The following is a 57,671-nucleotide window of genomic DNA, read 5'->3' on the forward strand; positions in this document are numbered from 1 at the left end:
CACGCGTTACGACAAGAACCCGGACAATTTCCTCGCTGCTGTCAAACTGATCGCTGTCCGCATCTGGTGCATCAGTTTATGAGTCTACGCCCTAGAAAACTTGCGGAGCCGTATCCTCTTGTCTATCACACGGCATCAAAGAACATGTCGTTTGGAAGCCGATGGCCACGCAGGACAAAGCAATCATCAGGACGGTTGGCGTTTCCGTCAGTTTTGACGGCGCGACGGCTCTGAATTCGGTCGATGCCTCGGTTCAGACCGGACGCATAACCGTCATTTGCGGCGCCAATGGTTCGGGCAAAAGTACGCTCTTGCGCAGCATGGCGCGCCTTCAGACGCCAACGAGCGGACAGGTTCTGTTCGACGGGGAAGACATCAACCGTCTGAAACGTATTGATCTCGCCCGCAAGATCGCCGTGCTGGGGCAAATGCCGGAAGTCCCCGCTGGCCTGACCGTAGAAGAGCTGGTCGAAAACGGGCGTCATCCGCATCGCGGCCTGTTTTCCCGTCTCGGCGAGCACGACCGCCAGGCTATAGAACGCGCCATCACGCAAACGGGCCTGCATGCCCTGCGTCATCGTCAGGTGGCTTCTCTCTCCGGCGGCGAACGCCAGCGCGCCTGGGTGGCGTTGGCTCTCGCACAGGAACCGTCAGTCCTGTTTCTCGATGAGCCTACAAATTTTCTCGACATTCGCCATCAGGCTGAACTGCTGACGCTGCTCAAGCAACTAAACCGCGACCATGGCCTGACCATTGTTGCCGTTCTGCACGATCTCAATCAGGTGCTGGAACTGGCCGATGATGTTATTCTGATGCGCAAAGGCCACTTGATGGCCTCCGGTAGTCCCGAAAGCGTTTTCACAACAGAGCGTCTTAGGGAAGCCTTCGACTTCGACATCGAGGTGACAGTGCATCCGGTTTTGCCGATCCCGTTCTGCATGCCCCGCTGGGTCAATGATCCAACGGTTCAGCCATCCGCCGAACATGCGCGGAACGCGGAATGACTGCGCAGCCTCTGGCATCGAACCAGACAAAAACGGCGACCTTCACTGTAGGCATTGTTGTTCTGGCAATCCTGCTGTTGATCGCGCTGACAGCGTTCGAGCTTGTCATCAGTAGTGGCAATGTCACTTTACAGGATGTCTTGCAGTCACCATCGCGCCCGCAATCCCTGGCGCAGATCATCATCGAGACCATTCGCCTGCCCCGCGCAGTTGCAGCCATATTGGTCGGCGCAGCCCTTGCCGCCGCAGGCACGGTAATGCAAACCATTTTGCGCAATCCACTTGCCGCACCGGACATTCTGGCGGTCACCAGCGGCGCGCAATTGGCATTGGTTATTTCCAGCCTGCTGCTTCCCTTTGCCTTTCCGGGCTTTCTCGCCACCATCATCGGCGGTGCGCTTGGTGGAACATTATGCCTGCTGGTCGGCGGCGGATTACGCGCACAACCGGTTCGGCTTGCACTGGCGGGTGTAGCGGTCTCACTGTCCTTTTCCGCGCTCTCCTCCGCCATCATCCTGATTGCGGATGATCGCGCATCCGGCATCATCCTTTGGTCGTCAGGCATGTTGGAACAAACCGGCTGGAGCAAGGTTGGACCGCTCGCGCCCTTTATCGTCGCCGCAATTCTGCTGCTCGTTACCCTCGCCCGCCAGTTCGATGTTATGGCGCTCGGCAGCGATATGGCGGCAAGCCTCGGGCTGGGCAAAGCGACGGCACTGATCGGCCTTCTTGCAACAATCGTACTATCGGGTGCTGCCGTCACCATCGCCGGGCCCATCGGCTTCATTGGTCTGGCAGTGCCCAATTTGCTGCGCGCCACTGGCATGGTTCGACACAATGTGCTTTTGCCTGCCGCTTGCCTGTGGGGAGCCGTTGCGCTGCTTTCAGCCGACATTGCAGCACAATGGCTGAGCAGCGCGGGCTCAATCATCCCGACAGGTATTCTGGCTGCCTGCTTTGCAGCACCGGCGCTGATCTTCGTATTGCGCCGCATGAAGACTGAAGCAACGGCCAGCCCCGCACAGATTCTGGGTAAAACCATATTCAAGCGGCCGACCGCGCTTTATGCGAGCCTCGGCGCACTTCTTGTCGCAGCTCTTCTGGTCGGGCTTCTCTTCGGCGATGGAATTGCCGGACGCGACATCGACTGGCAGGCGGTCGACGCGCTACGCGCGCCGCGCGTGTTCGTGGCCATGGGCGCAGGCGCTTTGCTCGCAGTGGCGGGATTATTGTTGCAGGCCGTGACCCGCAATCCACTATCCGGTCCGGAGACATTGGGCCTTGCACAAGGCGCAGCGCTTGCAAGCCTCGTCGCACTGCTCGGCGGTATCATTCCCGGAAGCGCACTCTTTGCCCTTTTCTCGGCAGGCGGTGCTTGCCTTGTGGTTGTGCTGTTGAGCCTACTCGGCAAAAACCTGTCGCCCACACGCACAGCACTGACCGGACTTGCCGTCGCGGCCAGCCTTTCAGCATTGAGCACAATTGTGGTGATTGAAGCAAAGCTCCAGATTGCCGAAGCACTTGCCTGGCTCGCCGGCTCCACACATGGGCGCAACTGGCAGGATGTGACAGCACTTGCCCCCTGGCTTATGCTCATCGCCGTTTCAATGGCATTCGCCAAACGCCTCGACATTCTGACGCTCGGTCGCGATGCGGCTGAATCGCTCGGCGTCAACACTGCAATCACCCGTTTGTGGATGCTGGTGCTTGCCGCCCTTTCCGTGGCGGGGGCGGTGTCCGCTGTTGGAGCGATTGGCTTCGTGGGGTTGATTGCGCCGCATGCAGCGCGCCTTTGTTGCGGCGCGCGCTACAGGCATTTGCTGCCAGTGACGGCGCTGATCGGCGCAGTGCTAACAGTTCTGGCCGATATGCTGGGCCGGGCAATCTTCGCACCGCAGGAAATTCCGGCAGGCATCGTAACCGCGTTTATCGGTACACCGCTCTTCATCATGCTCATGCGCAAACAATCGCGCTAATTGCCAATCCGGTCATAAAAAGCGCCCGAGTTCAAAGAAGAACCCGGGCGCTGATCATTGAGTGAGGACGGCGTTCACCGTCCTAATTCTATGCTCGAATTACCGAGCAGCCATCACACCAGCGATAAGACCGGTCGCCGCAGTAATCAGAAGATACTGATTGTCGACCTTGACCCAATGCTGGCCCTTGCCCGGAGCACGAAGTCCATAGCGCTTGTAGTCGGTGACTTGGCTATGACGCGAATTGTTGAAGCGCTGCCCCTTAGACCAGCCCTTGGCGGACTGCTTCTTAGCCTGAACCTGATGAACCGCTGGCTTGCGCTGAGGCTGGTTATCACGAGCCTGCGCCAAAGGCGCACCAATGAACGACAGAGCAACGGCTGCGAGTAGGATCTTCTTGAACATGATATTCTCCTTTCGTGATGAACTCACGCTACCCAACCCGCGATGAAAAATAAATGAATGGAAACAATAATAATCATTAAATAAAATCAATGTTCTCATTCAAGAAATAATCCGAATTATAATCTTAAAATTTCAAAATCGATATATGATATTTTAGTATATAAAATATATAAATAGAAATACTTTGTATTTCTGTGCAATCAACTATCATTTTGAACTTATAATACGGGAATAAAATTCAGATCGTCATTCAGACAACTGCCATTGAAACCAAAACTGGCTTTGAGCGCGTAACAGAAACAAACAAGTGGAAACAATGGCGGAGGGGGTGGGATTCGAACCCACGGTACAGTCTCCTGCACGCCGGTTTTCAAGACCGGTGCCTTAAACCGCTCGGCCACCCCTCCAAGTGATTGTTATGATTTCTTTTCCTTGAGACGGGAAAAGCCGCAAATCAGTGATTTGCCAACCAGTCACTTAATGGCTGACTTCTTAGCAGCTTTTATCGCCGCGTCAACTTGCTCGAAGCCGTTCTGTACGATCTCTCAGGTGGATAGCGTCACGCCCAAATAACAAAAAAGGCCGGGGCGAAAACGCACCGACCTTCCTGATCCATCGCTTTCCTACCAGTGCCAGTACATCCGTGGTCAAAAGCATCAAACGATGGCGGCTATAGCGAGCAACAGACGCGTCCAGCGCTCTTAAGCTATGCCGATGACAGCGATATAGGTGGCCAATGTGTTCAAAACAAGTCCACAGCGCAAAAAATAATACCCATGACAGCGCTGATCACCATCACGGTCTTGCCCGCGCGACATAGTAACGGTGCAATCCCAGATAGGCCACGATGATAAGAGCACCAATCCCATAGGCCAGGACATCAAGCCAATCAGGTGTTGCGCCAAGAATTATTCGCAACGCGCGATTTGCAATCTGAACATCGTTGACCTTGGCCAGATATTGCCCAAACTCCACAAAAGCGCCGACGAAAAATGCGGCAGCCGCCAATATGAACCGGTTGCCGTCAATACCAGTGCGGAGAACCGCATAGACGAAAATGACAGCGACCACATCCCCGGCGAAGCTTCTTATCCAGCCTAATTCAGCGCCAAACATTGCCAGTGCCGACAAGGATACGAAAATAATAATCGCCACTATGAACGAAATAAAAGAAAACCGGAAACGCAATTCCTAATCCTATCGACCTTCTATGACGATTTCACCAAATCAAATTGATGATATTCGCTCTCATTAATTTCCATATATTTCTATAGTTCTTGCATCAATCCGAATTTCCCGATCATATTATATTCTGTTATTTCATCATCTCAGAAACATTCTGTTACAATACGGTCCAAAACTGGCCTTTCTATTGCTCTATCCAATCCTCGCTAAGACTAACGAGGATATTAGATATGAAGCAGTTCATTGCAGCAGCCATCGCCGTCTCCTTTCTTGCAACACCGGCAGCCTTTGCCGCGCAGGGCGTCCTGCCCCTGAAGCAAGAACAAAAAGGAAAGGACCAGAAGTCCGCAGCGACCAAGAAGGCCGATCCCAAGGCCCAGGACAAAGGCGCTGACAAAAAGAACGTTCCGCACAAATAATCGAGCGTACAGGGCGAGCGCAATCGGGATTCATGAGGATTGTCGCAGCCCTGCATGTTTTCCGGTCTTCACCGGAGAGCTTCGCGCCGGGTGCGTTCAATAAAACACCGGCCGGCGACAGATCGCCGGCTGACAGCAATTTCGCGCCCCTCATCGCTACGACTGATTAAGACTTCGCTCAAATCAGCGCAAAACCCTCCCCGCAGCAATCAGAAATGCGTGACATCTGCATTTTCTCTGCTTTCAGCCAATTCCATCAAAATTATAACTGTTCTAGGGTTGCCCTCATCGTTAATGAGACGTAAACTTGAGTTAAGTTGTCACCATAAAGGCAAGCCATGAGTCTGGAATCGGTAAAGGCATTTTTCGCTGACAAGGCGCCGGAAGTCGAAATCATCGAATTGCCAACCAGCACTGCCACTGTAGCTCTGGCTGCAGAAGCGCATGGTGTGGAACCGGGCCAGATCGCCAAGACGCTTTCCTTCTCGACCAAGGACCAGACCATTCTTATTGTCACACGCGGCGATGCGCGCATCGACAATCGCAAATTCAAGGATCGTTTCGGCACCAAGCCGCGTATGCTGGATGCTGAGACCGTGCTCGCCGAGACCAGCCACCCGGTGGGTGGCGTTTGCCCCTTTGGCTTGCCAAGCGCGCTTCCAGTCTATTGTGACGTCTCGCTGAAGGCTTACGAGGAAGTGGTTCCGGCGGCGGGGGCAACCAACAGCGCGGTTCGTATCGCACCAGACAGGATGGCAACATTGGTCACCGCCGAATGGATCGACGTTTGCCAGTGAAACTCAAACCGGGCACGGGAGGGCTCGCTATGCGAAAAAATTCGACTCGTTTTTTCCACTTTAAATATGGGAAAAGACTTTCTATATATTAAGAACGATTCTAAACTGGATCATCAAGGAAATCCGGCTTCCATACATATGCCATAAGCGGAGAGCGTTATCGACGCAGGTGATGTGGAACTGAAACCGGAATTTCAGTCCAGATTTTGGAACCGGAATATAAGAGCGAGGGCATTTTCCGACCTGACTTGGTCGGGTTTGAAAATGCTCTGGGACGTGCTGAAAGGAACTCTCATGCGCCTTACTCGCCAGACGAATTATGCCGTTCGGATACTCATGTATTGTGCCGCGAATGAAGGCAAGCTGAGCCGCATTCCGGAAATCGCTCGCGCTTATAGCGTTTCGGAGCTGTTTCTTTTCAAGATTCTACAGCCACTCGTGGAAAATGGGCTGGTTGAAACTGTACGTGGCCGCAATGGCGGTGTGCGTCTTGGCCGTGCAGCCAACGACATCAGCCTGTTCGATGTCGTGCGCGTCACCGAAGAAAACTTCGCCATGGCGGAATGCTTCGAGAACGATGCGACCGAGTGCCCACTGGTTGATAGCTGCGCCCTGAACTCGGCTCTGCGTGAAGCGCTGAACGCCTTCTTCGGCGTGTTGATGAAATACAGCATTTCAGACCTCGTAAAGGCCCGTCCGAATGTGCGCGCCCTGCTCGGTCTTGAAGAGATGGAAGAACAGCGTGTCGCGAGCTAAGCTCATAAGATAGCGCAAATCAAAAGGTCCGGTGAAAACCGGACCTTTTTTAATGTGCCTGCCTTTATTCGGCGGCGGCTCGATAGGCCGATTGTGGCAACACGAACGGCACGCCCCGCGCAGGCGGCACCCCTACCCGCAGCGCGCATTCATAAACACGCTCCAGCCGCTCGTCGGTCAGCGCCTCTTGCGGCGTGCCGATTGTATCAAGCTTGCCCTGACATATGACCGCGATCCGGTCGGCAAACATCGCCGTGAGATTGAGATCATGCAGAATGGCGATCACGCCGCCGCCTTCAGCGGCAAAATCCCGCGCAATTTCCATCACGACGATCTGGTGCCGGATATCGAGGCTTGAAATCGGCTCATCCAGAAAAAGATACCGTGCGGAGCCGTCAACAACCGGCATCCAGACCTGACACAACACGCGGGCAAGCTGCACCCGTTGCTGTTCGCCGCCGGAAAGCTCCTGATAGAGCCTGCCGCCAAAGCCGCCAAGATCTACCCGCTGCAAGGCGAGATCTGGCAAGCCGGTCTCAAGATCACGCGACAAGCCGCTGTAACCGCCGGTCAAACCAATGCCGACGATCTCACGCACCGTGAAAGGAAAGGACAAGGCGCTGGCCTGCGGCAGCACCGCACGGCGGGCCGCCATTTCCCACGGCTTGAAATTCGCAAAGGGCCGACCGTCCAGCAGCGCTTCACCCGTGAACGGCGCATCACCCGACAGTGCGCGCAAGAGTGTCGTCTTGCCCGATCCGTTCGGGCCGACAATTGCCGTGATTTCACCGGCGCGCGCCGTGAAATCGATATTCTCAATGATCGACTTGCCTGAAAGACGAACGCTGAGTGACTTGGTTTCAATCATGGCAACCTCACAGATCAAGAAGGCCGCGCTGACGCAGCAATATCCAGAGGAAGAACGGTGCACCGCACATGGCGGTTATGATACCGATGGGCAGTTCCGCCGGTGCAACGATGGTGCGGCTGACCGCATCGGCAAGCAGAAGCAGGATAGCGCCCAGCAGCGCCGACGCGGGCAGAAGATAGCGGTGATCCGGGCCGATGCTGAGACGCAGCATATGCGGCACCACGATTCCGATAAACCCGATGCCACCGGCTACCGCAACTGTCGCGCCGGTGGCCGCAGCAACGGTGACGATGGCGACATTCTTGATGCGCTGCACCTGAATGCCGAGATGTCCAGCAGCAGCTTCACCCAGTGCAAGCGCGTTAAGACCTCGCGCCAGCATTGGCGCAGCAATCAGCACCACGGCGATAATCGGCCCGGCAGCACCAATCTTGCTCCAGGTCGCGCCTGCAAGCGAACCAAGCCCCCAGAAAGTCAAATCCCGCAACTGGCGGTCATCAGCCATGTAGACCAGAACGCCGGTTGCAGCACCCGCCAATGCGCCAAGCGCAATGCCCGCCAAAAGCATGGTGGCAACCGATGTGCGCCCGCGCCGCGTCGCAACCCGGTATAGCAACAAGGTTGTGGCAAGCCCGCCGAAGAAGGCCGCCAATGGCAGTGCGTAGATGCCCAGAACCGCGATAACCGGCGCCAGAACGCTGCCGCCGAGCACGATCATCGATACAGCGCCGAGACTGGCGCCCGACGCTACACCCACCAGACCGGGATCAGCCAGCGGATTGCGGAACAACCCCTGCATAACGGCACCGGACACGGCAAGTCCCGCACCGATCAACATGCCGAGGATGATACGCGGCAGGCGGATTTCCATGATGATCAGATGATCACGCTGAAAGGTCTCCGCGCCCTCACCGCTCACAAATCCACGCAGCAGTGTAAGAATGGACGCATCCGAAGCACCAGCCGTAAGGCTGAACACGGCTGTAAGACACAGCGCAACGCCGAGCACGACCAGCACGATGCGCGCGCGCTGCGTGCGATCCCCGGCCTTCTCTTTTGCACCAGTGTTTTTCCGACTGTCTCCGGCTCGATGACGCATGGTGAAGGGCTCTCCGCCTGCCACACGACCTTGGCTGGTCATTTGCTTATTCCTCATGTCGGATGCCTGATCCGATTATTGTCCTGCTGGCGTGTCGTAGAGTTTCGCCGACAGTTCACGAATGGCAGCGCCGGTACGCGGGCCGAAGCCCAGCAGATAAAGCGCATCCATGGCGACGACATTTTTGGCGCGCCCGGCAGGTGTGCTGGCAATCGCTGGATTCTTCAGAAGGTCAGCCGGGCCGACACCATCGCCGCCGGTGTTCATCATCAAGATCATATCCGGTGCAGCCTTGCCGATGGCTTCGTCGGTCAGCTGCTTGTAACCCGGATATTCGGTAATGACGTTCACACCACCTGCAAGCTTGATCATGCCGTCAGCCGCCGTACCGGTTCCTGATGCCATCAGGCGTCCGCCAGCACCGTTCAAGACGAACAGCACGCGCTTGCGCTGCTCGTGAGCAGCAGCAGCTTTTTCGGCAGCCTGAAGATCACCCGCGACACTATCCGCCAACGCCTTGGCTTTGTCTTCAAGACCGAGCGCCTTGCCGACAGCTTCGATCTTCGCAATGACGCTCTCGCCGGTATAGTTTTCCGGCACGATAACCATCGGCACCGAGGCTTTCTTCAAAACCTCCAGCGTGTCCTGCGGCCCGCTGCCCTGAATGAGCAGAATGCCCGTTGGATTGACCGACAGCACCCCCTCCGGTGCAAGCTGGCGCATATAACCGACATCCGGCAGGGCTTCGGCAGCCGCCGGATAGGTGCTGGTCTGGTCGCGCGCGACAAGCATCTTTTCCGCGCCAAGCGCGTAGACGATCTCCGTCAGCGGTCCGCCGACAGAGACAATGCGTGATGTATCGGCAAACCGTTCGACGGTATCCGCACCGGCAATGCCGGTACCGATTGACCAAGCCATAGCGGCGACAGCGGCAACGCGCGTAAAACGTGCTGAAATGACAGACATGATACGCGTCCTATGCAGCGGTCGACCGGGGAAGACGCGGTAGATTTTCGGCAATCATGCGCCAGTCGGCCAGTTCCACCTCGCCTTCATGACGCTCGCCGAAGAACTGAATAATCAGTTCGCCATTGGCATCATAAGCTTCCAGCGAGGTCACGTGACCGTCCTTGGTCGGCTTACGCACGACCCACGCATCGGCGATATGATCGATACGAAGATGCATGTGGAATGTCGGATCGAGAACATTGAGCCAAGGGCCCATCATCTTGATTTCATGGATCGGCCCGGTGTGGATCTGGATGCAACCGCGATTACCGACAAAGCACATAATCGGCAACTGCTGCTGAACAGCATGATTCATCATGGCTTCCACGGATGAAAGATCAACGCGCCACGCGAAATCCTGTCCGGCAAGATGCACAGCCTGATGGCGATCCACGCCAAAATCCTTCAACAGCCCCATGAACTGGTGCACATCAGTCAAAGCGCTCCAGCGTTCGCGGAAGGCATCGGTATCGACAAGCGCAACATTGGCCTTTGCACCTTTCGGCGCAATCGCAGTCGTTTCGATAGAACCCGACTGATCATCGAGCAGAAGTTCGGTGACGAGCGCCTCATAGGCATCAACATCGGATGCCGGACGCAGATGAATCTTGTGCACCGCTTCACCGGACGCATCGAAGAACTGAAGGCTGCGACGCACTTCTTCACCGTCCTTCTTACGAACGGCAAAACCATGCACCCAATGCTTTGGGAAAATACGCAGGTCGATCTGCTTTCCAAGCACGATTGACGCATGCGGGCCCCAAACGGCTTTTTCAAATGGTCCGATCTTTTCATGCACGACGCTTTCATTGCGCGTCAGCGCCATAACTTCGCCGAGGCTCGAAGCGCGCTTGAGCAAGGTCTCGACATCTGCGCGAATGCGGCGGGCCGAGATGGCGGCGTCATCGTTGAGACCACAATGGGCAGCAACGAAATCGGCTTCAGAAATACCGAGGCTTTGTGCGAAATCGCGTTCGCGCGCCTTCGGGTTGTCCGCCCGTGCCTGGAGAATCTGCTCTGGGGAGGGCTTGGAATGTTGCGTCATGAGAGTCGTGCCTACTTGTTCAAAATGAGCTTGCCTTGGCGGGTAATCTTGAGGCGATAGAGCGATCCGCCGTGCTCTATCCCTACCTCGCGGGAGCCGTCGAAAAGTTCGCGGCTACCATAAGTCTTGATCTGCGCTTCCTTGAGGGTCGCGCGAATCGTCGGCGCGGCGCGTTCACCGGTGTTATCGATCGCCGGACCGTCGATCATGCGGTTGGCAGAACGGTCGGCGGCGTGCCCGCGGGGCAAACGCACTTGCATGTCTATATGAATACGCCTGTTCATTTTCCTGCCTGCCTTTGACTTAAAAGCTTCGCTGGGAAGCCACGTTTTTCACAAAACGATATCCGTCTGTTAGTGACGAAATTGATTTGTTGACATCGTTAGTCATGTTTACTAATCACTGCATTACTGGATTAATCGAGTCAAGTTTAAATCTCGCCCTTCCAGCGCAAGCCACGAAGAATTCGTCTTCGCCAGCCAGCAGAGCAGCCTCCATATTGGAAGCATTCTAAACAATTGAATTCTTAGGCTTTCCTGCCGATTCTCAGGTCGGCGGGAGCACACTTGCGCAGAGGAAATACAGCAATGCGGGCGACTGGTGGGGTACACAAGCGTTCATTCCTGGCGAGCAGCGGGCTCGCCGTCATTCTTGTCGCGATGGCATCGCAGTCACTCGCGCAGGAACAGAAAGCAGCCGAGAGCGAAAGCGACGTCAAGCTGAAGACGATCACCATCAAGGGCGATGGTGCAAAGGGCGATGCGACCTACAATACGCCCGCCGCAGTCAGCACCGTTTCCAGTGAAGAGCTGCGCCGTAATGGCGATGTGAAGCTGGACGATGTGCTGCGCGACAAGCCGGGCATTTTCACCCGCGTGAACGGCTCCCAGCCGGGTGTTGCCGTCAATATTCGCGGCTTTGAAGGTTCCGGACGCGTTAACATGATGGTTGACGGCGTTCGTCAGAACTTCCGCTTCACAGGCCACGAGGCACAGGGCTTCACCTATGTCGATCCTAACCTTCTCGCCGATATCGACATTTCACGCGGCGCAGTGACTGGCACCGGCGGCGGCGCACTTGCCGGCAGCGTCAATTTCCGCACGCTCGGCGTGGACGATATCGTCCGTCAGGGCCAGCAATATGGTGTCCTCGGACGCGCCTCCTGGGGCAGCAACGGCGTCGGTTTCTCTGAAATGCTGGCCGCCGGTGCGCGTGTCAATTCGATGGGCGTTGCCGCTGCCATCAGCCGCCGCGATTCCAAGAACTACAAGGATGGCGATGGCGTCGAGCAGTCGGATACCGGACAGGAACTGACTTCGGGTCTCGTCAAGACCGAATTTGGTTTCGGCGAAGATCACAAGCTGTCGCTTGGCGGCGTTTTCTACAACAACGACTTTGGCGCCAATTCCTATGACCAGAACGTCAAGAACAAGACGTTCACGGCGAATTACAGCTACAACCCGTCGGATAACGACCTGATCGACCTGCATGTCAACGCTTACTACAACCGTCTCGACATGACCTATTACAACAGCCTGTCCACGGGCCTTCCGGGCAGCGCGACAGGCCGTAGCATCACCGACAAGGGCTATGGTTTCGACATTTCGAACACATCGCGCTTCAATGTCGGCGAAGTCGGCGTCAAGTGGAACTACGGCGTCGAATATTTCCGCGACAATATTTCGGGCGACAATTCCGGCGTCAATCCAGTCGACGGGCGCAGCAGCAACGGCGCAGTCTTCTCCGAGACCACCTTCAGCTACGGCATTGTCGACCTGATCGCCGGCCTGCGCTACGACTTCTTCAAAACGTCGGGCAGCGCCGACACTGGACTGGCTGGCTTTGGCGAAAACGGCGTCTATGACGTCGATATTTCCAAGCAGCGTCTCGATCCAAAAATCACGCTGGCGATCAACGCGACCGACTGGTTGCAGCCATACGTGACCTATTCCCAGAGCATGCGTTCGCCAACGCTTCAGGAAACCATGTTGGGCGGCAACCATCCCGGTTCGACAAGCGTCAGCTTCCTGCCGAATCCGACCCTTTCGCCTGAAACCCAGAAGGGTTGGGAAATCGGCGTCAACCTCAAGAAAGACGATCTGTTTCTTGCCGGAGATTCGCTGCGCCTGAAGGCCGATTATTACGACATGGATGTCGAGGACTACATCACGTCCACGTTCAACCCGACCTATCGCAAGTACCAGTTCGTCAATATCGACGGCACTTCGCAGGTGCGCGGCTTCGAACTCGAAGCGATGTATGACGCAGGCATGGCCTTCGGCGGCATTACCTATACCCACTCGAAGTCGGATCTTCCGGCGCAGACCGCAGGTCTCGGTGCAGGTCAGTACATGCCGGATGATGTCTTCTCGGTTAGCGGTGGTGCGCGTTTCCTCGAACGCAAGCTGACGGTTGGCGGTCGCTACTCCTATGTTTCTGGCGGCGATACGGTCGATTACACCGGCGTTATCCAGTCCGACAGCTATGGCCTTGTGGATGTGTTCGCCAACTACAAGTTCACCGACAACGTGGACCTGACGCTGAAGGTCAACAACCTGTTCGACAAGAGCTACACCCCATTCCTGAGCACGTCGGGCTCCGGTCAGGGACGTACGTTCCTCGTGGCGACACAGTTCCAGTTCTGATCCGAGGCAAGTGCCCCGGACATGATCTAACCGTCGCATCTTTGAAGGCTGGCCAACCTCTGACCGCGGCTGCGGCCTTCTGATCCCGAGATGTGACGCGGCGCGTGCGGCCCTACCACCGCACGCGCCGGAAATACGAGTTCAGGTTTCTGGCCATGCCAACCAGAAAACCCGCTATAGTCGATCAAAAGCCAGTCCAAACCCAATGGAAAAGGATGAGCCATGTTCATAGCCATGAATCGCTTCAAGGTACGTATCGGCAGCGAGGCCGATTTCGAAGCTGTCTGGAAAAACCGCGATTCCACGCTTTCCGAGCTTCCGGGCTTCGAAATGTTCCACCTGCTGCGCGGCGCGACCAATGAAGAGGAAGGCTATACGCTGTATGCTTCCCATACGGTCTGGCGCAGCCGTGACGATTTCACCTTCTGGACCAAGTCCGAACAGTTCCGCGACGCGCACCGCAATGCCGGAACCAATAAGCCTCTCTATCTCGGACCGCCGCAGTTTGAAGGCTTCAGTGCCGTCGAAGGCGCATAAGTCACTGTCTCGCCCACCTTTTCCACAAGGTGCGGCGAAATGGCACAGTTTCTGTCGGTGACGCTTTCACATCGTTGCCGACGAAGCATTTAAACACCCAATTCATGTGTAAACATGGGTAGTTAACTCATATTTAGAATGATTCTAAGTAATTGTTTTTTAGAACATTTCAAAAACATAGAATTTGACAGATACCCTGCTCCCCAGCCATAACCTGACCTAGTTTGGTGAGTTTAATAGACCGCCTAAATAGACCTTTAATGTTCGGGCCTTTAACCCTTGCAATTGGAGGAACCATTGTCCGGTTCATCTTGGCCTCGCGCCACCAGTAAAATAACGCTGCGCGTTTCCAGCAGCCGTCTTGAAGTAGAAGTACCGGGCAATCAGGTAAACTTCCTCCATTTTTCGCATTCCGCGTCATTTTTTTACTGCCAGAATGGCATGGGAGCATTCGTCTCATGCTAGTTTGCAGCTGTAACGTCATTACAGATAAAGATATCGAAGCAGTTGTGATCGAACTTCTCGATCAGGACTGCTGGCAACTTATCGTTCCCGGCACCCTCTATAATGCCATGTCCAAGCGCGGCCGCTGCTGCGGCTGCTTCCCAAACGTCGTAGAAACGATCATAAGGGTGACTGAAGAGTATCATCTTCGTCACAACCAAATGGACGAAAACGTCATCCAGTTCATGGATCGTGTACGTTCTCTACGCGACAAATTCGGGAGTTCATGGAATGAAAGGCGAACCAAAGGTCATCGAGCGGCTTAACGAGGCTCTGTTTCTTGAGCTCGGTGCCGTCAACCAGTATTGGCTGCATTACCGCCTGCTGAACGACTGGGGTTTCACGCGTCTTGCCAAGAAAGAGCGTGAAGAATCCATCGAAGAGATGCATCACGCTGACAAGATCATCGACCGCATCATCTTCCTCGAAGGTCACCCAAACCTGCAGACTCTCGCACCACTGCGCATCGGCCAGAACGTCAAGGAAGTTCTGGAAGCCGATCTTGCCGGTGAATATGACGCCCGCGCTTCCTACAAGAAGTCGCGTGAAATCTGCGATCAGCTCGGCGACTACGTTTCCAAGCAGCTTTTTGACGAGCTTCTGGCAGACGAAGAAGGCCATATCGACTTCCTCGAAACCCAGCTCGACCTGCTGGCGAAAATCGGTGAAGAGCGCTACGGCCAGCTGAACGCCGCTCCTGCGGACGCAGCCGAATAAGCCTGTTTTTCCAGGTGCTCCGAAGCCGGGACCTCCAGTCCCGGCTTTTTTATTGCCGCGCTGCGGCAACCACTCATGGCATCCAAGCTTTACCTTGGCCCCTTTGTCGTGGTATTGCGCCCGCAATTTCCGAAATTTGCAAGGTTCCCCCAATGAGCGCACCGCGCGTCAGTTTCGTTTCACTTGGCTGCCCGAAGGCGCTGGTCGATTCCGAACGCATCATCACCAGCCTCCGCTCGGAAGGCTATGAAATCTCCCGCAAGCATGACGGCGCCGATCTGGTAATCGTCAATACATGCGGCTTTCTCGATTCTGCACGCGACGAGTCGCTTGACGCCATCGGCCTCGCACTCAACGAAAACGGCAAGGTGATTGTTACCGGTTGCCTCGGCGCGGAACCGGATGTCATTCGCGAACGTCACCCGAACGTGCTCGCCATCACCGGCCCGCAGGCCTATGAAAGCGTGATGAGCGCCGTGCACGAAGCCGCCCCGCCAGCACATGATCCGTTCGTTGATCTGGTGCCGCCGCAGGGTGTGAAGCTCACGCCACGCCATTACGCCTATCTCAAAATTTCCGAAGGCTGCTCCAACCGCTGCTCTTTCTGCATCATTCCGGCGCTGCGCGGCGATCTCGTCTCGCGCCCGATCGATCAGGTGCTGCGTGAGGCCGAAAAGCTGGTGACAGCCGGCGTCAAGGAAATCCTCGTCATTTCGCAGGATACGAGCGCCTACGGCCTCGACATCAAGTATCAGGAAGCCATGTGGCAGGACCGCACCGTCCGCACAAAGTTCCTCGATCTGTCGCGCGAACTGGGTGACATGGGCGTCTGGGTGCGCATGCACTATGTCTACCCCTACCCGCATGTCGATGAAGTCATTCCACTGATGGCGGAAGGCAAAATCCTGCCTTACCTCGACATTCCGTTTCAGCATGCTTCGCCTGCCGTTCTGAAAAACATGCGCCGCCCGGCGCATCAGGAAAAGACCTCGCGCCGCATTCAGGCATGGCGCGAAACCTGCCCGGATCTGGCTGTACGCTCGACTTTCATCGTCGGCTATCCCGGTGAAACGGAAGAAGATTTCCAGCTGCTGCTCGACTGGCTCGATGAAGCCAAGATTGAACGCGCCGGCTGCTTCAAATATGAGCCAGTCAAGGGCGCAAAGGCCAATGATCTCGGCCTCGAACAGGTGCCGGAAGAAATCAAGGAATCGCGCTGGCATCGTTTCATGGCCAAGCAGCAGCAGATTTCCACCAATCTTCTCAAGAAGAAGGTCGGCAAGCGCCTGCCCGTCATTATCGACGAGGCGAATGGCACAGTCGCCAAGGGTCGCACCCGCTATGACGCGCCGGAAATCGACGGCAGCGTGCATATCCAGTCGCGTCGTCCGCTGCGCGTTGGCGATATCGTTACTGTGAAGGTCGAAGCGAGCGACGCATACGATCTGCACGGCATCGCGGTCTAATGGCGGCTTCGGCAGCCATTGCCATCAGAAAAGCAACATCGGCAGATGTGGCGGCGATCGTCGCCATGCTTGCCGATGATGCGCTTGGCGCAAAGCGCGAAGACGCCAGCCTGCCATTACGCGACGAATACAGGAACGCCTTTGCAGCCATCGATGCCGACCCGAACCAGTTTCTGACGGTCGTCGAGCATGACGGGCGGATTATCGGCTGCATGCAACTGAGCTTCATTCCGGGCCTTTCTCGCATGGGTCAATGGCGCGGCCAAATTGAAAGCGTGCGTATCGCAAGCGATATTCGCGGCGGTGGTATCGGTCGTCAGATGATCGAATGGGCCATCGAAAAATGCCGCGAACGGGGCTGCGGGCTGGTGCAGCTTACGACCGATAAATCCCGTTCCGATGCGCTGCGCTTTTACCAGTCGCTCGGTTTCACCGACAGCCATGAAGGCCTTAAACTGTCGCTCTAGAGCGCGTTTCGATCTGATTGAATCAGATCGACGCTCTAATCCTTTATTTTAACGCGCATCTTGTCCGAAAACCGTTTCACACTTTTCGGGATGCGCTTTAAGAAAGCAGCACAGTCATCTTGATCCAAAAGAAAAAGGGCGCCCGACGCGCCCTTCTTTTTTAGCCTGTATAAGGGCTTACTGTGGCAGCTTGTCGTCTACGCCCGCGACGTAGAAATTCATGCCGAGCAAGGTCTTGTCGTCAGCATGTTCGCCAGCCTTGAGCCATTCCGAACCGTCCTGCTTCTTGATCGGACCGGTGAACGGCTTCAACTCGCCGGACTTGATCTTGGCCACGGTTTCCTCGGCCATTTTCTTCACGTCATCCGGCATGTTGGTGAACGGCGCCATCTTGACGAGGCCTTCATTCATGCCCCACCAGATGTCCTGGCTCTTCCAGGTGCCGTCGAGAACGGCCTTGGCGCGGTCGATGTAGTATGGACCCCATTCGTCAATGGTTGCGCTCAACTGCGTCTTCGGCGCAAACTTGATCATGTCCGAAGCCTGACCAAAGGCCTTGATACCGCGTTCGGCTGCAACCTGAATGGCGGCAGTGGAATCGGTGTGCTGTGTCAGAATATCGACGCCCTGATCAATCAGGGCCTTGGCGGCATCGGCTTCCTTACCTGGATCGAACCACGAATTGGCCCAGATGACCTTGACCTTGAAATCCGGGTTGATCGACTGCGCACCCAGCATGAAAGCGTTGATGCCCTGCACCACTTCCGGCACCGGCACGGAGGCGATATAGCCTGCTACGCCCTTGGTGGAGAGCTTTGCGGCGATCTGTCCCTGAACATACCGGCCTTCATAGAAACGCGCATTATAGACCGAGACATTGTCGGCGGTCTTATAACCGGTGGCGTGCTCGAACTTCACCTTGGGGAACTTCTTGGCGACCTTGATCGTCGGGTCCATGTAACCGAACGACGTTGTGAAGATCAGCGTGTTGCCAGCGCGTGCCAGACGTTCGATGGAGCGCTCGGCATCAGCACCTTCCGGCACGTTTTCGAGATAGGTCGTTTCAACCTTGTCGCCGAGAGCCTCGACCAGTTCTTTGCGCGCCTGATCGTGCTGATAGGTCCAGCCGAAATCGCCCGGAGGTCCGATATAGATGAAGCCGATCTTGAGTTTTTCTTCCGCATGCGCCGCGCCGCCGAGCATAAAGCTCGCAGCTGTAGCGAAGGCCATAAGCGTCTTTTTCATGTTCCCTGCACTCCTTGTTGACACCCAATATTCAAAACAAAAGCTGTTGGGAGCAGCGTTCGTTTAACCCCTACCTGTCCGGTACGAACGGCTTGCCGAGCGATGCGGGCGTATTCATCATCGTCAGGCGTTTGTTGCGCGAGATGATCACCAGCACCACGATGGTCGCGATATAAGGCAATGCCGACAACAACTGCGATGGCATGCCAAAACCAAGTGCCTGCGCGTGCAACTGCCCAATGGTGACCGCACCGAAAAGATAAGCCCCGATCAGCACCCGCCATGGCCGCCACGAGGCGAAAACGACGAGCGCGAGTGCGATCCAGCCGCGACCGGCCGTCATGTTTTCCACCCATTGCGGCACATAGACGAGAGAGAGCTGCGCGCCTGCGAGGCCAGCGCAGGCCCCGCCGAACAGCACCGCCAGATAGCGTGTGCGCACCACATGGACGCCAAGCGCATGGGCGGAGCCGTGGCTATCGCCTATAGCGCGCAAGGTGAGACCCGCGCGTGTGCGGAACAGGAACCACGTCACGCCTGCAACCAGTAGCAGCGAGAAATAGAAGATCGGATCCTGCCCGAACAGGAACCGCCCGACCAGAGGGATTTCCGTGAGATATGGAATATAGATGGCCTCGAGCCGAACGCCCGGAATGCCGACAAAGCTCTCACCCAGCATGGCCGAAGCACCGATGCCCAGAATGGTCAGCGCAAGGCCAGTCGCCACCTGATTGGTGACGAGAGTGAGCGTCAGGAAACCGAAAATGGCTGAAAACAAGGTGCCAACGGCAATGCCCGCCAAAAGGCCCAGCCAAGCCGAGCCGGTAAGCTGCGCTGCGGCAAAGCCGGAAACAGCGCCCATCAGCATCATACCTTCAACGCCGAGATTGAGCACGCCGGAACGTTCCACCACCAGTTCGCCAATGGCTGCGATCAGCAGCGGCGTTGCGGCAGTGGCAATTGTGAGGAGAATGGCCTGGGTCAGTTCCATCGGATCAGGCCTTTCCCGCTTTGCGCGCGCTGACAAAACGAATGCGGTAGAGAATGAGCGTATCACAGGCGAGCACGAAGAACAGGATCATTCCCTGGAACACGCGCGCCGATTTTTCTGAAATGCCGATGGCTACCTGCGCCGCCTCGCCGCCGAGATAGGACAGCGCCAGCACAAGCCCCGCTGCGATTGCACCCAGCGGATTGAGACGCCCCAGAAACGCGACAATGATTGCGGTGAAACCATAGCCCGGCGAGATAACCGGACGAAGCTGCCCGATAGCACCGGATGTTTCTGCAATGCCTGCAAGCCCGGCAAGCGCGCCCGAAACGGCAAAGACAAAGAAAACCAGCTTGCCCGAGCTGAAACCCGCAAAGCGCCCGGCCCGCGGGCTCTGGCCAATAACCTTGACCTCGAAGCCCTTTAGCGTGTGCTTGAGCATAAACCAGACCAGCACGGCGGCAATCAGCGCCAGAATGAAGCCCCAATGAGCGCGGCCTGATTCACTCCAGATTTCCGGCAGAATAGCGCTTTCATTAAACTGGCGCGTTTCCGGGAAGTTGTAGCCTTCCGGGTTGCGCCACGGTCCGCGCACCAGCCAGTCGAGAAAGAGCTGTGCGACATAGACCAGCATCAGGCTGGTGAGAATTTCGTTCGTGTTGAACCGCACCTTGAGGAAGGCCGGAACCGACGCATAGGCGGCGCCGCCCGCCATGCCCATCAGCATCATCAGTGGTAGAACAATCCACGACTGAAAATCGGGAAAAAGCACCGGCAAAATGGAGCCTGCGACGGCACCCATGATGAATTGCCCTTCGGCACCGATATTCCAGTTGTTCGACAGAAAGCAGACGCACAGGCCCACCGAGATCAGGATCAGCGGCGCGGCTTTGACCAGCAATTCATGCCACGACCAGATATCGAACAAAGGCTCGACGAAGAACACATACAGTGCGTTGAATGGGTCTTTGCCCATCAAGGCGAAAGCGAGCCCGCCAAAAATGAAAGTAAGCGCCAAAGCCAGCAAGGGCGACAAGGAGCTGAAAAGCTTCGACGGCTGTGGCCGTTTGACGAGTTCGATCCGCATCAGGCTGCACCCGCTTCTGCTTCACCGGAAATGCCGCCCATCAGCAGGCCTATCTTTTCAAGGGTCAGTTCAGCAACAGGCATAGGCTCGGAAAGCTGACCGTGATTCATGACAGCAATCCGGTCGCTGATTTCAAAGAGTTCATCGAGATCCTGGCTGATGACGAGAACGGCGGAACCGGAACGCGCCAGATCCACGAGGGCTTGCCGGATATGGGCTGCCGCGCCCGCATCGACACCCCATGTCGGCTGGTTGACGACCATGACCGATGGAGACCGGTCAAGTTCGCGACCGATGATGAATTTCTGCAAATTGCCGCCGGACAATGCTGATGCAGGCGGATTTTCCGCGCTTTTGCGCACATCCATGCGCTCGATGATACGCCGGTCGGCGGAATGCAGCGCGCTTTCGGCAATCAATTTCAGTGCACCGCCACGCAAGAAGGCTTTCGCGTCGGTCTTATAGCGTGACAGGAACAGATTATCGGTCAGCGGCAGCGATGGCACAGCACCATGGCCAAGCCGTTCTTCCGGCACGAAAGCAGCACCCATCATGCGTCGGTCACTGATGCCAAGCCTGCCCGCATCCTTGCCGCGAATGCGCACGGTCGAGGCCGCAGATTGCAGCACTTCACCGGAAATCGCCTCGAAGAACTCGCCCTGCCCGTTGCCTGCAACGCCTGCAATGCCGACAACTTCGCCTGCCGCCACCGAAAGCGAGATATTCTTCAGCGCCGTGGAAAACGGTCCACGTGGCGGTTGAGACAGTGACTTGATATCAAACAGCGCTTCGGTCCGTGTTGCCGGAGCATCCATCGGGCTGCGGGCCACGACTTTGATGTCGTTACCAACCATCATGCGGGCAAGCGATGCCGCCGTTTCCTTGCGCGGATCGCAATGCCCGACCACCTTGCCGTGGCGCAACACCGTCGCGCGGTCGCAAAGGCGCTTTACCTCTTCCAGACGGTGGCTGATATAGAGGATGGATTTGCCTTCAGCCTTCAGCCGCTCCAGCGTTTCAAACAGGCGATCGGCTTCCTGCGGTGTCAGAACCGAGGTCGGTTCATCCAGAATGATCAGGTCCGGTTCCTGCAACAGACAGCGTACGATTTCGATGCGCTGGCGCTCACCGACTGAAAGGTCGCCGACATGGGCCTGCGGATCAACTGGCAAGCCATAGGTCTTGCCGACTTCACCCGCTCGCTTCGCCACATCCGACAAGGACAGCGAATGATCCAGCGACAGGGCGATGTTTTCTGCGGCAGTCAGCGAGTCGAACAGCGAAAAATGCTGAAAAACCATGCCTATGCCGAGTTTTCTTGCAGCGGCAGGTTCACCAATGACGACGCTCTGGCCTTTCCAGACGATTTCGCCTTCAAGTGGCTGCAAAGCACCGAACAGCATCTTGACGAAAGTGGATTTTCCGGCGCCGTTTTCACCCAGCAGCGCGTGAATTTCACCCTTGGCAATGGTGAGATCAACCCCATCGCAAGCTCTGAGCTGCCCAAATACTTTCGTGAGCCGGCGGACATCCAGAAGAGGCCGGTCGGATAAATTGGCTGACATTATTCCCCAAATGTATTTTTGATCGACCTTATCCAGCAATTTTGCACTTGAAAAGAGCAAAAGCAGGCTCTGCCTAACATATGCACACCGGCGATAGTTAGCCGTTCAGTCCCATTGCAATAACAAGGTCAATCAGAGGTCATTACGGGAGTAAAATGCTGGTTCCTGTGGTCTTGCGCGCTTCCAGTTCCTCATGCGCCTTGCGGGCATCCTTCAGCGCATAAGTCTGGTTGATTTCGATCTTCACCGCACCGCTGCCTACAACGTCGAAAAGTTCGGCTGCGGTCCTTTCAAGATCAGGACGCTTGGCAACATAGTTGAACAGCGTCGGGCGGGTTGCAAAAAGCGAACCCTTCTGCGCCAGCAAACCGAGGTCGAAAGGCGGAATAACGCCCGACGACTGACCGAAACAGGCGAACATGCCAAGCGGCTTGAGGACATCCAGCGATCCCATATAGGTGTCGCGACCAACAGAGTCGTAGACGACATCCACGCCTTCGCCATTGGTCAGTTCACGCACCTTTTCGGCAAAATTTTCCGTGCGATAATTGATGACATGGTCATAGCCATGCTTTTTCGCGAGCGCGATTTTTTCTGGCGATCCGGCCGTGCCGATAACCGTTGCGCCAAGATGCTTGGCCCAATGCCCTGCGATCAGGCCGACACCGCCAGCCGCAGCATGGAAAAGGATCGTCTGCCCGGCTTCAACGCGAAACGTGCGGCGCAGCAAATATTGTGCGGTCATGCCCTTCAGCATCATGGAGGCGGCAGTTTTGAGATCAATGCTGTCCGGCACAATCACCAGACGGTCGGCAGGCAGAATGCGCTCGTCCGCATAGGAGCCCGGCGTTGCCACATAAGCGACGCGATCGCCGATTTTCACATTTTCAACGCCAGCGCCAATGGCAATAACCGTGCCTGCGCCTTCATTGCCGGGCGTAAACGGCATTTGTGCCGCCTTGTAGAGACCCGTGCGGAAATAAACGTCGATGAAATTAAGCCCGACAGCCTCGTGACGAACCTTCGCTTCACCCGGCCCCGGCTCTCCGATTTCAATCTGTTCATAGTTCAGAACTTCAGGCCCGCCGGTCTGATGAACACGAATGGCATTGATCATCATACGTCTCCGCTCTTTTTTGCAGCTGCAGCTTTCTCGGCCTCAATAACGGCGGCGGTGCGCCCGAGACCGGGGAAGAACTGCATGATTGCGCCTATGAAATAGATATAGAGCCCGGTGACGGAAATGCCCACGCGAACCCAAAGCGGCGCATCCAGCGTGTAGTAAAGCGCGATAGCACCGAAGGCGCACCAGAGCAGAAACACCGTGAGATTGATCGCGCGCAACCGCACAACGCGCACCGGATGCAGGAAGTTGATCGGCAGGAACGACAGGATCGCCGAAGCAACCACAGTGCCGAACGCCACCCATTCTCCCGGCCTGACGATGAACAGGGTGAAGACCACCATATTCCAGACCACCGGGAAGCCCTTGAAGAAGTTCTCCTTCGTCTTCATGCCGGTATCGGCATAGTAGATCGCGCTCGATACGACGATGATCGCACCGGATATGAAGGAGAGGTTCGTTCCCATGAATCCGCTTTGATAAAGCGCAAAGGCGGGTATCAGAACGTAGGTGACGTAATCGATGATATTGTCGAGCAGTTCACCTGACCAGTTGGGCAGAACATATTTGACTTCGAGTTTGCGCGCGATGGGACCATCGATACCATCCACAAACAGCGCGAGGCCAAGCCACCACCACATCGCGGTATATCGCCCGTCGCTTGCCGCGACGATCGACAAAAACGCCAGAAAAGACCCGGATGCCGTCAACAGATGGACCGAGAACGCCTTGGCTTGTGGCGCGGTGACTTTCTTGGCTTTAAGTTTTCCGGTCAGTTTGGTTTTCACGCTGTCCGCCATTCCGTTTTGTCGCCGCGCAATTTCCGCAGAAGATACAGCGATTTTATTTCAATCTTACTCTGGGCTCACCTTGGGCTCATCGGGGCATGTACACCAAACAAACTGACGCCCCAACCGTTCTGTTGGATCGTAAGGCGATCTATCCCAGAAAAGCCGTGTTCTTGCTGGAAGCTTTCCCCGAATAAGCTCCAAAGAGCAAGTAAGGCGTGAGGCAAATCAGCCTTAATTCCACGGAAGAATGGCCTTTGCCTGCATTTCGGTCTAAGTGCTGCTTAAGAACGGCCCGGAAGAATCATCTTCATATCTGCACTTCTGGCCGATACGTCCCGACGAAGGATGAAGCGAAATGAACGATCTGGTTGCGAACAAGCCGATGACTGACATCGTGATCAGCGGCGGCGGCCCCGCCGGCATGATGGCAGCGCTGGCGCTTGGCGCAAAAGGCTATCGCACCGTTCTTCTCGGTCCCGAAACAGATAAAGGCGACCGCCGTACCACGGCGCTGATGATGCCCGCCATCCGGTTTCTTGAACAGATCGGCGTCTGGTCGTCCATTGAGCCTGAAGCGGCACCCCTTGCCTCCATGCGCATTGTCGACGCGACCCAGCGCCTTGTCCGCAGCCCCACAGTCACATTCCGTGCCGGTGAAATCGGTGAAGATGCATTCGGCTATAATATTCCAAACGCTGTGCTGAATGCGAAACTCGCCGAAGCCGTCGCCGAAAGCGCCAATATCGAGCGCAATACGGTATCTGCTATCGAATATCGCCCCAATGGTGATCATGTAACGGTTACACTGACGGGCGGTGATACGCTCCATGCCCGGCTACTGGTCGCTGCTGATGGGCGCAATTCCGGTGCACGCGAAGCCGCAGGCATTCGCGCACGACGCTGGAACTACCCGCAGACCGCCGTTGTCTTGTCCTTTGCCCATACTATCGGCCACGAAAACATCTCTACAGAGTTTCACACCGAGCATGGCCCATTCACGCAGGTGCCTCTGAAAGGCAAGCGTTCGAGCCTTGTCTGGGTGGTGAACCCGGAACGCGCCGAAGCCCTGCTCGCGCTGGATGATCAGGCTCTTGCCGCGCAGGTCGAGGAAATGATGCAGTCGATGCTTGGACAGATCGAGATTGACGTCCGTCCGCAAGCCTGGCCGCTGTCCGGTCTGGTCCCGAGCGCATTTGCGGCGAAACGGACCATCCTGATCGGCGAAGCGGCGCATGTTTTCCCGCCCATTGGCGCGCAAGGCCTCAATCTTGGCACGCGCGATGTGGAAACACTGGTCAAAGCCATCGAGAGCGATCCTGTCGATCCGGGTTCGGACCGCGTGATCCGTGCTTATGATCGGGCGCGCCGGCCAGACATTCTTGCTCGTACCGGCTCCGTTGATGCACTCAACCGCTCGCTTCTTTCGCCCATGCTGCCTGCACAGATTGCGCGCGGTGTCGGGCTGGAAATGCTGCGTTCCTTCGCGCCATTGCGTTCATTCTTCATGCGTGAAGGCCTGCGTCCGGGCAGTGGTTTCACCCATTTTCTCCCAAAACTCCCCAAGCTGGCAGACCGTCAACGCGACACGGCCCGCAAATAACAGCTTCCTTTCAAAAACTTCATATTGCACGCCCGCTTTAATTTGGCGGGCAGTGAACTACATAACGTCTCATGGGTATGACACAGATAAAACACGCGAAGTTCCAAATCGGTCAGGTTGTAAAACACCGGCTGTTCCCGTTCAGGGGTGTTATCTTCGACGTGGATCCTGAATTTGCGAATACGGAAGAATGGTACGAGTCCATACCGGAGGACGCGCGTCCCCAGCGCGATCAGCCCTTCTATCATCTCTTCGCGGAAAATGCGGAATCCGAATATGTAGCCTATGTGTCCGAGCAGAATTTGCTGCCCGATGTCAGCGGCGAACCTCTACGTCATCCGCAGATCGATGAGATTTTCGACCGGCTCGACAATGGCACCTATCGCGTGAAATCACAGCACTCCAACTGAATTCACGTCGTTTCCTAAAGCGACAGTTCAAAGAAAAAGGGCGCTAAAAGCGCCCTTTTGTCATTATCGAGGTTCTGCCGATTAGTTGGCAGCGCCCTTGGCCTTGTCCTGCTCAGCCTTCATCTTGGCTTCGAAATCTTTTTGCTTCTTCTGGACGGCGTCCTGAAGTTCCTTCTGGCGGTCTTCCAGTTCCGACTGCTTCAGAGCGGGGCCCGTAAGAGCCTGCGAGAAGCCAGTGAGAGCGACCGGGATCGGGTTCGGCTTGTTCTGATAGTTGACAGAGGTCAGCGTCAGCTTGCTGCCCTTCTGAAGAGCCTTGATCAGATCGTCGTTCAGCGGTGCTTCAGCAATGCAGCGATCCGGGAAGCAGATGCCGTATTCAAGCTTTACCGCTTTGTTGTTGTCGATCTGCATGCCAACGCCAGCCGGAATCAGGCGGCCAATCGGCACGGTGACCTGGAAGATCTTGCGATTGATCTTGCCCTTGATCTCGATGAGGTTAACAGCCGTCAGCAACTGGCCGGAATCGGCAGTGACAATGTTCTGCGTGTTGCAGATGTCGTTGTCTTCCTGCTTCGAGCAGACCTTGAACCAACCCTGCGGCGGCTGCTGGGCCGATGCAGGCATCGTTGCGGAGGCAAGCAAGGCGAACGCGCCAGCGATGGCCGATGTGGCAGCGATTGTCTTCGTGCTGGACATGATCAACAGGTTCCTTTCAACGCTCTGATCTTTAGTTCCCGTATTCTGGCTTAGTCAGCGATAGACCGTCACTGGTTTGAAAATGCGGCAACAGCGTGACCTTAAGGACTCTCCATCCTATTCCGGGGCGGTGTTACAACGACTACGAACACGAATCCAGACCAGTTTCCATTCGGAAGGCTCCGAATCTCGCAAAATCACCATTTTCATTTGTACTGTCACGTTGGGAACACGCCCAAAATGCCCATATATTGCAGGATCATGGTAATTTCGCCCAACGAATCAATGCTATTTCGTATTTCCTTAAAAACAAGCGCATCACGCTTACTTACAATGGACGAATGAAGTTGAACGGATTGATCGCTCTTTTGCGCAGAAAATTCCTGCCGACAATTTCTCAGGGGCTCAAATTTGGGCTCCTGACTGCGGTTGCCGTCTCGATGACGGGAATCGCTGTGAGCAAGGCGCAGGCCGAAACAGCAACGACGCCCGATTATGCCCTTTCCATGCATGGGGACGTGGCGCTTCCCGCCGACTTCAAGAATTTTCCCTATACCAATCCCGATGCACCCAAGGGCGGTAAGCTCACCATGGGCGTTGTCGGCACTTTCGACAGCCTCAATCCCTTTGTGCTGAAAAGCATGCGAACGACTGCGCGTGGACTATTCACCGATGGGGACTTCGGCAATCTCGTCTTTGAGACATTGATGCAGCGTTCGCGTGACGAGCCTTTCACGCTCTACCCGCTGCTCGCCGAAAAAGTCGCTATTGATCCGGCGCGGACATGGGTGGAATTTACCCTTGATCCCAAGGCGAAATGGTCGGACGGACTGCCGGTGACGGTGGATGATATTATCTTCACCTACCAGATTCTCACCGAGAAGGGCCGTCCTCCTTTCAACAATCGGATGAGTCGAATTGATAAAATCGAGAAGACCGGCGAACGCTCGGTACGATTTAACTTCAACGATAAATCCGACCGCGAGTTTCCGATGCTGATCGCATCGCTCATGCCGGTTCTTCCGAAACACGCAATCGACCCTGCAACCTTCGGCAATTCAACGCTGAAGCCGCCAATCGGCAGCGGCCCCTATCTGGTGTCCGGCGTGCAACCCGGCCAGCGTATCATCTACAAGCGCAATCCGGACTATTGGGGCAAGGATATTCCATCCAAGCGCGGCACGGACAATTTCGACACGCTGACCATCGAATATTATCGCAACGAAACCTCCCTGTTCGAATCCTTCAAGAAGGGGTTGCTCGACGTTTTCATTGAGGGCAATCCGACGCGCTGGGAAAAATCCTATGATTTTCCGGCTGTACAGCAAGGCAAAGTCATCAAGGAAAGTTTTGAAAAGGGCACACCCGCAAACATGCTGGGTTTCGTGTTCAATACGCGTCGCCCGATCTTCGCTGACCGCCGTGTGCGTCAGGCGCTGGGATTGCTGTTCGATTTTGAATGGGCGAACCGCAATCTTTTCGCGGGCCAGTACAAGCGCACCCAGAGCTTCTGGGAAGGTTCCGACCTTTCTTCAGTCGGTAAGCCTGCCGATGCACGTGAAAAGGAACTGCTCACTCCTTATCCCAATGCGGTGCGTGAAGATGTGATGAATGGCACATGGCATCCGCCCGTTACCGATGGAACCGGCCACGACCGTGCGCCTGCCAAACAGGCTTATGATCTTCTGATGGAAGCCGGTTTTCAGTTCCACAACGGGCTGGCCGTCGATTCCACGGGAAAGCCGCTGCAATTCGAAATCATGACGCGCTCGGCGGATGAGGAGAAGATTGGGCTTGCCTATAAGCGTAATCTCGCTCGCCTCGGCATCACGGTGGAAATCCGTACAGCTGACGATGCACAATATCAGCAGCGGCTCCAGACCTTCGATTACGACATGATCCTGGGCGCTCTTTCCAGTTCGCTGTCGCCCGGCAACGAGCAGTGGATGCGCTGGGGTTCGGCCTCGCGCGATGCTCAAGGCAGCTTCAATTATCCGGGCGTTGCTGATCCCGCAGTCGATGCGATGATTGATGCGATGCTCGCTGCACGTAGCCGTGCCGATTTTGTCAGCGCCGTGCATGCACTCGACCGGATACTGCTATCGGGCGATTATTACATTCCCCTCTACCATCTGCCTTACCAGTGGGTGGCGCGGTGGGACCGGATCGGCCATCCGGAAAAAACCTCGCTTTACGGTTATCAATTGCCGACCTGGTGGCGCGCCCAGCCTTAGAGCGCAGATCTAATCGAATCAGATCTGCGCTCTAAGGTTTTGTTTTAACGCGCATCTTTTCCGAAAACCGTTTCACACTTTTCGGGATGCGCTCCAAGTTCTCTTTGATAAGACCGTAATTCGCCCTAAATCCACGTCCTATATAATGCGATATTGATGCGGGAGGCTCAGCCTCCCGTAACCACACGGAGCATCCCCATGAGCGAAAACACGAGTGAAAAGAAAATCACCATCGACGTTGTGTCCGATGTCGTCTGCCCATGGTGCTTTCTTGGGCGCAAGCGGCTTGAAAACGCTCTCGCCATGCTGCCCGAAGTAGAAGCGGAAATTCGCTGGCGTCCGTTTCAGCTCGACCCGACGCTCCCACCGCAAGGCAAGGATCGTGGTGTCTATATGCGCGAGAAATTCGGCAACGGTTCGAAGATCGATGACATTCACAAGCAGCTAACCGGATTGGGCGACGAAAACGGCATTGTCTTCGACTTCGAGGCGATCACCCGCGCACCCAACACGCTCGACGCGCACCGCGTCATCCACTGGGCTGCACAGGCCGCTCCCGATACGCAGAACAAGCTCGTCGGCACATTGTTCTCGCTCTATTTCGAGCAGGGACAGGATATTGGCGACCATGAGGTGCTGGTCGATGCTGCCGCAAGCGTTGGTATGGATGCAGCCGTTGTCGCCCGCCTTTTGGAAAGCGATGCCGACAAGGCAACAATCCGCGAGGAAATCGACACCGCCAACCGTATCGGTGTGCGCGGCGTGCCCTGCTTCATCATCGATCAGAAATATGCCGTTATGGGCGCACAAAACGCCGATGTTCTGGCCGATGCCATCCGCCAGACGGCGGAAGGCTTCGAACCGGGAATTTCTGAAGATCGCTAAAAGACGCGAAGCGGCGGGTTAACCCGCCGCGATTTTCGCCAACTGTGTCATGATGACAGCCGAGCCGTTGAGACGCTTTTCCGGCGTCGCCCAATCACGAATGAACACAATGCTCTGATCCGGCCTGATCTTGGCCATAGAACCCTGCTCGCCGATCATCTTCACCAGACCAACAGGGTTGTTGAACGTCGCGTGACGGAACTGGATGACGACGCCCTTCGGACCGGCATCCAGCTTTTCGACATTGGCGCGACGGCAGAGCGCCTTGATATAGACGATCTTAAGCAGGTGCTGCACTTCCTCCGGCATCGGGCCGAAGCGGTCGATGAGTTCTGCGCCGAATGCATCGATATCCTGCGGTTCTTCCAGATCGGCAAGGCGGCGATAAAGGCCGAGGCGCAATTGCAGGTCCGGCACATAGGCTTCGGGGATCATGACCGCCGTGCCAATAGCGATCTGCGGCGACCACTGGCTGTCTTCCACTTCGCCGGAACCCTTGAGTGTTGCAACGGCTTCTTCCAGCATCTGCTGATACAGCTCGAAACCGACTTCCTTGATATGGCCTGACTGTTCCTCGCCTAAGAGATTACCCGCGCCACGAATATCCATGTCGTGGCTGGCAAGCTGGAAGCCTGCGCCAAGCGTATCCAGCGATTGCAGCACTTTCAGGCGACGTTCCGCCATCTGTGTCAGCATCTTGCCTGCGGGAAGCGTGAAGAGTGCGAAAGCGCGCTGCTTGGAGCGCCCGACGCGACCACGCAGCTGATAGAGCTGCGCCAGTCCGAACATGTCGGCGCGATGCACGATCATGGTGTTCGCGGTCGGAATATCGAGACCGGATTCCACGATGGTCGTGGAAAGCAGCACGTCGTATTGACCGTCATAGAAGGCGTTCATGATATCGTCGAGCACGCCCGGCGCCATCTGGCCATGCGCAACGGCGACTTTCAGTTCCGGCACATGTTCCTTCAGGAATTCCTCGATGTCGCCCAAATCGGAAATACGCGGACAGACATAAAAACTCTGACCACCGCGATAGCGCTCACGCAGCAAAGTTTCACGAATGACGAGCGGATCGAACGGAGAAACGAAGGTGCGCACCGCCATGCGATCCACTGGCGGCGTGGTGATGAGCGAGAGTTCGCGCACGCCGGTCAGCGCAAGCTGCAAGGTGCGCGGGATTGGCGTTGCCGACAGGGTCAGCACATGCACATCGGATTTCAGCTCCTTGAGCCGTTCCTTGTGCTTGACGCCGAAATGCTGCTCCTCATCGATGATGAGCAGGCCGAGATTCTTGAACTTAATCGAATTGCCGAGCAGCGCATGGGTACCGACGACGATATCGACGGTGCCCTCTTCCAGACCTTTCTTGGTCGCGGCCAGTTCCTTGGTTCCAACCAGCCGCGAAGCATGCGCGACGGTGATCGGCAGTCCATGAAAGCGCTTGGAGAAAGTCTTGAAATGCTGGCGTGACAAAAGCGTTGTCGGCACAACCACCGCGACCTGCACACCATTGAGCGCCGCGATAAAGGCAGCGCGGAGCGCCACTTCCGTCTTGCCGAAACCGACATCGCCGCAAATCAGGCGATCCATCGGCTTGCCCGCCGCCAGATCGTCTGCCACAGCCTCAATGGCCGTCATCTGGTCTTCAGTCTCGTCATAGGGGAAGCGCGCAGAGAATTCCGCATAAAGCCCATCCGGCGGGGTCATCACCGGCGCGCCACGCATCTGACGTTCGGCGGCGATCTGGATCAGATGGCCCGCAATCTCAAGCAGTCGCTTCTTGAGCTTGGCCTTGCGCATCTGCCATGCGCCACCGCCAAGCTTGTCGAGAACCGCGTCGGAACCTTCCGACCCATAGCGCGAGAGAAGCTCGATATTTTCGACCGGCAGGAACAGCCGGTCATCGCCCGCATAGTGAAGTTCAAGACAATCATGCGGTGCGCCCGCTGCGGTGATGGTCTTGAGGCCGATGAAACGACCGATACCATGATCGACGTGGACGACAATATCGCCAGCCGTCAGCGACGCCACTTCCGAGATGAAATCCTGATCACGCTTGCGACGCTTGGACCGGCGGATAAGACGGTCGCCGAGAATATCCTGTTCGGCAACGACGGCGAGATCACCGGCATCGAAGCCGCTTTCAACGGCCAGCACCGCCGCGGTGACCTTGTCGCGAGACAGCGCCTTGACAGTTGAGAGCCGGTCAACCGTCTCGATCTTTTCCAGCCCGTGCTCGTCAAGAACCTGCAACAGTCGGTCGAGCGAGCCTTCCGTCCAGGCAGCAACCAGCACTTTCTTGCCGGAGGCTCGGAGATCAGCAATGTGCTTCACCGCCGCCTCAAACAGGTTCACATCAGTTGCTGCACGCTCCTCGGCAAAGTTGCGACCCTTATGCGCATCGGCATGAACAATGGTGCGGTTCGATACTTCCGGCGCGCCAAAGGGTGTGAGGTCGATGCGAAGCCCGCTTGCCTGCACCGCATCCTCGACCGCCTGCGGCGTGAGATAGAGGGTTTCCGGCTTGACCGGCTTATAGGGAACGGCATCGCTGCCGGCTTCCTTGCCTTCAGCCTGACGCAGCCGGGCCTCGTAGTGGTCCACCACCATGGTGTGGCGCTCAGTCAGCGCTTCATGCACCAGATGATCGAATACCACCGGCATGCCGCCCGCATGGTCGAAAACCGTTTCCAGATGATCGTAAAACAGTGGCAGCCAGTGTTCCATACCGGCAAAACGGCGGCCTTCACTGATCGCCTGATAGAGTGCATCGTCACGCTGCGGCGCGCCGAACATAGCCACGTAGTTCTTGCGGAAACGGCTGATCATGTCGGCTGAGAGCGTGATTTCGCTCATCGGCTGCAGCACGAATTCCTTGCGTGTGCCCGTCGTGCGCTGCGATGCGGGATCGAAAGCACGGATCGTTTCCAGCGTATCGCCGAAGAAATCGAGGCGCAGAGGTTCTTCCGCGCCCGGCGCATAAAGATCGAGAATACCGCCACGAACGGCAAATTCGCCGATATCGCGCACGGTCGACACACGCTCGAAACCGTTGCGTTCCAGCCGTGACGCAAGGTCATTCATGTCAAGCTGGTTGCCCGGACGAGCCGAAATTACCTGCTCGGCAATTGCCGCCTGTGGCGGCAGTTTTTGCAGCACCGCATTGGCCGTAGTCAGCACGATGGCCGGATGTGGTGTTTTCTTGAGCGCCGCCAGAGCGCCGAGCGCGGTCAGTCTGCGCGCCGATGCGTCGGCACCGGGCGATACGCGATCATAGGGCAAGCAGTCCCATGCGGGCAGATGCAGCACCGCTAGATCCGGCGCGACAAAGCTCAAGACCTGCTCAAGGTCAGCAATGCGCTGCCCGTCGCGCACGATATACATGATAGGCCCGCGTTCGCCGATCTCATCCACCAGACGCGCGAGACAGAACGCCTCGAAGCCATCGGCAACACCATCAATGACGATGCGGCGTCCAGCTTTCGTATCCGTATTGGGCTTGAGACCAAATTTGCTGAAAACGGGCATGGATTTTTTAAAACTCTATGCGGTCACGGAAAGCGACGATGTCGCGGAAAAGCGGTGTGTCATGTTCTGCCGGGATAGGGCTTTCACCCGTCACCCATTTAAGAAGATCACGATCCAGCACTTCCAGAATCTGTTCGAACTCATCGAGCTGGGGATCGGTGAAGCTCACAATATACTCATCCGCATATTGGCCCAGAATCAAATCCATCTCGCGCATGCCCCGATGCCAGGCGCGAAACAAAAGCTTGCGACGCCGTACATCCAGATTTCCCGCCGCAAGTGTGCTGCCAGTCATGTCGGAACTGCTCCATTTATCAAAATCGCTGCCGGTATATAGCATCTGGGACCGAACAGGGAACCTGTTTATGAGACAAGAACAAAAAGAGCACGAAAAGATGATGGCGCAGGCTTGCACCTGACAGCGAAGCAGTTAATGCTCCCCGCCATGCGCCCATCCATGCTCGATCCGTTTTTCGCTTCCGTCCGTTCGCTTTCCGGCATTGGCCCGAAAGTTGCGGTTTTGCTTGGTAAACTTCTCGGCACCGATGTGCCCGGCGCGGAACCGAAAGTCGGCCAGCTTCTGTTCCTGCCGCCGAACAGCGTCATCGACCGGCGCAATCGCCCCGGCATTGCGCTTGCTCAGGAAGGCGCCATCGTCACGCTGGAAGTGGTGGTTGATCAGCACCAGCCAGCGCCGCCGGGCAGAGGCAATGTCCCGCATCGCGTCTTCGCCCACGACGACACCGGCGAGATTGCCCTGACTTTCTTCCATGCGCAATTGCCATGGCTGCACAAGATGCTGCCCGAAGGCGAAACCGTCATCGTGTCCGGCAAGGTGGAATGGTTCAACGGGCGCGCCTCCATGGTGCATCCGGACTATATTGCGAGCCTCGAAGATGCCGCCAATCTGCCGATGGTCGAGCCGGTCTACCCGCTGACGGCAGGCCTGTCGCCAAAAACACTGGGACGTGCCGTCAAGGAAGCGCTGACGCGTGTTCCACCGCTGCCCGAATGGATAGACGGCCCCTTGCTGGCACGCGAGCGTTTTCCGAATTTTCAGGACGCGCTCAACACTTTGCACCAGCCGGAAGACCCCTCCGACATCGCACTTGAAGGCATTACGCGGCGCAGGCTGGCTTATGATGAATTTCTGGCCGGTCAGCTTGCCCTTGCCCTCGTGCGTGCCAAGACACGCCGACTGTCCGGTCGTCCGCTGGAAGGCACAGGCCGTATCGTAGCCCAGATCATGCGCCACCTGCCCTATAGCTTGACCAAGGGACAGGATCAGGCCGTTCGCGAAATCATCGCAGACCTTAAATCACCCGAGCGCATGTTGCGGCTTTTACAGGGTGATGTCGGCTCCGGCAAAACGGTGGTGGGTCTGCTGTCTATGGCACATGCCGCAGAATCCGGCGGTCAATCCGCCCTGATGGCCCCAACCGAAGTGCTCGCTCGCCAGCATTTTGCAACCATTGCACCACTCGCCGAGAAAGCCGGGCTGAAAGCTGCCCTGCTGACGGGCCGCGAGAAAGGTCGCGACCGGAACGCCGTGCTGGAAGGTTTGAAGAGCGGCGAGGTCGATATCGTCATCGGCACGCATGCGCTGTTTCAGGAAAAAGTCGAGTATCACGACCTCGTTCTGGTCATTATCGATGAGCAGCATCGCTTTGGCGTGCATCAACGCCTGATGCTGACGGCAAAGGGCTCCGCCCCCGATATGCTGGTGATGACGGCGACACCGATCCCGCGCACGCTGGTTCTGACCGCTTTCGGCGACATGGACGTATCAAAGCTGACCGAAAAGCCCGCCGGACGCCAGCCCATTACCACGGCAATCCTACCGATGGAACGCATGGGCGAACTGGTGGAGCGCATCCGTAAAGCGGTGCAGGAAGGCCAGAAGATCTACTGGATCTGCCCGCTGGTTGAAGAATCCGAAGTCGTTGAACTGACATCGGCGGAAGAGCGTTTCGAAAACCTCAAATCCGTCTTCGGTGACCGGATTGGCCTTATTCATGGCCGTATGAACGGTGCTGAAAAAGATGAAGCCATGCGCGCCTTCAAGCAGGGCGAAACGCGGCTTCTGGTTGCCACCACCGTCATTGAAGTTGGTGTGGACGTGCCCGACGCGACCATCATCGTGATCGAACACGCCGAACGGTTCGGCCTGTCGCAGTTGCACCAGTTGCGCGGGCGTGTAGGGCGCGGCGACAAGCCATCGACCTGCCTCCTGCTCTACAAGGGACCGCTGGGCGAAATCGGTCAGGCGCGACTGAAGGTCATGCGCGAGACGGAAGACGGTTTCCGCATCGCCGAAGAAGATCTGAAACTGCGCGGCGAAGGCGAGTTGCTCGGCACGCGCCAATCCGGCACGCCGGGCTTCCGTCTGGCTTCCATCGAAGCGCATGGCGATCTGCTGGAAATCGCCCGCAAGGATGCGCGTTATGTTCTGACCAGCGATCCCGATCTGGAATCCGAACGCGGACAGGCATTGCGCGTGTTGCTCTATCTCTTCGGGCGCGATGAGGCGATAAGGCTGCTGAGAGCTGGATAGCAAAATGGCCGCTCACGCGGCCATTTCAATTACTCTATAAAGCGAGCTCTTTAACGAGCTGATTTTACTCAACCGTGACCGATTTTGCAAGATTGCGCGGCTGATCGACGTCCGTGCCCATCAGGACAGCGGTGTGATAGGCCAGCATCTGGATCGGCAGGGCGTAGACCAGCGGCGTGATGAATTCCGGTACGTCCGGCAGAACGATGGTCGCCATCGTATCGACGCTGGCGCTTTCCGCGCCCTTCTTATCGGTGATCAGGATGATACGACCGCCACGGGCTGCCACTTCCTGCATGTTGGAGACCGTCTTTTCATAAAGGCGATCAGACGGCGCAATCACGATAACCGGCATGGCTTCGTCAATCAGGGCGATAGGTCCATGCTTCAACTCGCCAGCGGCATAGCCTTCGGCGTGAATATAGGAGATTTCCTTGAGCTTCAGCGCGCCTTCCATGGCAAGCGGGAAGGACGTGCCACGCCCCAGATAGAGGACGTGATTGACCTTGGCGAGATCGGTACAAACTGCCGCGATCTCGTCTTCCAGCTTCAGCACCTGATTGAGGAAACGCGGCGCTTCGGAGAGCTGGCGCACCAGTTCCTGCTCGCGCGCATCGTCAATCGCGCCACGCGCCTTGGCGGCAGCAATAGCGAGCGACGCCATGGCCGAAAGCTGACAGGTGAAGGCTTTGGTGGAAGCAACACCAATTTCCGGCCCCGCAAGCGTCGGGAACACCGCATCGGATTCACGCGCAATGGTCGAACCAGTGACATTGACAACAGCGGCAATCTTCAAGCCTTGCGACTTGCAATAGCGCAGTGACGCCAGCGTATCCGCCGTTTCGCCGGACTGCGAAACAAACATCGCCAATGAATCCTTCGACAGCGGCATTTCGCGATAACGGAATTCCGATGCGATATCGCTATCGACAGGCAGACGGGCAATCTGTTCGAACCAGTATTTGCCGACCGATGCAGCATAGAAGGCCGTGCCGCAAGCCGAGATCGTCAGACGATCCACCTTGCTGAAATCGACCCCAACAGCTTCCTGGCGCACCTTGCCGGTGGTGAAATCGAGATAATTGGCCAGAGTGTGCGAGATCACTTCCGGCTGCTCAAACATCTCCTTCTGCATGAAGTGACGATGATTGCCCTTGGAAACGAGCATATTTGCGGTCTGCGTCTTCTGGATCGCGCGCTCGACCTGATTGTTGCTCTCGTCATAAATGGTGACACCCTTGCGGGTCAGCACAGCCCAGTCACCATCTTCCAGATAGGCAATGGTATCGGTGAAGGGCGACAACGCAATCGCGTCTGAACCGAGGAACATTTCACCATCGCCATAGCCGACAGCGAGCGGCGGTCCCTGACGGGCGCCAATGAGCAGTTCTTCATCGCCTTCAAACAGGAATGCCAGTGCGAAAGCACCATGCAGCAGCGGCAGGCAATCACGGACGGCTTCAATCGGCGATTTGCCCTTATCCAGTTCACGCGTCACGAGATGCGCAACGGCTTCCGTATCTGTTTCGGTCTGGAACTTGCGGCCTTCAGCTTCGAGCATGGCGCGCAGTTCGGCAAAATTTTCGATAATGCCGTTATGAACCACCGCGAGACGCTCGGTAATATGCGGATGCGCATTGCGCTCCACCGGCTTGCCATGCGTGGCCCAGCGTGTATGACCGATGCCGATCACGCCGGGAAGCGGCTCACCGGCCAGACGCTTTTCCAGATTGACCAGCTTGCCTTCCGCACGACGGCGATCAAGTTTGCCGCCCTGCAAAGTGGCGATACCGGCGGAATCGTAACCGCGATATTCCAGTCGTTTCAGAGCATCGACCAGAAGCGGCGCGACTTCATCCTTGCCGATAATACCGATAATTCCACACATGCATCTGCTCCAGATCTGGATCGCTTGCTTTTGCCAGCCGGTTTAAAGATTCCAGAGCAGAACAGCAAGACGAGCTGTAACCACTCGGGTCGTCTGATAGTCGATTTACTTCGATGAGGTTTTAGCCGCTTTGATGGCGGCATACTTCTCCCGCAGGATCTTTCCCCGACCTTCCTTGGTTTCCTGTCGCGCGCGACCGAAAGCCAGCGCATCAGCCGGAACATTGTCGGTGATCGTGCTGCCCGAAGCGATATAGGCGTTGTCGCCGATTTCCACCGGGGCCACCAAAGAGGAATTGGAGCCGATAAAGGCATTTTCGCCTATGATCGTCTTATATTTATTGTAGCCGTCGTAATTGCAGGTGATCGTCCCTGCCCCGATATTACTGGATGCGCCGACGGTCGCATCACCGATATAGGTCAGGTGATTGATCTTGGCGCCCTTGCGCACATCTGCGTTCTTCACTTCGCAGAAATTGCCAACCTTGGTTTTCTCGCCAAGCTTCGCGCCGGGACGCAGACGCGCGAAAGGCCCGATTTCGGCATTGGGACCAACATTCGCGCCTTCCATATGTGAGAAGGAATGAATGAGCGCACCCGACGCAATGTGCACGCCGGGACCGAAAAACACGTTGGGCTCAATAATCACATCGGCTTCCACCAGCGTATCATGGCTGAAGAACACCGTTTCGGGCGCAATCAGCGTGACACCGGCCAGCATCATCTTGCGGCGCTTGCGGTTCTGCCAGATGGCCTCGGCTTCCGCGAGTTCTGCGCGATTGTTGATGCCGATGACGTTATCGACCGGCACTTCGATAGCCGTTACGTTCAGGCCCTTGCCATGTGCAATAGCAACAATATCGGTGAGGTAATATTCGCCCTTGGCATTGTCGTTGCCAACAGCATCCAGCAGTGCCAAGGCCTCGCGTCCGCGCACGGCCATCAAGCCGCCATTGCAGAAGCCGATCTGCTTCTGAGCATCAGTCGCTTCTTTCTCCTCGACAATAGCGACCAGCTGGTCGCCTTCCTCGATCAGGCGACCGTATCCATGCGGGCTGGCCGGGCGGAAACCGATCACCACGATATCCGCTCCATCGGCCAGGCGCGCACGCGCCGCTTGCAGGGACTCCGCTTCAATCAGCGGCGTATCACCGAACACGATCAGCAGATCGTCATAACCATTTGCTATCGCCTCACGCGCAGCAAGCACCGCATGGGCCGTACCAAGGCGTTCTGTCTGTTCGAATGCTGAAACCGGGCCTGCGATCTTCTCGACCGCACCGCGCACATCTTCCGCACCGCGTCCAACGACCAGCGCGACATCACTCTTGCCTGTTCCCTGCACGGCTTTGACCACATGACAGACCAGCGGCAATCCCGCGACCGCATGCAACACTTTCGGCAAGCTGGATTTCATGCGCGTGCCTTCGCCGGCAGCAAGCACGATGGAAAGGCAAGTACGATCTGTCATGACATTGTCCAGAAATACGTGGTGTTCATCCGCTTTATCACGAAAGCGTATAAGGAAGCTTACGGATTTAGCCAAGCCGCCCGAGGACCGGGAACGTCTCCAGTAGCCAGAATGAGAAGGATTGCATACCGCCTGTCAGGAACAGGATGCCTGCAACAACCAGCAGCGCACCCATTGCCTTTTCCACCTTGCCAAGATGCACGCGGAAGCGGGACAGGAAGCGCATGAAGGCGCCGGAAAAGAGTGCTGCGATCAAAAACGGAATGCCGAGCCCCAGCGAATAGATTGCAAGCAGAAGCGCGCCCTCGCCTACGGTGCTGCTGCCGCCAGCCAGTGTCAGGATTGGGCCTAGAACCGGGCCGATACACGGTGTCCAGCCAAAGGCGAAGGCCAGCCCCATGACATAGGCGCCAAGCGGCGAAGCCGGGGCATTGCGCGCCTGAAAACGCGCCTCACGTGACAGGAACGACAGGCGCAGCAGCCCCAGGAAATTGAGGCCCATCAGGATAATCACGAGACCGGCGACAATGGCGATCTCCTGCTGCCATGCGCGCAGGAATGCGCCGATGGACGATGCGCCAGCGCCAAGCGCTACGAAAACAGTGGTAAAACCGAGCACGAAACAGATTGCGGCAAAGGCGAGTGAACGGCGGGCTGAAGGCTCGGCGGCGACCCGGGCGGCTTTATCGGCGCGAAAGTCCTCAACGCTCACACCAGCCATGTAACAAAGATAAGGCGGCACAAGCGGCAAAACGCAGGGCGACAGAAAAGACAGAGCTCCCGCACCAGCCGCCGTCATATAGGAAACATCGAGCACGATAACCTCATTCGTTCGTCAAATTGCTTGCTGCCCCGGCTATCCGAAGGCTTATATAGACCAAGTTGTGATTACCATTGAATATTTTCAATGGAACATCTCGTTAGATCACAAGTTTGCCCTAAATCAGGATCATTCCGCGCCTTAATATAAATTATTTGATTGCTCCAACGGAACGATGCACCGATGAGCTTGATTGATGATGATGCACCTTCCATCCCGACAACAGTATCGCCCGGACCTTTTGGCTGGGTGAGACGATACCAGCATTTTCTTTTTCCGGTGGCGGGCATCGCCATCGCACTGTTGGCGATTTATGTTCTGGAGACAATGCTCCAGCATACGTCGCGTTCGGAAACGCTGGCGGCGCTGCATAGCATTTCCTGGACGACGCTGGCGCTGGCCGTATTCTTCACAATACTGAGCTATGCAGCCGTCGCCCTTTACGACGTCGTCGCAGTCGATACCATCGCGCCCAATCAAATACCGCGCCGCATTGCTGCCGTCGCCGGTGCTGCGGGCTATGCGATTTCCAATGCGCTTGGCTTTTCGCTTCTGACCGGTGGTGCTCTGCGATACCGCATTTATGCCGCCGAAGGCGTCAGCCTTGCGGATATCGGCAAGATTGTCGGCACATCGTGGTTTGCGATCTGGTTCGCGCTGATCATCATGGTCGGCGCTGCACTCCTCATCGACCCGCAGGACGTACCGTGGCTGTCCACCATCGATTCGCGCATTGATATTATTGCTGGCGTCGTCATCCTCGGCGGCATTGGCTGGCTGATCTACTGGCTGTCGCATGGCGAGCGCAGCGTCAGAATAGGCTCGTTCAGCCTCCGCCTTCCCAATTCCAAGGGCGCGCTGATCCAGATCTGCGCCGGACTGGTCGATGTCGGCGCTGCCGCGGCCACCCTCTATGTCCTCATGCCTTCAGAAGCAGTGCCAAGCTTTGCCGTCTTCGCGCTTGTCTATGTGATCGCCATTGTTCTGGGCATTGCCAGCCATGCGCCCGGCGGCCTCGGCGCTTTCGAAGCGACCATCATCGCCGGATTGGGCCTTGGCGGAAAACCGGACGCCATTGCCGCCCTGCTCGCTTATCGTATCATTTACACGGTCATGCCGCTGGTCGTCGCTACCGCCGGTATTCTCGTCTGGGAAGCCATGCGGCGGCGGCAGATGCTGGGCAAGCAGGCGGCCTTCGCCAAACGGCTGTTCGAGCCGCTGGTGCCGAGCCTTTCCGCTGGCATCATCTTTCTGGGCGGCATCATCCTGCTGATTTCAGGCGCAACGCCCAATTTGCGCTATCGCGTCGAACTGCTCTCCGACATCGTGCCAGAATTCCTGATGGAAATGTCGCATCTGGCGGCAAGCCTCGTGGGTGTCGCGCTGCTGATCGTTGCGCGCGGCCTTTCCAAGCGGCTGGAGCGAGCATGGGTGGCGGCCATGGCGCTTCTGCTCAGCGGCGCTGTATTTTCGCTCGCCAAGGGCCTCGATTGGGAAGAAGCCGTCATTCTCTGCATCTTCGCCGCGACGCTCTGGAGCTTCCGCGATTCCTTCTATCGCCGCCCGATATCCGGACCATTCGAGCTAAGCTGGAACTGGATCACCACTGTCGGCACGACAGTGCTTGTTTCCACATGGCTTGGCTTCTTTGTCTATCGCCATGTCGAATATTCAAGCGACCTGTGGTGGGACTTTGCATGGAGCGGCAATGCGCCCCGCTTCCTGCGTGCGACCGTGCTGGTCTTTGCGCTGGTCGCCGCTGTCGGCCTGCATTCGATCATCAACCGTAACAGCCACCGCAGGCGCAAGGTCGATTATTCGATCCCGGAAGCCGTTCCAAATCTGGTTGCAGAATGCCCGCACACAGATGCCGCACTGGCCATGCTGGGCGACAAGCAATTCCTGATGGCGCCGGATAACAGCGCGTTCATCATGTATGCGCAGTCCGGCGGCAGTCTGATTGCGCTCGGCGAGCCGATTGGCAATCCTGAAACCGGCAAGGAAGCGGCATGGTCGTTTCACGCACTTGCCGACAAATTGGCCGTTCGCACGGTTTTCTACGGCGTTGGCCCGCAAAGCCTGCCGCTGTTTCTGGATATGGGGCTGGTCGCGCTGAAACTGGGCGAAGTCGCCCGCGTGAACCTGACTGACTTCTCGCTCGAAGGACCACGCCGCCAGCCATTCCGCTATGCCGACCGAAAGATCGACAAGGATGGTTTCACCTTCGAAATCATCCCGGCTGCCGAAGTTGCACCGCTCATTCCGCGTCTGCGTGAAATTTCTGATGCCTGGCTCGACTTCAAGTCCGGCAGCGAAAAAGGCTTTTCTCTGGGCTATTTCGACGACGACTATATGAAGCGCTTCGACGTTGCCGTGTTGAAACAGGAAGGCGAGATCGTCGCTTTCGCCAATTTGTGGCGCGGTGCCGACAAGCACGAAATCACCGTGGACCTGATGCGTTATATGCCCAATGTGCATAAGCTGCTGATGGACGCGCTGTTCGCCAAGCTTTTGATGAACAGCAAGGCCGAAGGCTACAAATGGTTCAATCTCGGCGCGGCCCCGCTTTCCGGTTTGAGCGGCAGCAGGCTCGCCTCGCGCTGGAACCGGCTCGGTTCCTTCATCTACAAGCGCGGTGCCGATCTCTATCATTTCGACGGATTGAAAGCCTTCAAGGAGAAATTCGATCCTGTCTGGACCCCGCATTACATGGTCTGCCCCGGCGGACTGGAAACACCACGCGCCCTGCTCGATGCGACAACCCTGATTAATGGCAGCCCATTGGAGTTCATCCGTAAATGAAGAAAGAACGCGTCCTCTTTACCGTGGTCGGGCTTGCGCTGTTGGGAGCGGCGGGCGTTTACGGCTCGCTGCATACCGGCAAGATCGCCCGCATGTGGACCAAGCTCACGGGTTCCGAAGAGCCGGTCATTCATGCAAGCGCCGAACGGCTGTCGAACATCCCGGTCTATATGCCCAACGGTGACCCGGTCGGGCTTACGATCCTGCTCAGCGACGAGGCCGGCATCGGCGAAAAGGAACGCGCCTATACGGATGCGCTGCTGGCCAAGAACATGATCGTTCTGCCGGTTGAACTCGGTCCATGGCGCGCTTCGCTCGATAAGGAAGACGGCGAGTGCAACTATCTCGACTCCGATTTTGAGGCCATTGCCAAGGAAGCACTGCGCGGGCTCGATCTCGACGTCTATTTCCATCCTGTGTTGACCGGCATCGGACAAGGCGCGACCATCGCCTATGCCGCCGCTTCGGATTCGCCCGATGCGACCATTGCAGGCGCTGTCTCGCTCGACCCGGCTCCCGCCAAGACCCGCCTGCCCTCCTGCACGGAAAAGGCAGCCGCGACGAAGACACCGGATGGCGCCTTCACCTATGCCTATGATTCCGAGATACCAGCACCTGCGCTGGTGATGAGCCCTCCTGGAGGCGAAACCAACAATCCGGTCGAAGCACGGCAAAAGAACATCGCCGTTCTCCAGAGCGGGAAGGATTTCCCGACACGCATGAAAATGGCGGTGGATAATATCGTCGCCATGGCCGATCAGGACGCCAAGAACGAAGCTCTGCCGATTGTCGATCTTCCCGCCAAGGGCGGCAATGGCGATATGGTCGCTGTGTTCTATTCTGGTGACGGCGGCTGGCGCGATCTCGACAAATCTATCGGCGAATGGCTTCAGGCCAATGGCGTGCATGTCATCGGCGTTGATTCGCTGCGTTATTTCTGGTCGGAACGCACACCGGAAGAAATCGCCAAAGACACGACGGCCATGATCAAGAAGGCCGACCCGACAGGCAAATTGCCCGTTGCCGTGCTCGGCTATTCCTTCGGGGCCGACACATTCCCCTTCGCATGGAAGTATCTCGATCCGTCCATTCAGGACCGCACCAGAATGATCGGGCTGCTTGGCGTCGAAACCACGACGACCTTCCAGGTTTCCATCGAGGGCTGGCTTGGCATGGATGGCGACAAGGATGTCGTTCCGGCAATTTCCAGCATTCCGCTCGACCGCGTCGTCTGCGTCTACGGCGAAGAGGAAGAAGACACCGCCTGCACGGCAAAAGAGCTGAAGGGCATGGAAGTCATGAAACTGGCTGGCGGCCACCACTTCGACGAAAATTACGAGCCGATTGCAGCAGCCTTGCTCGACAAGATGCGCGCTCGCGCTGGTTTGCCTCCGCGCCCGTCAAGCTGACGGGCCGGGTTGCCAAAAGTACTAACCCTTTATCGCGCCTGACGGATTTTGCGCGCCAAGCGCGCGCTGTACCGCCACGCGGGCCGATGCCAGATCGGGCATGACCCAGTTTGGCTCGCCGCCCAAAAACTTGTCGAGGAAGGCTATTGCATAGCCCGGCATGTCGGCCACGTTTTCCCGGTAAGACCACCAGGTCCGCAGATCATCCGCACAGGCGTCGATATCCTGCGCCACGCCAAATTCCTGCTCCTGCACTGCGGCAATCGCGCAGATGCAGTAGTTGGTGTAGAGGAAGCCCTCTGGCCAGAAAGCGATAATATCGTGTTGCGGCGTGTTCTCACCCTCGGTTGCCTTCGGGATCGATAGCGCTCTGGCAGGCGACAGGCGGATCAGTTCACGCAGAACAAGACCGGCGGCAAAGGTGATGAAATCCTTGCGGTCCACCTTGGCATAACGCTTGTTTTGCTCGACCAGCTCAACCCAGTTCAGAAAAGCTTCCGTCAGTTTCTGCTCGTCGATATCGTAATCGACACCATAAACATCGTGGAGAAGGCTGGCGTGTTTGCGAAACGTCGCCCTGAACCAGCGCAACTGCCGCAAGCGGCGTCGCAAGTCCGGCATCGATGCCATCTGGTTCTTCAAAAGCAAATCCATATTCCACGCCTCCAACGCCGACAGACCATATGCGAAACAACAGCAGTTGTCAGCTTGTCCGCCCGACGATATTTACCTCATAATTATACATATTGACATTTAAGAAAACAAATGTTCTGTGAAGAGACGGAGACTGGCGGCGCCTGAAGACGCATCAAGCCTCCGGTGGAGGAGGAGAAAATGGCTATCTGGCAATGGGCTTTACTGGCTTTGGCTCTTTTATGGGGAGTCCAATCGCTGGGCGTCTGGTTTCAGATGCGCCATTACTCCGACGTGCTGAAAGGCGTCACATCCCGCTACTCTGACGGATTCGTCGGTGCGGGTCATGTGCGCGGGCGCTTCGGCAAAGGCGTTATTGTCATGATTGTGGTCGACCGCGACCTGAAAGTCCGCCGTTTCCTGGAAATGAGCGGGCGAACCGTGTTTGCGAAATTCAAGCGGCAGGAAGCCTATGAGGGCATGCCGCTCAACGCCTTGCGGCGCGAACAGGAAGCGCTCGAAAAATCGCCCGTCAATGCTGCCGCAAAGCAGGCGATGGACCAGATCGACCGCATCAGGGAACAATCCGACGGCGCGTCTCTCGAAGGACTGAAACTGGCACACGCCTGAGTGCGTGTCCAATCTGGAAGCAGGTAAACAAACAGGCGCATCCCGAAAACTGTGCAACGTTTTCGGACAAGATGTGGGGCAAAACAAACAGATAGAGCACTTCCAATGTCCTGGCGGGTGGAAATGCTTAAGGGGTATCGCCCGACGAGGACGGGCGGCGAGGAGGAGAAATGTCTATAGCTGCAATGCTGGCGCAAGGCGCCGATACGACCTTACAATCCTTGCATGTGGCCAGCCAGATGGCAGCCAACATGGCAACGGATGCAGTGTTTCACGGCAAGCTCGCCGTCGAACACGGCAGCAATAACCTTGTGCAGCTCGCACAGGCGACCGGCGCGGACAATCTGACTGTCGATCAGTTCAAGGAGCGTCTGCAACACGTCACGCAGGAAGAACAGCTGGGCTGGCTTGCCTCTATCGGCAAGCACTTCATCGGCATCTTCCAGAAGGGCGGCGAAGTGTTTTCCGGTTTCGTGACCGGCATCATTCCGACGCTGGTGGTTCTGATGACCGCCTTCTACGCAATCACCGAACTGGTCGGTGAAAAGCGCGTGCATGGTCTTGCACAGGGCGCGGGCCGCATCGCGCTGACCCGTTATACGGTTCTGCCGGTCCTGTCGGTGTTCTTCCTGACCAACCCGATGGCCTATACCTTCGGTTCGTTCCTTGAGGAAAAGCACAAGCCTGCCTTCTACGACGCGGCAGTGTCCTATGTGCATCCGCCGCTTGGCCTCTTCCCGCATATCAATCCCGGCGAATATTTCGTCTGGGGTGGCGTGCTCGTTGCTCTGCTTGAGCTGGAAAAGAAGGGTGCCGTGCCCAATGGTTATCACGTCAATGTGGCCATCTGGTACGCCCTCGTCGGCCTCGTCGTGATCCTGCTCAAGGGCATGCTCACCGAACGCATCACCGCCATCATGGCGCGCCGTCAGGGCGTCGAGCTCTAAGGCGCGCGGGAGGACATCATGGCCAAGACCTATAAGTCAGTCAAAATTTCTCACGGCTCCGGTGGTTGGGGCGGCCCGCTCGTCATTCAGCCGACCGAGCAGCGCAACAAGATCGTATCCGTGACCGGTGGCGGCATTCATCCGCTTGCCAAGCAGATCGCCGAAATGACCGGGGGCGAAGCCGTAGACGGTTTCCGCGCACCGCCCATTGAAAGCGAAATGGCCGTCGTCGTGGTTGATTGTGGCGGCACCGCACGTTGCGGCGTCTATCCACGCAAGCGCATTCCAACCGTCAATCTGACGCCCGTCGGCCAGTCCGGCCCGCTGGCGCAGTTCATCACCGAAGACATTTATGTCTCCGGCGTGAAACCCGAAAATGTCGTTCCTGCCGATGGTTCTGAGGCTCCGGCCGCCGCTGCTTCCATTGGAGCTGCCGCCGCCAAGGCCGAAGAAAAGCCAGCAGCACCTGTTGATACCTCGAACGATGGCGGCATGGTCGGCTTTATCAGCCGCATCGGTCGCGCCATGGGTCGCGTCGTCGGCATTTTCTTCAATGCTGGTCGTCGCACCATCGATCAGGTCATCCGCAACGTTCTGCCATTCATGGCGTTCGTGACGATGCTGATCGGTCTCATTCTCTACACCGGCATCGGCGATATTCTCGCCCAGCCAATGGGACCGCTCGCCAACAATATCGTCGGCCTGCTCATTCTGTCGGCCATCTGCGGTCTGCCATTCCTGTCTCCGATCCTCGGACCGGGCGCGGTCATTGCGCAGGTGGTGGGTGTGGCAATTATCGGCCCGCAGATTGCCAATGGTACCATCGCTCCGGCAATGGCCCTGCCCGCGCTCTTCGCCTACAACACGCAGGTCGGTTGCGACTTCGTGCCGGTGGGTCTGGCGCTCGGTGAAGCCAAGCCGAAGACGATTGAAATCGGCGTGCCTGCGATCCTGATCAGCCGCCAGATCATGGGCCCTGTCTCAGTGCTCATCGCCTGGCTCGTCAGCCTCGCCGTGCTTTGACGCAAACTGGCTCGTCGCATCAAAGCGGCGAGCCGTTCCTCTAATCCTCTGTTTTAACGCGCATCTTTTCCGAAAACCGTTTCACACTTTTCGGGATGCGCTCAAATATCTGCCTTTTAATATTCGACATCCTCATCTCCCCAATAATTGGAGGGTGTCGGTTGAGTGAAATTGAAAAGGACTGCCGCCATGCCGATACATCTCAAGACACGGATCACCGCAATCGGTCCCGAAGTGGCTGATCTCGCCGAAGGCGGCGTTCTGATCCTGTTTGCCGAGGGGTCCCCGCCTGAGCTGGCAGAAGTCTCGGTAATGCACGCCGTCGAAGACGGCCCGCAGGAAGCCGCACCGCCGGTTGGCGCGCTCATCGCCATTGGCGACCTGACGGCACGCATTACGGCTGTCGGAACAAGCGCCTGGCAGAAAGTGCGTGACATCGGTCACGTGGTAATATCGTTTACCGGCGCCGACTCGACCGATCGCCCGGGCGAAATCTGTGCCAGCGAAGTTGACGGTGCCGCTCTGGTTGCTGTGCTGCGCGAAGGACATACGATCGTCATCAGCGACTGATCTCAAGAAGCATTCATGATCCAAGGCTCTCAAATGGAACGCTCCACCATCGTCCGGGTGCATGAAGGGCTGCATGCACGCCCCGCAACCCGCTTCGTCAAGCTCGCCAAGGGGTTCGAGTGTAATATCGAGATCGCAAAGAGCGGCAAAAGCGTCAGCGCGAAAAGCTCCGTCAAACTCATGCTGCTCGGCGTTAAGGAAAATGACGAAGTCACCGTGCGTGCCGAAGGGGCCGACGCAATTGAAGCGCTGGAAGCGCTGATCGGCTATCTCGAAAACCCGCGTGCGGGGCTTGAAGAAAGCGAAGGCGCAGCGGTTGCTGCCGTCGCAGAAGCTGCTCCCGTCGTTGTCGCTCCGGTCGCAAACGCTGCGGTTACAGCGTTGCCGGAAGGGCAGATCAAGGGCGTTGCCGCCAGCGAAGGTCTTTCGCTTGGTGAGGCGTTTCCGTTTTTCCCAGCCGAAATCACGCCGGGAACCGGCAAGTTGGCAGCAGACGAAATCGAACCGGAGATCAGCCGTTACGAGGCGGCCGTCGCGACTGTTCAGGAACGGATGGAACATTCGCTCGCGCGTGGCGATCTGGCCGAAAGCGATCGCGGTATCGTTGCCGCGTTGAAGGACATCGCCTCCGACGACAGCCTGCGGGATGAAGCACTTGCGCTCATTCGCGGCGGGATGGATGCCGTCTCTGCGACGCTCGGTGCCGCCTCGGCGGTCGCCCAGCAATTTGCAAGCCTCGACGATCCATATCTCAACGCCCGTGCCGATGATGTGCACGCGATCAGCCGCCAGATATGCCTCGCTTTGCTCGGTCAGGAAGATCTCAATCTCGACGGTCTACCGGACGGTGCCATTCTGATTGCCGAAGACATTGGTGCCTGGGATCTGGCGCGCGCACCGCTGAAGCGCATCCGCGGCGTTGTTTGCGGCCATGGCGGTGCGACCTCGCATGTCGCCATCATTGCTCGCACGCACGGAATCCCGGCGGTGCTTGGGCTTGGCGACGCCGTTCATACGCTGAAGACGGCGCGCAAGGTCGCTGTCGACGGCAGCGCCGGTATTGTTCATCAGGATCCGGATGCCATCGTTCTGGCTGATATCGAAAGCCGCATTGCAAAAGCCACGGAAGAACAGCGTGCGCTGGACAAGTATCGTGATTTCATTCCGCGGCGTGCCGATGGCGTGACGATTGAAGTTGCGGCCAATCTCGGCGCTTTGGAGGAAATCGAAGCGGCACAGACTGCTGGTGCGATGGGCATCGGCCTTTTCCGCACCGAACTTCTGTTCATGAAGCATATCCATTTGCCGTCTGAAGACATGCAGATGGAAACCTATGCGGCGCTTCTGCGGGCTTTTGCACCACAGTCCGTCATTGTCCGCACACTCGATATCGGCGGTGACAAGCCCGTCGCCGGCATTGAGTTTCCTGAAGAGGAAAACCCCTTCCTCGGCTGGCGCGGCATCCGCATGTGCCTTGACCGCCCGGAAGTGTTCAAGCCGCAATTGCGAGCCCTGCTTCGCGCTGCCGTGCATGGCAATCTGAAGGTCATGCTGCCCATGGTTTCCGATATTGAGGAAATCCGGGCGACAAAGGTTCTTATTGCCGAATGCGAGCGCGAGCTGGCGGCGGAAGGCAAGCCTTACGGCACATTTGAACTCGGCGTGATGATCGAAACACCGGCAGCGGTTTTTGCCGCCGATCAACTGGCCAAGGAATCCGCGTTCTTCTCCATCGGCACCAACGATCTGACGCAATATGTGATGGCGGCAGACCGGCTCAACCCGACGGTGGCAAAGCTGAACGACGTGCACCATCCAGCCGTGATGGCAGCCATTGAAATGACTGCGAAAGCGGCCACATCGGCGGGCATCATGGTGGGCATGTGCGGGGAAGCAGCAGGCAAGCCGGATCTCATTCCGGAATTTATCCGCATGGGATTGACCGAGCTCAGCATGAGCCCAGCTTCCATTCCCCGTGCCAAAAAAATCATCGCCGACCTGTTCGGCGCATGAACCGCCTCGGTTAAGGCAAATGGGCGATCAGCGTCGCGAAGAGGGTTTCGAGCTTCTTCGCGTCGCGGGTCTCCGCCGCAACCACCAGCCGCTCATACCGTGCTTCCAGCACCATGAACACGCTTTCCAGCGGGTCGATATCGGCGAGGTCGGCAGGCTTTACAGTCGCCAGCCCGCAGGACAGGCAAGCGGCGGCAAGCCCGATCACTTCCGCCTTGCGCAGATTTTCCGGATCGCACGAGGCTTCAGACGACATCGAGCGCACAGGCCTTTCAGCCAGAGACTCCAGAAACAGCGCGGTCAGCGCCTGTGCAACCGTTGCTGTATCGCGCAGAACGTCCGCATGTTTGCGCAGCAGACGCCCGTGGATCACGGAAAAAGCCGCTTCGTGGATCAGCGCATTTTCGAGTCCGTAACGGCGCATCGTCCCCTTGAGGAAATAATACATATCGCTGCGGAAACCCCGCGCGCCTTCCGCGCCGGTGCCAAAATAGAAGGAAAGGCTGCGCATCTGCGGCGCGCCATGATGTTTGGCCGGTTCGGACGAGATGAACGAAATCGAGATCGCTTCTGCGGCGGTCAGCGCCGTATCCATCACGCCTGCGGCATGGCCCAGCAGAGCTTCCGGTGCAGGCAGACTGTTTTCGGGCGTATGCGCAGTTTGCCGGGCGCGCCTTATGACATAGCGCACGTCCCGCAGACGGTCTTTCAGACTAACAGCGATTTCATCAGAAAGTGTGCGCAGCATGACTGATCTCTTCGCTCCTTGCTAGGCCAACAATCGTATCTTAACCGATACAAAAGAAGTATTGTTTTCCTCGTCCAGGAAAAGCAATAGGTTCCATATTCACAAAGACGCAAACTGTAAGAATTTTGGGGAATCGATTTGAAAAAGACCGCCAAGGGGAAACGGAACGCAGCTGAAACCAACGACCTTCTGGTTGGATCCGAAGGCGTTGCAGCGGAAAACCGCACCAGCCGCCTCAGAACCCGTGCGGCGTGGATGTATTACGTCGAGCAGATGACCCAGAGCGATATTGCCGATGCGCTGGGTGTCGGTCGTGTGACCATCGTGCGTCTCCTTGCCGATGCGCGCGCCCGCAATGAGGTGAAGATCACCATCGAAGGCAAGCTTTCGGCATTGACGGCGCTGGAAGCGGCCCTTGAAAAGGCTTTCGGGCTGGAACAGGCCATTGTCGCGCCCCTTTCCTCCGCCGACACCGATCCGATTCCGCCCATCAGTGCTGCGACAGGTGCCTATCTGTCGGAAAAAATCCAGCATGGCATGCGCATTGGCGTCGGCTGGGGTCGCACCTTGTCCAGCACCTTGCAGCATATCGGCTCGCGCCCGGTCAACGATCTGAAGGTTATTTCGCTGCTGGGCGGCATTGTGCAGCCACGACGCTCCAACCCGCCGGAATTTGCCTGGCAATTCGCGCAAATGCTGCAAGGCGAAGGCTACCTTATCCCCGCGCCTGCCCTTGTGGACAGCAAGGAGACCCGAACCGCATTGATCGAGCGCTGTGGTCTCAATACGGTTCTGGACATGGCCGAAGATCTCGACATGGTGCTACTCAGCATCGGCGGCATCGAAACGGCCAGCAGCACATCGTACCGCGTGGGCCTTGTGGATGACCAGCAAAAGCAATCATTGCTCGCCAATGGCGCAGTCGGTGACGTTCTGTTCCACTTCTACGACGCCGATGGCCGTATCGTTGATGATCCTGTGCATGAACGCGTCATGTCTGCCAGCATCGAAAGCTTGCAGAAAACGCCGCAACGTCTCCTCACATCCGGCGGCACGGAAAAGATCGAAGCGCTTCTGGGTGCGATGAAGCTTCTGCGTCCAACGGTTTTCATAACCGACGAGGAAAGCGCTGCCGAAATGCTCCGCCGCATCGGTCATTCCGTTCCGAACTGAAGCGTAAAATACAGATAATACAAACAGATAGAGCGCTTTCGTGATCTTACACGAAAGCGCTCTATTCAATTCAGCCAAAGTCGCTGCGGCGAAATTACTTGCGCAGTTCGGCTTCGATTTCGTCCAGAACCTTGTCCTTGCCGATACCGGTCAGGAAAGCGAGACCCTTGATCACCCGCTTTTCGACTGCGGCGGAAATCGGCGTCGTCGAGACGATGAAATCGACATTGTCAGCCAGTGAGGGCACCTCGGTAGCCTTGGCCTGCTGCGCATTGAAGGTCAGCCCGCGCTTTTTCATTTCTTCGGTCACGGCGGCATTCACAGCGGTGGATGTTGCCACGCCGGTGCCGCAGGCAAAGAGAATCGTTTTCATTTTGGCCATTTTGTTTCCTCCGATTAGCCCAGCACAACTTCAACGTCAGCGAGCGTGCGCGCATTCTTTAAATTGTCCAGCGCGTCCTCATTTTGAATCGTCGCCATAACCTGCTGCAAGGTCTCGATCTGCTTGTCCTTGTCATTGATGGCAAGCAGGAAAACAAAACCGACAGGCACTTCCTCTTCCGGATCTTCCATATTGGAAAAGATGACGGGAGATTTCAGCGTAGCGAAAGCGATGCCCGCTTTCAGGACATGCTCAGGATCAGTATGCGGAACGGCGACGTTTTCTTCGCGCTCCAGCGGCAGACCGGTTGGCATGGTCTGTTCCCGCTTCACGACCGCATCCGCATAGCTTGGCTTTACATAACCGAGCCGTTCCAGCTTTGCTGCCAGAATACGGATGATCTCCTCATTGGTTTTGGCCTCGCTCTGCAGCTCTATCGCTTCAGGGTCGAGAAAAGCCATCAGGCCGTTCGCCATTCCATCCTCCATTTCAGATAGCCGCATACCTCTCCGGTATGCGGCCAGTATTGCTTTTGTGCCTTACCAGTTGTTCTGCTCGGCTGGCTCGTCTTCTGCACCGGCTGCCCGTTCCCAACCATCGGTGTTGCGACGATAGAGAATGAACAGCACTGCGATGACAACTGCGAGAGCCGCAATGCCGACCACGCCCAACCACTGGATTGCGGCGATGATGACATAAGGCACCCACAGGAAGCCGTCGACAACAGAAGTGATCTGCAGCGCGTTTTCCGGCAGTTTGAAGCCGGACGCAACGGCAGCACTCGTGAAGAGCGGAGCAAGCGCATTGGCCACATAGAAGCCGATGGCGAGTGTCACGGTACCGACGACAACCATGCGGAACACATTGCCCTTCAACAGCGGCGCAGTCATGGCGACGATGAACGGGATAACCGCAAGATCGGCGAACAGGATGACGCGGTTGCCCGGCAGAATCACCGACAGGATGATCGCGATAGGCACGAGGATCAGCGACGACGAGATTGCAGCCGGGTGGCCGATCAGGATTGCCGAATCAAGACCAACCAGCAGTTCGCGGTCGCCGGTGCGCTTGCGCACGAATTCCTGTGCGGCGTCAGAAACCGGCAGCAGGCCTTCCATCAGGATTTTGACCATGCGCGGCAGAAGCAGCATCACGGCGGCAAGCGTCATGCCGGTGCCGAGCACCTTGGCCAGCACATGGCCGAAATCGCCTGCATTGTAGAAAGCGATCAGGCCGAGCACGAGACCGATGATCAGGCCCAGAACCACAGGCTCACCGAAGACGCCGAAGCGGCGCTCGATGGTTTCGGTGCTGATGTGGATCTTGTTGATGCCAGGAATGCGATCCATGATCCAGTTGAGCACGATAGCGATCGGCAGAATCTGCGCCGATGCCAGATGCGGCACCGAAACGCCCGGAACGCCATAGAACTGCTGCACGGCGCGTGCCGACCAGTCAGCAAACAGAAGCGACAGAGCGGCAACGAGGGCTGCAACGATAATGCCATAGGCCAGATTGTCCGTTGCGGCGACGACGAGCGAGCCGACAAAGGCAAAGTGCCAGAAATTCCACACGTCGACATTGAGTGTGCGGGTCCAGCGCATCAAAAGCAGCACGATATTGACCAGAATGCCGACCGGAATCACCCAGAGGCCCACGGACGAACCGAAAGCGATGGCGGCAGCCGAAGGCCAGCCAACATCAACGATGTCGCGCTTGATACCTGTATTGGTAACGATGGCCTGAGCCACCTCGCCAATGGAGGTGAACATCAGCCCCAGAACGAGGTTGATACCGATAAAGGCGACGCCGATGGTGACGGCCGCACGGAAGGCTTTGCCCACCTTTGCGCCAAGAACCACGGCAATAATGAAGATGACGATGGGGAGCAGGACCGTCGCTCCCAACGTATCGATGGCAGATTTCAGGCCGCTTAGAAATGCGTCCATAGTTTTCTCCTCCCCCCAGTCATTCTCCAACGAATGCCAGGCCGTTCGAACGCTTGTATCAAGTTCCGCGCCGTATGCCCCCACAATCGATTTTGTTGTGTTGCATTTTGAAACACCGGGCAGAACATTTGTTTTTTATATCAGACCAATGTTTGTTCACAAGCGTTAAAGCGCGGTAAGGAATAACAGGTTCGACGAGTGTGATAAATGTACACTCGTATTGACTTGGAAACAAATGTTCATTATCGACTATTGGAAGAGAGGCGTGAAGGCGCCTGGAGGAACATCAGGAGGAAAAGATGGCGACGAATGTGGCGTTGACGGGCTTGGCACGTGATATGCAGGCGCGTGCGGACAGCGGGCGGCCGATCCGCATCGGGCTGATTGGCTCCGGCGAAATGGGCACCGATATCGTAACGCGCGTGGCGCATATGCCTGGCATCGAAATTGGCGCCATTTCCGAACTGCGCGTTCCAAACGCTTTGAAAGCAGTTGATATCGCCTATCAGGAAGAAGGTCACGGCAAGGAAGTTTCGAACGCCTCCGAACTGACCTCGGCCATGGAAGGCGGCAAGGTTGCCGTTACGGACAATGCCAACCTGATCCTCGAAAATGATTTGATTGATGTTGTGATCGACGCCACCGGCGTTCCGGCTGTAGGCGCTGAAATCGGCCTGCGCGCCATGGAACATGGCAAGCATCTCGTGATGATGAATGTCGAAGCCGACGTCACCATCGGCGCTTACCTCAAGGCTGAGGCCGACCGTCTGGGCGTTACCTATTCGCTCGGTGCTGGCGACGAGCCGTCTTCCTGCATGGAACTGATCGAATTCGTTTCCGCCATGGGTCACCCCATCGTTGCCGCTGGCAAGGGCAAGAACAACCCGCTCAATATCGACGCCATTCCCGATGACTATCTGGAGGAAGCCAAGCGCCGCAACATGAATGTGCGTATGCTGGTTGAGTTCGTCGACGGCTCCAAGACCATGGTTGAAATGGCGGCCATCGCCAATGCTACCGGCCTTGTGCCCGACAAGCCAGGCATGCACGGCCCTGCCGCAACGCTCGACCAACTCAACAAGACGCTGATTCCGGAAAAGGATGGCGGCGTGCTGTCGAAGGTCGGCGTGGTGGATTATTCCATCGGCAAGGGCGTTGCACCCGGCGTCTTCGTTGTCGCCGACATGTCGCATCCGCGCGTTTCCGAACGCATGGAAGATCTGAAAATGGGCAAGGGTCCATATTTCACCTTCCACCGCCCATATCACTTGACCTCGCTTGAAGTTCCACTGACCTGCGCCCGCGTCGTGCTTTACGGCAAGCCGGATATGGTGCCGCTGGCCAAGCCCGTTGCCGAAGTTTGCGCAGTCGCCAAGAAGGACATGCAGCCGGGCGAAAAGCTCGATGCCATCGGCGAATATTGCTACCGCGCCTGGATCATGACGTCTGGCGAAGCGCGCACTGCGCATGCCATTCCCTGCGGCCTTCTTCAGGGCGGCAGCGTGACGAAGCCGATCAAGAAGGGCGAACTCATCACCTATGACAATGCAGCCGTCGCGCCGGGTTCGAAGATTGCCGAACTGCGCGCCCGCCAGGACAAGCTCGTTTACGGAGCATAAGGAGCCGCACCATGGTTCAAGCCAGAAAGATTGATGCGCAGGCAGCGGATCGCCACAACCTGCCCTTCGCTTTCCGTACCTATTCTCCGGAACAGCTGAAGGAAGCGTTGCACAAGATGTATCTCATCCGCCGCTTCGAAGAAGGCGCGGAAGAAAGCTACACGCGCGGTTTCATCCACGGCACGATGCACCTGTCGATTGGACAGGAAGCAAGCGCCATGGGTTCCTGCCTGCCGCTGACCGAAGATGACATGATCACCTCGACCCATCGCGGCCATGGTCATTGCATCGCCAAGGGCGCAGATGTGAAGCGCATGTTTGCCGAGTTCTTCGGCAAGGAAACCGGCTATTGCAAGGGCCGCGGCGGCTCGATGCACATTGCCGACGTTTCCAAGGGCAATCTCGGCGCCAATGGCATTGTCGGCGGCGGTATTCCGATCGCAGTCGGTGCTGCCCTTTCCGCCAAAAAACAGAAGAACAACAAGGTTGTCGTGTCGTTCTTCGGCGATGGCGCCAACAATGAAGGCGCTTTCCATGAAGCGCTCAACATGGCTTCCGTCTGGAAGCTGCCGGTCGTTTTCGTCTGCGAAAACAACGGCTATGGCATGTCTACTTCAACCAAGCGTTCAACGGCGGTGGCCAATGTCGCGGACCGTGCCTCGGCCTACAACATGCCGGGCAAGGTCGTGGACGGCAACAACCTCTCCGACGTGGCCGAGGCCATCAACGAGGCGGTGGAACGCGCACGGCGCGGCGAAGGCCCTTCGCTGATCGAAAACAAGACCTACCGACTGCGCGGTCATTCGAAGAGCGACCGCAACCGCTATCGCACCAAGGAAGAGATCGAGGATTGGGCGAATAATCGCGATCCTATCGCGCATTTCGAGGCTGATCTGAAGGCTTATGGCGTGATCGACGACAAGGAGATCGAAGCCATTCGGGCCAATGTCGAGAAGGAAATCGCTGACGCAATTGAATTCGCGAAGAACAGTCCTTCTCCCGACCTCACCAACCTGACCCGCGACGTATATACGGACGAAATCTGATCATGGACACCACAATCCGCGAGTTGAGCTATTCGCAAGCCATTCAGGAAGCCATGGCGATTGCCATGGAGCGCGACGACCGCGTTTTCCTGATGGGCGAGGACATCGGCGTCTATGGCGGCGCGTTTCAGGTTACCGGCGATCTCGTGCATCGCTTCGGTGAAGACCGCGTCATGGACACGCCTATTTCCGAACTGGGCGGCGCTGGCGTCGCCGTCGGCGCAGCGCTCACCGGCATGCGCCCGATCTTCGAATTCCAGTTCTCCGACTTTGCCGCTCTGGCCATGGAACAGATCGTCAATCAAGCCGCAAAAATCCGCTATATGCTGGGTGGTGCGGTTTCGGTGCCGCTGGTCATGCGCTTTCCCGCCGGTTCCGGCACGGGTGCCGCTGCACAGCATAGCCAGAGCCTCGAAGCCTGGCTTGGCCATGTGCCGGGTCTGAAAGTCTTGCAGCCATCCACGCCGCATGACGTCAAGGGCATGCTGCTTGCAGCCGTTGAAGACCCAGATCCGGTCATGATCTTCGAGCACAAGTTGCTTTACAAGATGAAAGGCCCGGTGCCTGAAGGCTATTACACCGTGCCAATCGGCAAGGCCGAAGTGGTGCGCGAAGGCCGCGATCTCACCATTGTCGCGACCGCCATCATGGTGCACAAGGCACTGGATGCGGCGGCAGAACTGGCCAAGGAAGGTATCGACGTCGAAGTCATCGATCTGCGCACCGTGCGCCCGATTGACCGCGACACGATCATCAAGAGCGTCAAGAAGACCTCCAAGCTGCTTTGCGTCTATGAAGCTGTGAAAACGCTCGGCATCGGCGCAGAAATCTCGGCCATCGTCGCTGAAAGCGATGCTTTCGATTATCTCGACGCCCCCATTGTGCGTCTTGGCGGCGCAGAAACACCAATTCCGTACAATCCGGATCTGGAAC

51 protein-coding genes, 1 tRNA gene and 1 pseudogene (1 of these 53 running past the window's edge) are annotated in these 57,671 nt (G+C 57.0%); 28 read left to right on the forward strand and 25 right to left on the reverse strand.

Going from position 1 to position 57,671, the window contains the following annotated elements; all coding sequences use genetic code 11:
• From FHW00_RS20930 to FHW00_RS20940, 3 genes and pseudogenes are all read left to right on the forward strand, one after another.
• A pseudogene (locus FHW00_RS20930) lies at positions 1-82 on the forward strand (IS5/IS1182 family transposase); the annotation flags it as partial.
• A gap of 79 nt (positions 83-161) precedes the next feature.
• A complete protein-coding gene (locus FHW00_RS20935) occupies positions 162-1,004 on the forward strand; it encodes an ABC transporter ATP-binding protein (protein WP_078340372.1) in 843 nt (280 codons plus the stop codon).
• Positions 1,001-2,980, forward strand: a complete 1,980-nt coding sequence (locus FHW00_RS20940) for an iron ABC transporter permease (protein ID WP_078340371.1) — start codon at positions 1,001-1,003, stop codon at positions 2,978-2,980. The genes FHW00_RS20935 and FHW00_RS20940 overlap by 4 nt, the downstream gene beginning before the upstream one ends.
• Positions 2,981-3,079: 99 nt before the next feature.
• On the opposite strand, the gene FHW00_RS20945 is transcribed toward FHW00_RS20940, so the two are convergent.
• The 3 genes from FHW00_RS20945 to FHW00_RS20955 form a co-directional block, all read right to left on the reverse strand.
• The gene (locus FHW00_RS20945) at positions 3,080-3,385 is read right to left on the reverse strand and encodes an RcnB family protein (protein WP_078340370.1); all 306 of its coding nucleotides are present in this window, start codon (positions 3,383-3,385) and stop codon (positions 3,080-3,082) included.
• A gap of 317 nt (positions 3,386-3,702) precedes the next feature.
• Positions 3,703-3,792: transfer RNA gene (locus FHW00_RS20950), tRNA-Ser, on the reverse strand.
• A gap of 388 nt (positions 3,793-4,180) precedes the next feature.
• Complete coding sequence (locus tag FHW00_RS20955; protein WP_078340369.1) at positions 4,181-4,573, reverse strand: DUF2809 domain-containing protein; 393 nt, start codon at positions 4,571-4,573, stop codon at positions 4,181-4,183.
• Positions 4,574-4,800: 227 nt separating this feature from the next.
• On the opposite strand from FHW00_RS20955, the gene FHW00_RS20960 reads away from it, so the two are divergent.
• The 3 genes from FHW00_RS20960 (at position 4,801) to rirA (ending at position 6,542) form a co-directional block, all read left to right on the forward strand.
• On the forward strand, positions 4,801-4,989 hold the full coding sequence (locus tag FHW00_RS20960; RefSeq protein ID WP_078340368.1) for a hypothetical protein: 189 nt from the start codon (positions 4,801-4,803) through the stop codon (positions 4,987-4,989).
• 338 nt (positions 4,990-5,327) lie between these two features.
• Entirely contained in the window at positions 5,328-5,786 is a 459-nt protein-coding gene (locus FHW00_RS20965; protein WP_078340367.1) for a YbaK/EbsC family protein, read from the forward strand.
• 294 nt (positions 5,787-6,080) lie between these two features.
• Positions 6,081-6,542: an iron-responsive transcriptional regulator RirA gene (gene rirA / locus FHW00_RS20970; RefSeq protein WP_078340366.1), complete on the forward strand. Its 462-nt coding sequence runs from the start codon at positions 6,081-6,083 to the stop codon at positions 6,540-6,542.
• Positions 6,543-6,606: 64 nt separating this feature from the next.
• Here rirA and FHW00_RS20975 read toward each other — a convergent pair whose 3' ends face one another.
• The 5 genes from FHW00_RS20975 to hemP are packed head-to-tail and all read right to left on the reverse strand — an operon-like array spanning position 6,607 to position 10,849.
• Entirely contained in the window at positions 6,607-7,410 is an 804-nt protein-coding gene (locus FHW00_RS20975; RefSeq protein WP_078340365.1) for a heme ABC transporter ATP-binding protein, read from the reverse strand.
• Between the two features lie 7 nt (positions 7,411-7,417).
• Positions 7,418-8,554, reverse strand: a complete 1,137-nt coding sequence (locus tag FHW00_RS20980; RefSeq protein WP_113533476.1) for a FecCD family ABC transporter permease — start codon at positions 8,552-8,554, stop codon at positions 7,418-7,420.
• Between the two features lie 33 nt (positions 8,555-8,587).
• Positions 8,588-9,478: a heme/hemin ABC transporter substrate-binding protein gene (locus FHW00_RS20985; RefSeq protein ID WP_078340364.1), complete on the reverse strand. Its 891-nt coding sequence runs from the start codon at positions 9,476-9,478 to the stop codon at positions 8,588-8,590.
• 10 nt (positions 9,479-9,488) lie between these two features.
• Positions 9,489-10,565 carry a hemin-degrading factor gene (locus FHW00_RS20990; RefSeq protein ID WP_078340363.1) on the reverse strand — a complete coding sequence of 359 codons (1,077 nt, stop codon included), beginning with the start codon at positions 10,563-10,565 and terminating at the stop codon, positions 9,489-9,491.
• 11 nt (positions 10,566-10,576) lie between these two features.
• Complete coding sequence (gene hemP, locus FHW00_RS20995; RefSeq protein ID WP_078340362.1) at positions 10,577-10,849, reverse strand: hemin uptake protein HemP; 273 nt, start codon at positions 10,847-10,849, stop codon at positions 10,577-10,579.
• 303 nt (positions 10,850-11,152) lie between these two features.
• On the opposite strand from hemP, the gene FHW00_RS21000 reads away from it, so the two are divergent.
• The 6 genes from FHW00_RS21000 to FHW00_RS21025 all read left to right on the forward strand — a co-directional run bounded on the left by FHW00_RS21000 (position 11,153) and on the right by FHW00_RS21025 (position 16,901).
• Positions 11,153-13,210: a TonB-dependent receptor domain-containing protein gene (locus FHW00_RS21000; protein ID WP_078340361.1), complete on the forward strand. Its 2,058-nt coding sequence runs from the start codon at positions 11,153-11,155 to the stop codon at positions 13,208-13,210.
• Positions 13,211-13,432: 222 nt separating this feature from the next.
• Complete coding sequence (locus FHW00_RS21005) at positions 13,433-13,747, forward strand: antibiotic biosynthesis monooxygenase family protein (RefSeq protein ID WP_078340360.1); 315 nt, start codon at positions 13,433-13,435, stop codon at positions 13,745-13,747.
• Between the two features lie 458 nt (positions 13,748-14,205).
• The gene (locus FHW00_RS21010) at positions 14,206-14,517 is read left to right on the forward strand and encodes a (2Fe-2S)-binding protein (RefSeq protein ID WP_078340359.1); all 312 of its coding nucleotides are present in this window, start codon (positions 14,206-14,208) and stop codon (positions 14,515-14,517) included.
• A complete protein-coding gene (bfr, locus tag FHW00_RS21015; protein WP_078340358.1) occupies positions 14,483-14,968 on the forward strand; it encodes a bacterioferritin in 486 nt (161 codons plus the stop codon). Before FHW00_RS21010 ends, bfr begins: the two co-directional genes overlap by 35 nt.
• Before the next feature lie 152 nt (positions 14,969-15,120).
• Entirely contained in the window at positions 15,121-16,434 is a 1,314-nt protein-coding gene (gene rimO / locus FHW00_RS21020) for a 30S ribosomal protein S12 methylthiotransferase RimO (RefSeq protein WP_078340357.1), read from the forward strand.
• Positions 16,434-16,901 (forward strand): GNAT family N-acetyltransferase, encoded by a 468-nt coding sequence (locus FHW00_RS21025; RefSeq protein WP_078340356.1) that lies wholly within the window; start codon positions 16,434-16,436, stop codon positions 16,899-16,901. The genes rimO and FHW00_RS21025 overlap by 1 nt, the downstream gene beginning before the upstream one ends.
• Positions 16,902-17,078: 177 nt before the next feature.
• Here the strand turns inward: FHW00_RS21025 and FHW00_RS21030 are convergent, their stop codons facing one another.
• The 6 genes from FHW00_RS21030 to pcsA all read right to left on the reverse strand — a co-directional run bounded on the left by FHW00_RS21030 (position 17,079) and on the right by pcsA (position 23,712).
• Positions 17,079-18,146 (reverse strand): BMP family ABC transporter substrate-binding protein, encoded by a 1,068-nt coding sequence (locus FHW00_RS21030; RefSeq protein ID WP_078340355.1) that lies wholly within the window; start codon positions 18,144-18,146, stop codon positions 17,079-17,081.
• A gap of 70 nt (positions 18,147-18,216) precedes the next feature.
• Positions 18,217-19,137, reverse strand: a complete 921-nt coding sequence (locus FHW00_RS21035; RefSeq protein ID WP_078340354.1) for an ABC transporter permease — start codon at positions 19,135-19,137, stop codon at positions 18,217-18,219.
• 4 nt (positions 19,138-19,141) lie between these two features.
• Complete coding sequence (locus FHW00_RS21040; protein ID WP_078340353.1) at positions 19,142-20,224, reverse strand: ABC transporter permease; 1,083 nt, start codon at positions 20,222-20,224, stop codon at positions 19,142-19,144.
• Positions 20,224-21,789 (reverse strand): ABC transporter ATP-binding protein, encoded by a 1,566-nt coding sequence (locus FHW00_RS21045; RefSeq protein ID WP_078340352.1) that lies wholly within the window; start codon positions 21,787-21,789, stop codon positions 20,224-20,226. Before FHW00_RS21045 ends, FHW00_RS21040 begins: the two co-directional genes overlap by 1 nt.
• A gap of 142 nt (positions 21,790-21,931) precedes the next feature.
• Complete coding sequence (locus tag FHW00_RS21050) at positions 21,932-22,906, reverse strand: quinone oxidoreductase family protein (protein ID WP_078340351.1); 975 nt, start codon at positions 22,904-22,906, stop codon at positions 21,932-21,934.
• Positions 22,906-23,712 (reverse strand): phosphatidylcholine synthase, encoded by an 807-nt coding sequence (pcsA, locus tag FHW00_RS21055; RefSeq protein WP_078340350.1) that lies wholly within the window; start codon positions 23,710-23,712, stop codon positions 22,906-22,908. Before pcsA ends, FHW00_RS21050 begins: the two co-directional genes overlap by 1 nt.
• Before the next feature lie 346 nt (positions 23,713-24,058).
• On the opposite strand from pcsA, the gene FHW00_RS21060 reads away from it, so the two are divergent.
• Together FHW00_RS21060 and hspQ are read left to right on the forward strand one after the other, a co-directional pair.
• Entirely contained in the window at positions 24,059-25,303 is a 1,245-nt protein-coding gene (locus FHW00_RS21060; RefSeq protein ID WP_078340349.1) for a UbiH/UbiF family hydroxylase, read from the forward strand.
• 71 nt (positions 25,304-25,374) lie between these two features.
• Positions 25,375-25,713 carry a heat shock protein HspQ gene (gene hspQ / locus FHW00_RS21065; RefSeq protein WP_078340348.1) on the forward strand — a complete coding sequence of 113 codons (339 nt, stop codon included), beginning with the start codon at positions 25,375-25,377 and terminating at the stop codon, positions 25,711-25,713.
• A gap of 81 nt (positions 25,714-25,794) precedes the next feature.
• On the opposite strand, the gene FHW00_RS21070 is transcribed toward hspQ, so the two are convergent.
• Positions 25,795-26,412, reverse strand: coding sequence for an invasion associated locus B family protein (locus tag FHW00_RS21070; protein ID WP_078340379.1), 618 nt, complete (start codon positions 26,410-26,412; stop codon positions 25,795-25,797).
• Positions 26,413-26,852: 440 nt separating this feature from the next.
• On the opposite strand from FHW00_RS21070, the gene FHW00_RS21075 reads away from it, so the two are divergent.
• Entirely contained in the window at positions 26,853-28,646 is a 1,794-nt protein-coding gene (locus FHW00_RS21075; protein ID WP_078340378.1) for an extracellular solute-binding protein, read from the forward strand.
• Between the two features lie 198 nt (positions 28,647-28,844).
• Positions 28,845-29,531 (forward strand): DsbA family oxidoreductase, encoded by a 687-nt coding sequence (locus tag FHW00_RS21080; protein ID WP_078340347.1) that lies wholly within the window; start codon positions 28,845-28,847, stop codon positions 29,529-29,531.
• An 18-nt stretch (positions 29,532-29,549) separates the two neighbouring features.
• On the opposite strand, the gene mfd is transcribed toward FHW00_RS21080, so the two are convergent.
• A complete protein-coding gene (gene mfd / locus FHW00_RS21085; protein WP_078340346.1) occupies positions 29,550-33,062 on the reverse strand; it encodes a transcription-repair coupling factor in 3,513 nt (1,170 codons plus the stop codon).
• 7 nt (positions 33,063-33,069) lie between these two features.
• On the reverse strand, positions 33,070-33,357 hold the full coding sequence (locus FHW00_RS21090) for an FAD assembly factor SdhE (protein ID WP_078340345.1): 288 nt from the start codon (positions 33,355-33,357) through the stop codon (positions 33,070-33,072).
• A 138-nt stretch (positions 33,358-33,495) separates the two neighbouring features.
• Between FHW00_RS21090 and recG the strand changes: the two genes are divergently transcribed.
• Complete coding sequence (gene recG, locus FHW00_RS21095) at positions 33,496-35,616, forward strand: ATP-dependent DNA helicase RecG (protein WP_176168364.1); 2,121 nt, start codon at positions 33,496-33,498, stop codon at positions 35,614-35,616.
• 64 nt (positions 35,617-35,680) lie between these two features.
• On the opposite strand, the gene glmS is transcribed toward recG, so the two are convergent.
• From glmS to FHW00_RS21110, 3 genes are all read right to left on the reverse strand, one after another.
• Positions 35,681-37,504, reverse strand: coding sequence for a glutamine--fructose-6-phosphate transaminase (isomerizing) (glmS, locus tag FHW00_RS21100; RefSeq protein ID WP_113533480.1), 1,824 nt, complete (start codon positions 37,502-37,504; stop codon positions 35,681-35,683).
• 105 nt (positions 37,505-37,609) lie between these two features.
• Positions 37,610-38,974: a bifunctional UDP-N-acetylglucosamine diphosphorylase/glucosamine-1-phosphate N-acetyltransferase GlmU gene (glmU, locus tag FHW00_RS21105; RefSeq protein WP_078340344.1), complete on the reverse strand. Its 1,365-nt coding sequence runs from the start codon at positions 38,972-38,974 to the stop codon at positions 37,610-37,612.
• Positions 38,975-39,041: 67 nt separating this feature from the next.
• Positions 39,042-39,791, reverse strand: coding sequence for a cytochrome c biogenesis CcdA family protein (locus tag FHW00_RS21110; RefSeq protein ID WP_078340343.1), 750 nt, complete (start codon positions 39,789-39,791; stop codon positions 39,042-39,044).
• A 186-nt stretch (positions 39,792-39,977) separates the two neighbouring features.
• Between FHW00_RS21110 and mprF the strand changes: the two genes are divergently transcribed.
• Together mprF and FHW00_RS21120 are read left to right on the forward strand one after the other, a co-directional pair.
• The gene (gene mprF / locus FHW00_RS21115; RefSeq protein WP_078340342.1) at positions 39,978-42,596 is read left to right on the forward strand and encodes a bifunctional lysylphosphatidylglycerol flippase/synthetase MprF; all 2,619 of its coding nucleotides are present in this window, start codon (positions 39,978-39,980) and stop codon (positions 42,594-42,596) included.
• Positions 42,593-44,005 carry an AcvB/VirJ family lysyl-phosphatidylglycerol hydrolase gene (locus tag FHW00_RS21120; RefSeq protein WP_078340341.1) on the forward strand — a complete coding sequence of 471 codons (1,413 nt, stop codon included), beginning with the start codon at positions 42,593-42,595 and terminating at the stop codon, positions 44,003-44,005. The genes mprF and FHW00_RS21120 overlap by 4 nt, the downstream gene beginning before the upstream one ends.
• A 21-nt stretch (positions 44,006-44,026) precedes the next feature.
• On the opposite strand, the gene FHW00_RS21125 is transcribed toward FHW00_RS21120, so the two are convergent.
• Complete coding sequence (locus FHW00_RS21125) at positions 44,027-44,659, reverse strand: hypothetical protein (protein WP_078340340.1); 633 nt, start codon at positions 44,657-44,659, stop codon at positions 44,027-44,029.
• 180 nt (positions 44,660-44,839) lie between these two features.
• Here FHW00_RS21125 and FHW00_RS21130 point away from each other — a divergent pair, with 180 nt between their 5' ends.
• The 5 genes from FHW00_RS21130 (at position 44,840) to ptsP (ending at position 49,821) form a co-directional block, all read left to right on the forward strand.
• Positions 44,840-45,268, forward strand: coding sequence for a transcriptional regulator GutM (locus FHW00_RS21130; RefSeq protein WP_078340339.1), 429 nt, complete (start codon positions 44,840-44,842; stop codon positions 45,266-45,268).
• 170 nt (positions 45,269-45,438) lie between these two features.
• Entirely contained in the window at positions 45,439-46,215 is a 777-nt protein-coding gene (gene srlA, locus FHW00_RS21135) for a PTS glucitol/sorbitol transporter subunit IIC (protein WP_139364430.1), read from the forward strand.
• Positions 46,216-46,233: 18 nt separating this feature from the next.
• Entirely contained in the window at positions 46,234-47,238 is a 1,005-nt protein-coding gene (srlE, locus tag FHW00_RS21140) for a PTS glucitol/sorbitol transporter subunit IIB (protein ID WP_078340337.1), read from the forward strand.
• 189 nt (positions 47,239-47,427) lie between these two features.
• Positions 47,428-47,808, forward strand: a complete 381-nt coding sequence (locus FHW00_RS21145; RefSeq protein WP_078340336.1) for a PTS glucitol/sorbitol transporter subunit IIA — start codon at positions 47,428-47,430, stop codon at positions 47,806-47,808.
• 33 nt (positions 47,809-47,841) lie between these two features.
• Positions 47,842-49,821, forward strand: coding sequence for a phosphoenolpyruvate--protein phosphotransferase (gene ptsP, locus FHW00_RS21150; RefSeq protein ID WP_078340335.1), 1,980 nt, complete (start codon positions 47,842-47,844; stop codon positions 49,819-49,821).
• A 10-nt stretch (positions 49,822-49,831) separates the two neighbouring features.
• On the opposite strand, the gene FHW00_RS21155 is transcribed toward ptsP, so the two are convergent.
• Positions 49,832-50,569, reverse strand: coding sequence for a hypothetical protein (locus FHW00_RS21155; RefSeq protein WP_078340334.1), 738 nt, complete (start codon positions 50,567-50,569; stop codon positions 49,832-49,834).
• A gap of 138 nt (positions 50,570-50,707) precedes the next feature.
• Here FHW00_RS21155 and FHW00_RS21160 point away from each other — a divergent pair, with 138 nt between their 5' ends.
• Positions 50,708-51,742 (forward strand): sugar-binding transcriptional regulator, encoded by a 1,035-nt coding sequence (locus FHW00_RS21160; RefSeq protein ID WP_078340333.1) that lies wholly within the window; start codon positions 50,708-50,710, stop codon positions 51,740-51,742.
• A gap of 94 nt (positions 51,743-51,836) precedes the next feature.
• On the opposite strand, the gene FHW00_RS21165 is transcribed toward FHW00_RS21160, so the two are convergent.
• The 3 genes from FHW00_RS21165 to FHW00_RS21175 all read right to left on the reverse strand — a co-directional run bounded on the left by FHW00_RS21165 (position 51,837) and on the right by FHW00_RS21175 (position 54,073).
• Positions 51,837-52,124 (reverse strand): PTS sugar transporter subunit IIB, encoded by a 288-nt coding sequence (locus FHW00_RS21165; protein WP_078340332.1) that lies wholly within the window; start codon positions 52,122-52,124, stop codon positions 51,837-51,839.
• A gap of 14 nt (positions 52,125-52,138) precedes the next feature.
• The gene (locus FHW00_RS21170; protein ID WP_078340331.1) at positions 52,139-52,600 is read right to left on the reverse strand and encodes a PTS sugar transporter subunit IIA; all 462 of its coding nucleotides are present in this window, start codon (positions 52,598-52,600) and stop codon (positions 52,139-52,141) included.
• A gap of 63 nt (positions 52,601-52,663) precedes the next feature.
• Complete coding sequence (locus tag FHW00_RS21175; protein WP_078340330.1) at positions 52,664-54,073, reverse strand: PTS galactitol transporter subunit IIC; 1,410 nt, start codon at positions 54,071-54,073, stop codon at positions 52,664-52,666.
• A 299-nt stretch (positions 54,074-54,372) separates the two neighbouring features.
• Between FHW00_RS21175 and FHW00_RS21180 the strand changes: the two genes are divergently transcribed.
• The 3 genes in view from FHW00_RS21180 to FHW00_RS21190 are tightly spaced (at most 11 nt apart) and all read left to right on the forward strand, a layout consistent with a single transcriptional unit that may run on beyond the window.
• Positions 54,373-55,692 (forward strand): NAD(P)H-dependent oxidoreductase, encoded by a 1,320-nt coding sequence (locus tag FHW00_RS21180; RefSeq protein ID WP_078340329.1) that lies wholly within the window; start codon positions 54,373-54,375, stop codon positions 55,690-55,692.
• Positions 55,693-55,703: 11 nt separating this feature from the next.
• Positions 55,704-56,738 carry a thiamine pyrophosphate-dependent dehydrogenase E1 component subunit alpha gene (locus FHW00_RS21185; protein ID WP_078340328.1) on the forward strand — a complete coding sequence of 345 codons (1,035 nt, stop codon included), beginning with the start codon at positions 55,704-55,706 and terminating at the stop codon, positions 56,736-56,738.
• 2 nt (positions 56,739-56,740) lie between these two features.
• Positions 56,741-57,671 carry the 5' portion of an alpha-ketoacid dehydrogenase subunit beta gene (locus tag FHW00_RS21190; protein WP_078340327.1) on the forward strand. 68 nt of this gene lie beyond the right edge of the window, so 931 of the gene's 999 nt are visible here — the first part of the coding sequence; the start codon lies at positions 56,741-56,743; its stop codon lies beyond the right edge, outside the window.

This window comes from Ochrobactrum sp. P6BSIII (assembly GCF_014138065.1).
Classification (GTDB): Bacteria; Pseudomonadota; Alphaproteobacteria; order Rhizobiales; family Rhizobiaceae; genus Brucella.

Coding starts and splice junctions, on each gene's coding strand:
- recG (WP_176168364.1), top strand. CDS start 33,496: ATGCTCCCCGCCATGCGCCCATCCATGCTCGATCCGTTTTTCGCTTCC.
- FHW00_RS21120 (WP_078340341.1), top strand. CDS start 42,593: ATGAAGAAAGAACGCGTCCTCTTTACCGTGGTCGGGCTTGCGCTGTTG.
- srlE (WP_078340337.1), top strand. CDS start 46,234: ATGGCCAAGACCTATAAGTCAGTCAAAATTTCTCACGGCTCCGGTGGT.
- pcsA (WP_078340350.1), bottom strand. CDS start 23,712: ATGGCGGACAGCGTGAAAACCAAACTGACCGGAAAACTTAAAGCCAAG.
- glmS (WP_113533480.1), bottom strand. CDS start 37,504: ATGTGTGGAATTATCGGTATTATCGGCAAGGATGAAGTCGCGCCGCTT.
- FHW00_RS20940 (WP_078340371.1), top strand. CDS start 1,001: ATGACTGCGCAGCCTCTGGCATCGAACCAGACAAAAACGGCGACCTTC.
- FHW00_RS21155 (WP_078340334.1), bottom strand. CDS start 50,569: ATGCTGCGCACACTTTCTGATGAAATCGCTGTTAGTCTGAAAGACCGT.
- FHW00_RS20975 (WP_078340365.1), bottom strand. CDS start 7,410: ATGATTGAAACCAAGTCACTCAGCGTTCGTCTTTCAGGCAAGTCGATC.
- bfr (WP_078340358.1), top strand. CDS start 14,483: ATGAAAGGCGAACCAAAGGTCATCGAGCGGCTTAACGAGGCTCTGTTT.
- FHW00_RS21175 (WP_078340330.1), bottom strand. CDS start 54,073: ATGGACGCATTTCTAAGCGGCCTGAAATCTGCCATCGATACGTTGGGA.
- FHW00_RS21165 (WP_078340332.1), bottom strand. CDS start 52,124: ATGGCCAAAATGAAAACGATTCTCTTTGCCTGCGGCACCGGCGTGGCA.
- FHW00_RS21035 (WP_078340354.1), bottom strand. CDS start 19,137: ATGGAACTGACCCAGGCCATTCTCCTCACAATTGCCACTGCCGCAACG.
- FHW00_RS21090 (WP_078340345.1), bottom strand. CDS start 33,357: ATGACTGGCAGCACACTTGCGGCGGGAAATCTGGATGTACGGCGTCGC.
- FHW00_RS20985 (WP_078340364.1), bottom strand. CDS start 9,478: ATGTCTGTCATTTCAGCACGTTTTACGCGCGTTGCCGCTGTCGCCGCT.
- FHW00_RS21185 (WP_078340328.1), top strand. CDS start 55,704: ATGGTTCAAGCCAGAAAGATTGATGCGCAGGCAGCGGATCGCCACAAC.
- hemP (WP_078340362.1), bottom strand. CDS start 10,849: ATGAACAGGCGTATTCATATAGACATGCAAGTGCGTTTGCCCCGCGGG.
- FHW00_RS21030 (WP_078340355.1), bottom strand. CDS start 18,146: ATGAAAAAGACGCTTATGGCCTTCGCTACAGCTGCGAGCTTTATGCTC.
- FHW00_RS21005 (WP_078340360.1), top strand. CDS start 13,433: ATGTTCATAGCCATGAATCGCTTCAAGGTACGTATCGGCAGCGAGGCC.
- FHW00_RS21010 (WP_078340359.1), top strand. CDS start 14,206: ATGCTAGTTTGCAGCTGTAACGTCATTACAGATAAAGATATCGAAGCA.
- FHW00_RS20960 (WP_078340368.1), top strand. CDS start 4,801: ATGAAGCAGTTCATTGCAGCAGCCATCGCCGTCTCCTTTCTTGCAACA.
- rirA (WP_078340366.1), top strand. CDS start 6,081: ATGCGCCTTACTCGCCAGACGAATTATGCCGTTCGGATACTCATGTAT.
- FHW00_RS21060 (WP_078340349.1), top strand. CDS start 24,059: ATGAACGATCTGGTTGCGAACAAGCCGATGACTGACATCGTGATCAGC.
- FHW00_RS20980 (WP_113533476.1), bottom strand. CDS start 8,554: ATGACCAGCCAAGGTCGTGTGGCAGGCGGAGAGCCCTTCACCATGCGT.
- FHW00_RS21125 (WP_078340340.1), bottom strand. CDS start 44,659: ATGGATTTGCTTTTGAAGAACCAGATGGCATCGATGCCGGACTTGCGA.
- mfd (WP_078340346.1), bottom strand. CDS start 33,062: ATGCCCGTTTTCAGCAAATTTGGTCTCAAGCCCAATACGGATACGAAA.
- FHW00_RS21040 (WP_078340353.1), bottom strand. CDS start 20,224: ATGCGGATCGAACTCGTCAAACGGCCACAGCCGTCGAAGCTTTTCAGC.
- rimO (WP_078340357.1), top strand. CDS start 15,121: ATGAGCGCACCGCGCGTCAGTTTCGTTTCACTTGGCTGCCCGAAGGCG.
- FHW00_RS21070 (WP_078340379.1), bottom strand. CDS start 26,412: ATGTCCAGCACGAAGACAATCGCTGCCACATCGGCCATCGCTGGCGCG.
- FHW00_RS21145 (WP_078340336.1), top strand. CDS start 47,428: ATGCCGATACATCTCAAGACACGGATCACCGCAATCGGTCCCGAAGTG.
- FHW00_RS20945 (WP_078340370.1), bottom strand. CDS start 3,385: ATGTTCAAGAAGATCCTACTCGCAGCCGTTGCTCTGTCGTTCATTGGT.
- FHW00_RS20965 (WP_078340367.1), top strand. CDS start 5,328: ATGAGTCTGGAATCGGTAAAGGCATTTTTCGCTGACAAGGCGCCGGAA.
- srlA (WP_139364430.1), top strand. CDS start 45,439: ATGTCTATAGCTGCAATGCTGGCGCAAGGCGCCGATACGACCTTACAA.
- FHW00_RS21025 (WP_078340356.1), top strand. CDS start 16,434: ATGGCGGCTTCGGCAGCCATTGCCATCAGAAAAGCAACATCGGCAGAT.
- FHW00_RS21075 (WP_078340378.1), top strand. CDS start 26,853: ATGACGGGAATCGCTGTGAGCAAGGCGCAGGCCGAAACAGCAACGACG.
- mprF (WP_078340342.1), top strand. CDS start 39,978: ATGAGCTTGATTGATGATGATGCACCTTCCATCCCGACAACAGTATCG.
- hspQ (WP_078340348.1), top strand. CDS start 25,375: ATGGGTATGACACAGATAAAACACGCGAAGTTCCAAATCGGTCAGGTT.
- FHW00_RS21130 (WP_078340339.1), top strand. CDS start 44,840: ATGGCTATCTGGCAATGGGCTTTACTGGCTTTGGCTCTTTTATGGGGA.
- FHW00_RS20990 (WP_078340363.1), bottom strand. CDS start 10,565: ATGACGCAACATTCCAAGCCCTCCCCAGAGCAGATTCTCCAGGCACGG.
- FHW00_RS21000 (WP_078340361.1), top strand. CDS start 11,153: ATGCGGGCGACTGGTGGGGTACACAAGCGTTCATTCCTGGCGAGCAGC.
- glmU (WP_078340344.1), bottom strand. CDS start 38,974: ATGACAGATCGTACTTGCCTTTCCATCGTGCTTGCTGCCGGCGAAGGC.
- FHW00_RS21045 (WP_078340352.1), bottom strand. CDS start 21,789: ATGTCAGCCAATTTATCCGACCGGCCTCTTCTGGATGTCCGCCGGCTC.
- FHW00_RS21080 (WP_078340347.1), top strand. CDS start 28,845: ATGAGCGAAAACACGAGTGAAAAGAAAATCACCATCGACGTTGTGTCC.
- ptsP (WP_078340335.1), top strand. CDS start 47,842: ATGGAACGCTCCACCATCGTCCGGGTGCATGAAGGGCTGCATGCACGC.
- FHW00_RS20935 (WP_078340372.1), top strand. CDS start 162: ATGGCCACGCAGGACAAAGCAATCATCAGGACGGTTGGCGTTTCCGTC.
- FHW00_RS21180 (WP_078340329.1), top strand. CDS start 54,373: ATGGCGACGAATGTGGCGTTGACGGGCTTGGCACGTGATATGCAGGCG.
- FHW00_RS21170 (WP_078340331.1), bottom strand. CDS start 52,600: ATGGCGAACGGCCTGATGGCTTTTCTCGACCCTGAAGCGATAGAGCTG.
- FHW00_RS21050 (WP_078340351.1), bottom strand. CDS start 22,906: ATGATCAATGCCATTCGTGTTCATCAGACCGGCGGGCCTGAAGTTCTG.